This is a genomic window from Bradyrhizobium sp. T-12 (assembly GCF_058314695.1).
The window spans coordinates 1,524,339-1,580,196 of sequence record NZ_CM177756.1; the positions used below are offsets into that span (position 1 = coordinate 1,524,339).

A 55,858-nucleotide genomic window follows, 5' to 3' on the forward strand; every position below is an offset into this window, starting at 1 on the left:
CTCGATCCGGCCGAGCCCGATCAGCGAGACGTCGCGCAGCCTGTCGTTCTGCTCGAACGGTCCGCCCTTGCCGATCTCGGTCGGCGGCGGTGGCGGCAGCGCATGGTAGGTCGGGGCGACATAGACCTTGCTGATGATGCGGGTGCGGTTCTTCTGCCAGCGGATGTCGACCATCGCGGCCGCCAGCAGGATCGTCGCGAGCGCCATGCGGTTGACGCCGCCGCGCGCGTTCATGGCGGTCAGGCCGTTGGTGACGAGGAGGACGACGAGCACGCCGGCCATCGACTTGACCACCGACCCCTTGCCGCCGCCGAGCGTGATGCCGCCGAGCACCGTCGCGGTCAGCACGATCACCTCGAGGCCGACGCCGATGTCGCCGCCGACGGTGCCGAGCCGGGCGGCGAAGAACAGCGCGCCGATGCTGGTCAGCACGCCGCTCGCGACATAGCAGAGCGCGATGGTGCGGCGGACGGGAATTCCGGAATTATAGGCCGAACGCCGCGAGCCGCCGATCGCGGTGATGTGCCAGCCCGGCCGCAACCGCGTCAGGAAGACGTGGCCGAAGATCGCGATCACGATGTAGACCAGCGCGACGCTGGGGATGCCGACCACGGTTCCGCCGCCGATGAAGTCCCATGTCGGAATGTCGGGGAAGGCGGAGGCGATGGCGTTGGAATAGCGCTGGATCAGCAGATCGTAGGCCGAGCGGTAGATGATCAGCGTGATCAGCGTGGTGATGAAGGCGCGCAGCCTGAGATAGCCGATCAGCACGCCGTTCACGGCGCCGAGCAGCCCGCCGACGATCATGGTGACGACCACCACGGCGGGGACCGGCCAATTGAGCACGTCGAGCAAATACAGCGCGCAAAAATCCGTCAGTGCGAAGATCGATCCGACCGACAGATCGATGCCGCCGACGATGACGACCAGCGCCATGCCGAGCCCGATGAAGCCGATCTCGCCGGCCTGCCGCGCGGTGTCGGCGAGGCTCGACGGCGACAGGAAGTGCTCGAGCGAACGGCTGAGCGCGAAGCCGACGATCAGCAGCAGGATCACTGGAATGGCGGTTTCGGTCCATCGCTTGGACAGGATCTCGCCGAGGAGATGGTCCGGCCAGTAGCGATATCGGAGCCTCGTCAGTGTCTCGCGCATCTGCCTTCCGATGATTCCATGAGCAGGGTTGCGCGCTCCGCGCCCGAAGGGGCGGAACGCGCGCCGTCGGTTGCGATCACTTCTTGAGGTCGGAGAGATTCCAGCACGCCGTCTGGGTGTCGGCGTTCTCCTTGGTGATCGGAATCAGCGTGGTGTACTCGGAGCCCTTGACCGAACCCGGCTTGGCGCCCGAGGACAACAGCCATTTGATCGTGCCGGCCATCTGCGCTGCCTGCGTCGGCACGTCGTAGCTCATGTTGAGATCGAACGAGCCGTTCTTCACGAGTTCGCACGCGCCCTTGCGCTCGCCGCCGCCTGAAGTCGCCAGGAACACCTTGCCGGTCAGGCCGGCTTCCTTGATTGCCGCGGCGGTGCCGATGTCCATGCCGTCCCAGAAGCCGACGATGCCGCAGAGATCAGGGTTCTGCTTCAGCACCGTCTGGGTGATCGCCTTGGCTTTCGCGGCATCCCAATCGGCGGCCTGGCTGGAGACGACCTTGATTTCGGGGTGCTTGGCGAGGATGTTCTCGACGCCCTTGAGCGTATAGGCGCTGGCCGCCGCGGAGAGCGCGCCCTGGATGATGGCGATCTTGTTCGACTTGCCCTGGCAGGCCTTCACCACGCCTTCGGTCTGCCGCTCGCCGATCTCGATCCAGTTGGCGCCGACGAAGGCCGAGCTGCGATAGGCCGAGCCCATGTTGATCTGGATGACGTAGATGCCCTCGTTCTCCGCGCGCTGCAGCAGTTTTGCGTAGGTCTGGACGTCGGGATTGTGGATCACCATCACCGCCGGCTTCTCCGAGATCAGCGAGGTGACGGCCTGTGCGCCCGCATTGGTATTCCAGTTGGGATCGCGGATCACGAACTTGACGCCGAACGGCTCGAGCTCCTTCTTGAGCCCCGCGTACCAGCCTTCCGTCAGGTCGAAGTTCATCGCGACCGGAACGTAGGCGACGGTCTTGCCGGCCAGCGCTTCCCGGAAGGTCTTCTGAAACGGCTCGTCGAGCCCCTGTTGGGCGAGGGCCGGGACCGTGCCGGCTGCAAGCGCCAATGCGGCGAGACTTCCAAGCGCGAACTTATTCATGCAGGCCATTGTCTTCCTCCTTGTTGGGGCAGATCAGATGTCGCCCTGTTGGGCCGTTTCTTCGTTGCGTGGGTTGAGGAACGTGTCGGTGATGACAGCGATCAGGAGCACGAGGCCCTTGATGAGATTCTGGCCGGCATAGGGAATGTTCAGGATCGTCATTCCGTTCAGCATCGTGCCGATCAAGAGCGTGCCGATGATGACGTTGACGACACCGCCGCGTCCGCCCGACAGGCCGATGCCGCCGAGCACGACGACGAGGATGACGTCGTAGATCAGCGTCGAGTTGAAGATGCGCGTCGGCATGGAGTTGACGGACGCCGCCATCACGAGGCCGGCAAAGCAGCCGATCAGCGCCGCAAGGACGTATTGCAGCACGATGATCGGCCGCGTCGGGATGCCGGTGACGCGCGCCGCGAACGGGTTGTCGCCGATCGCGTAGATATAGGCGCCCCAGCGCGTCTTGCGCAGCAGGATGAAAACCACCACGCAGGCGATCGCGAACATGACGATCGATGTGGGGATGCCGAGGATGCTGCCCTGGCCGAGCCGCTCGAACCCGGCCATCTGGTCGCTCCATTGCACGACGTCGAGCTGGAAGAGCGCGGCCTGGCCGAGACCCGCGACGAACAGGCCGGTTGCCAGCGTCGCGAACAGAGGCGGCACTTCCGCATAGGCGATCAGCCAGCCGTTGACGAGACCGATCGCGATCGACAGCAGGCCGGCCGACAGCAGCGAGGCCGGCAGCGAATGGCCATTCTGCACCATCTGCAGAACGAGGCCGCCGGGGACCGCGAGCGCCGCGATCAGCGACAGGTCGATGCCGCGGCCGATCACCACGATCGCCATGGCAAGGCCAAGGATGCCGAGCACTGCCACGTTCTGCAGCAATGTCAGCATGTTGTCGGCGGAGAGAAAGCCGTTGAGGAAGATCGAGAAGCTCAGGAAGAGGACGGCGAAGACCGCAAACACGATCTCCTGCTGGCTGATCCGAACGCGCGTCATCGCTTGCCATCCCCTAGGGATCGGCATCGCGCGTGCGGGACCGCCGTCTTCCCGCGCGCGTGCCTCCCCCCGTCCAAGATTTGTTTTGCGCTTGATAGGCGAGAGGCCTCAGCGCGGCTTGCTTGAACGCGCAAACCTTTTGCGCTGGCGCGCAAAGAGTCTTGCGTGAAGCTGACGGGAACCTAAGATCGAGGCCAACAAGCTTTTGTGCGCTGCACAGGTAAACCTCGCTGCGACGGGCCGCCGATGGATCTCGTGTTCACGACCGAGGAGCTGGACCCCGCCAAGCGCTTCGCCGCCTGGCAGGATGCCATCTGCGACCACTACGTTCATGTCGACGTGAACGCGGTGAAGCCGGCCGACTACCAGGGCTTTATCCGCGAGGCGCAATTTGGCCCGGTTACGATGAGCGACGTCTTCCTGTCGGAGCAGCGCATCTCGCGGCGCGAGCGGCACATCGCCAAGCTCGACAAGGATTGTTACTACGTCCAGTTTCTGCAACAGGGCAGCATGGACGTGCTCCAGGCCGGCCAGACCCTCGTGACCAGCCCGGGCATCGGCGCGATCTTTTCGGCGTCCGATGCCTACGATCTCGAATGCTCGAACCAGTTTCGGTCGCTGTACCTGGAAATCCCGCGCAAGGAATTTTCGTCGCGCTTCGCCGAAGGCAAGATGCCGCTCGTGGCGACGATCGCGACGGGGCGGGGCCTGGGGCGGATCGCCGCCGAGTTCTGCGCGCTGCTTGCCGCGGAGGCTTCAAGCCTGGAGGAGGCTGCGCGAGGCCGGCTCGGTCACGAGCTGATGGACGTTCTGGCGCTCGCGCTCGACATGGGCGACAAGGACGAGTTCTCGGAAGATGCGACGGCGCGGAACGCGCGGCTGCGTTCCGTCAAGGCCTGGATCGAGGAGCACCTGACCGAGCCTGACCTGTCGCTGGAGAAGATCGCCAGGGCCAACGGCGTCTCGCTCCGACATCTGCATTATCTGTTTCGATCGACCGAGATGTCGGTGTCGGAATGGATTTTGAACCGCCGCCTGCAGCGCTGCTACGACGCGCTGATGCGCCCGGAGCTGCGCGCGCTGTCGGTGACCGAGATCGCCTATCGCCTCGGCTTCAGCAGCTCGTCGCATTTCAGCACGGTGTTTCGCCGGAAGTTCGGCCACAGCCCGTCCGAGCTGCGCCGGCGGCAGACGATGTCGATGGAGTAGGGCGCGGCTGGGCGCAACGCGCAGGCCGACCGAATCTCCTATTTGCGGTTTGCGCCCGTCGAACCGGAGCCCGGCACGGCCTGTGGGCCGCCTTGCGTCTGCCGCTCCGCTCCTGTGCCTGGGATCAGGCGGCCTCGGCGGCTGGTTAGGGGGCGGGACTTCGCGCCGAGGCTGCCGTTTACCGGGATTCCAAAAACCCGGCGCGGCTCAATGCCTGGCGCGCGGCTCTGTTCCTATTCTTGTCCGTTGCCCTCGGCGCGCTTTACGCCGACCAGCGGTCCTGCTCTTCCCGGTGCGCGTGCTCGTTGAGCCGTTCGGCGATCTGGTCGGCGATCTCCTCCGACTCGGCCGAGGCGACCGGATCGCCCTTGTGCGTCCTGAGCTTGTCCTTGTCGGCTTCGATCGGGAAGTCGTCGGGTGTCAGTCCGGTATCCTTGGCGATAGGCTTGGTCATGGTAGGTTTGGTCATGGCGCGCCTCGCTGCGTCCCTCTCTCCTGGGGAACAACACGCCTGAAGGCCAATCGTTGCCACGAACCGCGGCGCGTGATCCGCTATTTCTCGACCGGCCCCGTCCAGTCCTTGAAGCCTCCGAGGTTGTAGACCTTCTCGTAGCCCAGATCCTTCAGCAGCTTGCCGGCCAGCGCAGACCGTCCGCCGGACGCGCAATAGAGAATGACGCTCTTGCTCTTGTCGAACGCCTTGTCATGAGAGGGCAATTCCGGATCCGCGCGAAACTCCAGCATCCCGCGCGAGACGTGCACTGCGCCTTCGATCTTGCCGCTGGCGGCGACCTCCGGCGCGTCGCGAACGTCGACGACGAGCGTGTTGCCGTTCCTGATCATCTCGGCGGCCTGCTCCGACGTGATCTTGGGCACCGCCGCGTTGGCGGCTTCGAGCATTTGCTTGACGCTGGTGGGCATGGGGGGGTCTCCGGTGAGGGGCTGTGCGGACGATAGCACATCGCTCGCGCCGCGCCTCCTCCTGTTGGAGGACCGTCGCGAGCGAAATGATCGACTTCACCCGCTCATCCTCTGTCCGATGCCTTCAATCGTTCGCCCGCTTTCAGGGCTTCAGCCGGGACATGCAGAGCTTCTTGTCCTGCTCCTTGTGCTGGAAGCCGTAGTTGATGCAGGCCCGGTCCTCGGCCGGCGTGTGCTTGGCGATCTTCAGATAGATGCGGGACGGCTTGCCCTCGCCAAAATGAAGATCCCCCGACACGGCGACCATCTCGTCGCCGACGAACTGGTGCCGGTAGAACTCGCCGTCCTCCTTGATCGATCCGAAGCAGCCGCGGACGAGATTGAGCAGGCGGTCGGTGCGCTGCTCGAGCTCGCGGCGGTTGGTCTTGTCGTATCGCCAATCGCATTCATAGGTCGGAACGATGCGGAGCGTGATGTCCTTTTCGGTGCCGACTTCGATGGCGCATTCCGGCTTGGATGCAAGAAAGTCCTGCGAGACGGTGATCGGGGTGGCGTATTCGTCGATCGCCGCCATGTCGCTGATCTTGACGCCCTTGCTGCCGAGGGTGCCCGGCTCGATGAACCACTTCTCTTTCTTTTCCTTCGTGATGCCGGCGAACAGGTCGGCCGCGTGGCCCGCCACGGCGCGAATCTGTTCGCAGAACGGCGCGTTCTTCTGGCTGGCATCGACGGTCTTGACGGCGGGGGTCGACTTCTCCTCCTTGGCGAGCTTGTCGGCCTGGATCTCCTTGAGCTGCTTGACCATCTGGGCCAGATATTCGAGATCGGCCTTGGCGCAGGCCTTGGCCTTGCGCTCTTCGCCCTCCTTCAGCCAGCCGACATACATCTTGTCGACCGGAGCTTTGCTGCAGCCGGCCTCGATCAGCTTGGTCTGCTCGGTGTAGTAGGACTGCTGGTCCTTCAGGTTGTTGTCGGCGTCGATGCAGCGCAGCGCGTCGTCGCGCTGCTTGGTGATGCGGTTGTACTCGTCGCGATCGATCTCCCGCTTGTCGTACTTCTCCCTGATCGGCGCCATGGTGGCGTATTTGAGGTCCTCGATGGCGGCGCGCTCGCGGGCATTGAGATTGAGGGCCGCCTTCTGCTCGGCGTCCAGGCGGTGCTCCACACTGAAGTCCGGCGGACAGCGCTTGGTGTCGCGCGCCGCGGCCGGGGCGAGATTGGCGGCAAGGGCGAGTAAGAGGCAGAGGGCGCGGGCACGCATGCAAATGTCCTTCAGTGGGGCAATGCCGCCAGAATAGCGGGGCTGTTTGGACAGACAAGGTGGGTGAGGCAAAGGGGACTGCCGCGATGGTTCGTTCGCCCTCGAGCACCACCCCTCGGCCATCGGGGGGGATCGATCTCGACTCGCAGCCGACATGACGCTTGCGGGGCCCGCGAGGCGGCGGGCAATATATCACGCCGAAGCGAGCGTTGAATGACCCCTTTGGGTCATGTTGGTCGGCCGCCGTCGATGAATGATGCTGACGCGACCTGTCCCGTAGCGCGCTCAAATTGCCCGCAATCCGCGGCAGGAGATGACGATGACTTGCGCCATATCGACCGGTCGGCCGTGCAAGCACTGTCGTCCGCCCGCAGAGATCGAGCCGCTCGGCTTCCAGGCCGACTTCACCGCGGCCGAGCATGAATTGATCCTGCGCGGCTTCCAGCCAGACGAGATGGAGCAGAAATGGTCCGTCTGCTGCGACGGCGACTGGGTGTATTTCTGCCGGAGCTGGACCAGGTTCATGATATTTGCGCTTCGCCTGGAGCGAACACCATCCGGTGCGCGCGTGGCCGATTCCCTGGTCAGCAGGGATGCCAAGCAGTATCGCTCGACGGACCTCGATCACGACCGCCGGCTCGTCCGCGAGCTCATCGACGGATGGTTGCTTTCTCCCGATTGATGCCGCTTGCAGCCTTCTCGTTGCCGAGAAACCGCATGCGGCAGGGTCATCAGCGCAAGGTCAGCGCACGCCCGTGCCTTTGCAGCGCTGGCACTTCAGCACCTTGTCGCCTTTCTTGACCAAGCCTTTGCCCTCACAATTCTTGCATTTCTGCTTCTTCTTGATATTCGGGCCTTTTTCACTGGTCATGACATTCTCCTGCCGCCCAACGGCGGCCCCGAAGGGGGTGCTCGGCGAAGGGGCGGAGCGATGCGACATTAATCCTACACTTACGCTGCCTTTTTCTCCACAAGCCATGTCGGAACCCAGGGCCGCCGTTCGTCTTGAATCCGAGCCGCCTCGAACCGGAGTTCTGCGTAAATGGCCCCCCGCGCCAACTGGAAAGGCTTCCTGAGACTGTCCCTCGTCACCTGTCCCGTGGCGCTCTATCCGGCCACGTCCGAGAGCGAGAAGATCTCGTTCAACCAGCTCAACCGGCAGACCGGCCACCGCGTCAAATATCTGAAGGTGGACGCCGAGACCGGCGACGAGGTGCCAAACGAGGACATCGTCAAGGGCTTTGAGCTGGACAAGGGCCAGTACATCGAGGTGTCCAAGGAAGAGCTTGAGGAGATCGCGCTGGAGTCCACGCGCACCATCGAGATCGACGAGTTTGTCGCCCGGTCGGACATCGACCCGCGCTACCTGATCCGCCCCTACTACATCCGCCCCGACGGCAAGGTCGGCCACGACGCGTTCGCGGTGATCCGCGAGACCATCCGCGAGATGGACAAGGTCGCGATCGGGCGCGTGGTGCTGACCAGCCGCGAGCACATCATCGCGCTGGAGCCGATGGACAAGGGCCTCGTCGGCACGCTTCTGCGCTACCCCTACGAGGTGCGCAGCGAGCAGGACTATTTCGACGATATCCAGGACGTGAAGGTCACCAAGGACATGCTCGATCTCGCCCGGCACATCGTCAACCAGAAGGCCGGCCGCTTCGAGCCCGAGAAGTTCGAGGACCATTACGAGACCGCGCTGATCGAGCTGATCAACGAAAAGCGCGCCGGCAAGGTCATCCAGTCGAAGGAGCGGCCGAAGGGCGAGAACGTCGTCGACCTCATGGAGGCGCTGCGCCGCAGCGTCGGCAAGGAGGCCAGGAAGGAGGCCGCGCCTGCGAAGGCCGGCAAACCCGCCAGGAAGCCGAAGAAGGCGGCGGCCGGACAGAAGGAGATGCTGATGCCGATCGCGGGCAAGAAGGCGGCCAAGGAGACGTCCGCGAAGAAGCAGGCGTCAGGGGCGCGGCGGAAATCGGCATGAAGCATCCGGTGACGGCGGACGGCCGCTACTTCGTCGTCCGCGGTCGCCTGTGGCGGATGGCCAATCCTGATCTCTCGGACGACGAGCGCGCAAGCCTGGTGAAGCGGCTGATGGCGGCACGGCGCGCGGTCCGCGACGCCAAGGCGGACCAGGCCCCGGAGCTAGAGGCTGCCGCGCATCGCGAAGTGGACGAGATCAAGCGCGCGCTGGGCGAGCGGGGGCCGGTCTGGTGGAAAGACGGCGCGCCGGACCTCAATCGCCATATGGCGAAGAACACGCCTTATGCCGCCTGGTACGCGAAGGTGTTTGCCGCAAGCGTCAAAGGCCCTCGTCAGGACACTCCGGACACGTCTCGCCGATCGAATCGAGGACGTCGTTGATCTCCGCGTCCGCCTGATCGGCGGAGACGCCCTCCGGCGGATGCTGCCGCGCAAGCGCGAGCGCGTGATCGCGCGCGTGCGGGTCGGCCCGATCCCTGGCCCAGCCATGCTCCTCGCATTCGTGGATGGCGCCAGCCTCCTGCAGCACGTGGAGCGCCCATCCACGCAGCGTGCGGATCGCCGGCCGCCTGTCCTCGTCATCAGCATCGAGATCGCTCCTCGCCGGGACGAATCCGCGCCGCCCCCGCTTGTTCCCAGCGCTTAGCACGGGGCAGGGATTCCCAAACGGCAGGGCCGGGCTTGTCCCCGTGTTCCCGGGGGCTGTGGAGAGTGCGAGGGATGGGCGGAGGGGTCTGCGTGTTGTGACGCTTGGCGGAGAACGCTGGATTCGAGCCAAATCTCATGGAAGTCTTTGCGAACTTGGGTATCGCTGCTCGCTGGGGACAACGGTAGCGGTTTTTGGATGCTCTCCTGTGCCACTGCGCTAGTTAACGAAATCAATACTCCGGCATTTCCAATCATCGAGCAGAGATTCAAACGATAAGAAGTCCTCATCGGGCACCCAAGCCGCTCTGTTGGCCGTCTCAACTCGATTCAGCAGGAGCGCTCGCCATCTTTTCGAGATCGACATCCACCAATCACGGCGCATACAGGTGTGCTCTGCGTATTCAAACGCGATTTGAACCGCGAGCGTTGTGAGCTCCTTGTATGGTTGCAAGCAAAATGATTTGGCAAAACGCTTGCTTGGCCTTTCGCCCTTCAGCCATGTGAATATAGCGACTGGCATTTTGTCGGCGGTCAGAATATGCATTCCGATGTAGGCAGCTTCTTCAGAGAAATTCTGAAGCTTCGTTCCGACAACGTTGTAAAGTGGACGAAAGGCGCCAACAGACAGCAGAACAGGCGTCGCATCAAATCGGATAATCGCGGCCCGGATTTCGTCATACCCGGACAGGTTGATCATGTTCTCGGTGCGTTTGAAGTTTTCTTCCGCTGCAATCGCGGCGAGTGAATGGATCTGAAACGCTTGGTAAAATGGTTCGCGTCGTGGATCACTGCTTAGGTACTTTCTTGCCTCGTTCGCGGCTGCATCCTCCGCGTTTCCTCGAATATAAACTTCTGCTGCCATCGCTCTATAATGCAGCAAGGTAAGTTGTTCTCGTGTGAAGGTGAGGGCTGCGTCCTCCAAAGGCGCAAAGAGATTCTTATCATGACGTGCGCAGAAGCACTGCAATGTTGAGAAATTGCCGATACCGATATCTTCCGCTTGAAAGCCGGATCGTTTCATCTGCGCAATAGGTGAAAGGCGAGTAGGAACGGCGTGGACGTGACCTTGCACGGCAATTTGTGCGAGCTGCGAGCGAGGGATCATGTGTGCGTGAACGATTCTTCCATCGCAGCCGTCCCCACCAAAACGCTTGGACAGACACTCTTTGCTATCTAGGGCGCCTTGATAGCGCTTAAGAAAGCTCCATTGCATCGGTGTAATCGGTTTCATGGTCTGAACGCGCAGGTAATTGCAATATGCGTAGTATAACCGGCATGGCACTCGCTGCGAGTGAAATCACAACCGTGGCAGGTGGAGCGCTGCGGTAACAGTGTGCTTAATTCATTCGGTATCCGCAGGGCGGACGCAGAATTGAGTGCACAGTCACCGCAACACTAGCAACACACTGAGTCTCGTCGGTCACCAATCTGCCTTACGGTTCTTCGCCGTGAGCATTGACTTGGCTCCCTTGTGAAACGCCATGACCGTTTTTCCGTAGGGCAGTTTCATACTTTCTGGGATGTTGGTATCTAGCGACAGCATCTGGATGGTGTTTGGATTTCGAGCGATCATAATCGACGGAATCTCTCGCCAACCCTCGGCCTGGAGGTTTCCCCGCAAAGCTCGGCGTGTGGCATTGGTCAGTATGTCGACGAGTTCCAGTCCCGGCTCGGGGGCGGTAGAAAATCTCAGGCTCTCCGAAAGCACGAGACCGAGGTTCATGGGTTTCGGCCCGTCAGGTTTTGGTTTGAGCAGGTTCTTCATAAAGTCGGAAATTTCGTCGAACTCAAAGCGCCTCATGTGCGAGTAATCACCAATCTTGATGGATCGCATGGGATCGCGGGCCATCTTGCTTTGGAGGGCTGGCTTGATGAAAATCGTCCACCAGGTCTCCCAAGGTGTTGGAATCGAATTGTCGCCTTTGGCGTCGATGACCCAATGGAAGTTGGCAAGCTCCTCCGGGCGACGCTGGGAATAATACATTGTCCCATGCTCGATGACGCGGTCGATCAATTCGAAGATCACGGCACTCTGGATGTTGAGCTGTAAGCTGTAAGCCTCCAGCTCTCTCCGGGCCTTCCAAATGGCATCGATCAGAGACTGGTGGTGCTTGTCCGTTAGGCTCGAAGTCATTCCCTCGGCTCGGGCGGCCTGGTTGCGCCGAATGCCTTCCTCGGTATGAATTCCTAGATCGATGGCCGCCACTTCGAAGATAACGTCGTGATGCCTAAGGATCGGCATCAGCTTTGCGATGTCACTTTCTGACAGGCGCTTGCCTTTGACTTCGCCTTTCTCAATGGGGAGGTATTTTCGGAGCTTCCCGTATTCCCGCTCTAGGCTTCGCTTGCGAGCGTTGGGCACGATCAACGCGCCGATCATGGATATGCTGAGCGGTTGGCCTACCCCCGTAAAGGTACCAGTCTCGTCAATGAAGATGTGCACGATCAACCTTCACGGATAGCTCGACGCGATACCATGCGCACCCGCGCCAGCCTGGCGGCGCGTTCGGCCTTGAACGCTGCATCAGATACAAGAACGGACAACAGGGCTTCTTCAACATCTCCTTGGTTGGAGTAGAAGTCGAACCTTGCACGTGACCATTCAGAAGGGGTTGTCGGGTCCGGCGGCTTCAGGTCGAGGAAGCCTGTTAGAGCCATTCGATAAAGGATGCTGGCGTACGAGAAGAGGTTACGGCCGGAGCGCTTCACGATCAGGCTTTTTTCGTCGACTGGATTCCCGTGCAGGAAATCGTTTCGAACTCGGTAGATTTCGCCATAAATCCAGCAGCCGAGGTTGCGCTTCGTCTTCGAGCTTGTCGGCTTGAACCTCCGAGCCTTCATTTTCTTGTGCCTCCATGGCGCAGCACCAAGGCGGTCGTACACGTCCCACAAGCGGACCTTGTCCTGACCGGTGTGGGTCAAGATTTCGAACGCGCTGACCCAAAGTCCGATATTGCGACCGAGTGAGAAGGTCGTGAGGTCCGCGCCCGCGGGCATCTTTGACGCCGCCGCTGCCATGTTGAGAGACCGGAAGAGGGCCCGGTCAGTCCACAGGGGACGCTTGGTACTGTATCGCTGCCGCCAGCGCTGAATCAGGGCCGTCAGGAGAGGATTGTCCGTATCCATATGGTCGAAGTCTAGCGCCGACAGAATCGGGGAAGTCTGACCACGAAAAACGCAAACCTCATGTAGTGCGACCTGGCCCGGCGTGTGGCAGACTAGGTGCTTATGCTTCTCGTGATATACCCATGGGTAGAAATCAAAGTAATCCGAATATTGGATGTAGTGAGAGCCGTCATGCACGATGCCTCTGGCGCGCTGAAGCGGAATGACAGACAGCGCGAGGAGGTCCCGAAAGCTTGAGACGGCTTCGATCGATCTAAAGGTCTTAGGAGCGTCAGACCGAAGCAAAAGAACGCCCGGAGAGACACGTGCCCCGAACGGGTCGGTGAATTTCTGAACGAATTTTTTGAATTCAGGGTGGATGGATTCATAGGCTTTGAGGCGGTCGTCTGTGCAAGGCACAATCGCCACCTCCTCCGAGATAACCTCATGAGCTACACGGAGGTTCGGGATTAGGAAAACCGGCATCCAGTCGGCCATTGTTTTCCTATAAGCGAGTCGCTCCCAGCATACAATTTTTTGGGGATTGCGGTGACAGTGCACAAAACTCAGGTGGGCTGAGCAGGGACTCGGTAGTGAGTCTCGGCGTGTGCAATTTCTCTTCGCATCCGGCGTGTTCAAGCTAAGTTGGAAATACTTCGCTCTTCAGGCATGCGTGGCTAAGCGATGCGCAGCGGTCGGCTGCAGCCCGCCTTGGCGCTGCGCTTCGGGGCGGGAGACCTCACTGACCTCGCTGGGAGTTCATGGAGTTCATGGCACTGGCTTGCTCGCCGAAGTTCGCGAAGCAGTCCGTCTTCGCTTTCACTTTGTTCCAGCTACGCCGGACACCACGCTTCGCCCTGCGTTCTCCGCTTGGCAGCGCCACGCGTAGCCCGCAGGGCGAAGCGTGGTGGGCCCGGCAGGACTCGAACCTGCAACCAGACCGTTATGAGCGGCCGGCTCTAACCATTGAGCTACAGGCCCCGCCGCGAGGCAGCTCGCGGGAACGCGGCCGGCAACGGTGCGCGGTTCGTTTACAGGGATGGCGGCGGGGGTGCAATGCTGGCGCGGGCGGGCGGGAACGTCGGCGCGGCAACGCCCGTCATTTCGAATAACCGAATTTTCCGATGATGCATGTATACCCTGTTTTGCCCGACGAAGCAAACCGCCTTGGGAAGCAGCGGAGCTGCGGAGGCCCGGTTTTCGGCTCCCGTAACCCATTGAATTTGCTAGCCTCGTCTACTGTGCATGGGGTTGTTTTGCGACTTTTGGGTATGGAGGGGGACCAACCGCCCCCTCCAATGCCGTAACCGCCGTGTGGCCGAGCCCCGCTAATCCACCGAGACCCCGGCGAACTCCACCACCTTGCGCCACTTCTCGGTCTCGTCAGCGACCAGCTTGCCGAACTCGGCCGGCGTCATCGGCTTGGGGATGCCGCCGGTCTCCGTGAGCCTGGCCACCAGCTTGGGGTCCTTCAGCGCTTCGCCGACGGCCTTGTTGAGCGTCTCGACCACTTCGGGCGGCGTGCCCTTCGGCGCGGAGATGCCGTAGAAGCCGACCGATTCGAAGCCAGGCACGGTCTCGGCGATCGCGGGCACGTCAGGCACGGTCGGCCAGCGCTGCGGCGAGGTCACGCCCAGCGCGCGGACATTGCCGCCCTTGGCCTGCTCCATGGCCGAGGGGAGGTTGTCGAAGATCAGCTGCACCTTGTTGGAGATGATGTCCGGGAAGGCGATCGCCGAGCCGCGATAGGGCACGTGCACCATGTCGCATTTGGTCAGCACCTTGAACAGCTCGGCCGACATGTGCACCGAGGTGCCGTTGCCGGACGAAGCAAAGGAGATCTTGCCGGGGTTGGCCTTGCAATAGTCGACGAACTCCTGGACCGTCTTCGCCGGAAACGCGTTGGAGACGACCAGCATGTTGGTGAGCTGCATGATGCTCGCGACCGGGGTGGTGTCGCGGATGAAGTCGAACGGCAGCTTCTTGTAGAGCGAGGTCGAGATCGCGTTGTTGGGCGCGACGAACAGCAGCGTGTAGCCGTCCGGCGGTGAGTTGATCGCGGCGGCGGCGGCGATGTTGCCGCCGGAGCCGGTGCGGTTCTCGACGATGAATTGCTGGCCGAGCCGGTCCGACAGCCACTGCGCCATGATCCGCGCGACGATGTCGACCGGGCCGCCCGCGGCAAAGCCGATCAGCCAGTGCACGGGACGGTCGGGATAGGCGGCGGAGGCGCGAGGCGTGGCGCTGAACAGACCTGTGAGGACTGCGAGCCCGAACACACCGCACCGCAAAATTCGCAACATGACGCCTCCCATTGCATTATTGTCGTTGCGGGCATGCTTTCACAAAAACGGACGGCTGCCTACATCGCCGCAAGTCGGTGTTGACGCAGGCCTGTTGGAAATGACCATGAGATTCGCGATCATCGTTCTCGGCGCAGCGCTGCTCCTGAGCCCCGCTGCGGCTCAAACCGGAGGCAACGCCATTCCGACCACGCCACATACGATCAGCCATACTATCAGTCTCGGCACCGCGACGCCCGGCGGCGGCTTTCCGCTCTATGGCAACGCCTTTGCCGAGGTGATGAATGCGGCCGATCCGCAAGTCACGATCGCGCCGCGCAACACCAAGGGCAGCAATGAGAACATTCCGCTGCTGGAGAAGTGCGAGCTCGATCTCGCGCTGGTCGCGGGCGAGCCGGCCTATGAGGCCTTCGCCGGCATCGGCCGCGCGAAGGTATCGCTGAAGATCCTGACGGCGATCTATTCCAATCCCGGCATGTTCGTGGTGCGCGCAGACAGTCCCTACAGGACCATCCGCGATCTCGTCGGCCAGCCCGTCGCGTTCGGCGCCAAGGGCTCGGGCCTGCCGATCCTGGCGCGCTATGTGCTCGATGGGCTCGGGCTCAAGCAGGACGAGGATTTCAAGGCGATCTATCTCGACCGCGCCGGCGACGGCCCCGCGATGGTCGAGGACGGCCGCGTCGCCGCGCTGTGGGGGGCCGGCATCGGCTGGCCCGGCTTTGCCGCGGTGGCATCGAGCGCGTCCGGTGCGCGCTTCATTGCCCCCAGCGTGGACGAGATGACGCGCATCCGCGCCAAGCATACCTTCCTGAAGCCGCTGCTGGTGCCCGCGAACAGCTATCCGAAACAGGACGCGCCGATCGCTTCGCTGGGCTCGTGGAGCTTCGTGCTGACACGCGAGGATCTGCCTGACGACGTCGCCTATCGGCTGGCGAAGGCGCTGCACGGCGTTGAAGCGAATTTCTGCAAGAAGCTCGCCCAGGCCTGCGAGACCACCGCGTCGAACACGGTCGCCGCGGCGCCGAGGCCGGAACTGATCCATCCCGGCGTGATGAAGTATTTTCGCGAGATCGGGGTGGTGAAGTAGCGAATGCGCTTTCTTCCTTCTCCCTTGTGGAAGAAGGTGGCGCGAAGCGCCGGATGAGGGGTTCTCTCCGCGCGTACAAATTGAGAGTTCGACTCGCGGAGAGAACCCCTCACCCGGCTGCGCTTCGCGCAGCCACCCTCTCCCACAAGGGGCGAGGGTGGATCGTCAGCGCAGCTACATCGTCACTTCTTCACCAGCGGGCACGCCTGGTCCGGCGGGCCGAACGCCTTGTCGCCGGAGATCGTGGTGAGGATCTTGTAATAGTCCCACGGATATTTGCTCTCCTCCGGCGTCTTCACCTGCACCAGCCAGAGGTCGTGCACCATCAGATTGTCCTCGCGCAGTTTGCCGTTGCGGGCGAAGAAATCCTCGATCGGCTTCTCCCGCATCTTGGCGGCGACCTTGAGCGGGTCGTCGGTGCCGGCTTCCTTGATGGCGTTGAGATAGTGCATCACGCTCGAATAGACGCCGGCCTGCCACATCGAGGGCATCTTGTTCATCTTGGCGAAGTAGCGCTTCGACCATTCGCGGGTCTTGTCGTCCATGTCCCAATAGAACGAGGTCGTCAGGAGCAGGCCTTGCGCGGCCTGCAGGCCGAGGCCGTGGATGTCGGTGATCAGCGCCAGCAATGCAGCCATCTGCTGGCCGCCCTTGAACACGCCGAACTCCGAGCCGGTCTTGATCTCGTTCATGTTGTTGGGCGGGCCGGCTGCGATGCCGATGATCTTGGCCTTGGAGGCCTGCGCCTGCAGCACGAAGGAGGAGAGATCGGGCGTTGCCAGCGGCGGCCGCACCGAGCCCAGCACCTTGCCGCCATTGGCGGTGACGACCGCGGAGGCGTCGCGCTCCAGCGAATGGCCGAAGGCGTAGTCGTCGGTGATGAAGAACCAGCTGTCGCCGCCACGCTTGACCACCGCGTCCGCGGTACCGACCGCGAGCGCGCGGGTGTCGAACACCCACTGGATCGCGTAAGGCGAGCAGAACTTGCCGTGGAAATCCGCGGTGCCGGTCGAGTGGGTGATGAACAGCCGCTTCTTCTCGTTGGCGATGTTCTGCACCGCGAGCCCGACCGCCGAGACCGGAACGTCGACGATCAGGTCGACCTGCTCGACGTCGAACCAGCGCCGCGCGAGCGAGGCGCCGATGTCGGCCTTGAGCTGATGATCGCCGACCACGACGCTGATCGGCTTGCCGAGCACCGTGCCGCCGAAATCGTCGATCGCCATCTGCGCCGCCGTCACCGAGCCCTGGCCGGTCGGCGCGGAGGCCGGGCCGTTCATGTCGGTGAGCACGCCGATCTTGACGACGTCGTCGGAAAGCTGCGCCATGGCGGCACCCGACGTCAGCGTCGCCGCCAAGACGGTTGCCGCAAAGCCGGCCGCGACCGGCAGTCCAAATCTCGTTGGATTCACGCTTGTCCTCCCCTGATCCGGCGCGTTGGCCGGTGTTGCCCCGGGTGTGCCCCCGGCTGAATTGGTTTCTTTTGCAACTATTTGGGGGCGGGCGTCAATGTCAGGCTGCGAACCGGATCTGCCCCGCGGCCGAGGGATCATAGCCGGTCAGCTCCTCGGCGCGCTGGCGCAGCCGCCTTTCGCTGAGAAACCGCAGCAGGGCCTGCATGGCGGGGCGGAAATAGCTGCGCTGCCGCATCGCAAGGTCGAAATTCTCCCAGACCAGCGGCACGAAATCCAGACCCGCCGAGCGCGCGGCGGCGCGCGTCGCGATGCCGCAATCGGCCTGGCCGGCGCGGACGATCTCGGCGAGATCCGGCCCGGTCAAAGCCGGCGGCTCGACCCGGCGCAGATCGCGCGTCGAGGCGCCGGCACGCTTCAACAGCACGTCGAGCAGCATCTGCGCGCCGGTGCCCTGCTGCCGCATCGCCATCCTGGCGCCGAGCGCGAGCACGTCGGTCAGGCCGTGCAGCTGCTTGGGATTGCCCTGCGGCAGCACGAGCCCCTGCTCGCGGCGCACGAATGCGACCAGCACCGCATCATGCAGGTCGGGCGCCGCGCGCAGCGCTTCGACGCTGGCATCGCCCGCGAGATCGCCGGCAGCATCCAGGCCGTGGAAGTGCACCGCCGCCGCCATCACCTCGTTGCGCTGCAGGCGCTCGAGCCCGCGCATGCTGCCCTCGCTCATCGATCCCAGGCCCGAGCCGGATTCGCGCAGGCTCCAATCCAGCAGCTCGTCCTGGCTGCCGCCCACCACCGGCGGCGGCTCCGCGATCAGCATGCCGGCCGGACGCGCGAGGCCCGACAGCACCCAGAGATCGAGCTCGTGCCGAGGGAAGAGCCATTTCCCCGTCACCTTGGTGCAGGGGATCGCGCCGGTGGTGACGAGTTCGTAGAGCTTGCGTTCGCCGAGCCGAAGATAGTCGGCGGCTTCGCTGGTCGTCAGGAATTCCATCCTGCATTCCTATGCAAATTCTTGCTTCTTTTTGACGTTCGACGCAGGTGGAATCTGCACTTCAATTGTCGTGTGAGCGGGAACCATGCCCGATCATCTCGCTGCTTTGCAACACATCCTCGCAGGCGATTCCTGCTTTGGTGAACGATCTCAACGGGTGCTGAGCCTTGCCGAAATTTCCCGATTTGGAGGACGCATCGATGCAAGCGCGTCACGAGTGCGGCGCAATCGATCATCATGATCGCGTCATAGCCAATGGGAACCTGATCCATGCGCCGCCTGTCCGTTGCATTCGCGCTCCTCTGCGGTCTCACCGCGGGCGTTGTGGCGTCATCCGCGGAGGACCACGCGATCGTGCTGGCCTCGACCACAGCGACACAGGAGTCCGGCCTGCTCGACAATCTGCTGCCGATCTTCCGCGACAAGACCGGCATCGAGGTGACCGTGATCGCGCGGCGCGCCGACGAGGTGCTCAATGGGCCGCGAAGAGGCGAGGCCGACGTCGTGCTGATGCATGCGCGGCCGCAGGAGGAGAAATTCGTCGCCGACGGATTTGGCGTGAAGCGTTTCGACGTGATGTACAACGACTATGTGCTGATCGGGCCGAAGAGCGATCCGGCGGGCGTGAAGGGCAAGGACATCGTGACGGCGCTGAAGGCGATCGAAGCCAAGGGCGCGCCGTTCGTGACGCGGGGCGATCGCTCGGGCACCCACGCCGCAGAGCTCGCGCTCTGGATCGTCGCCGGCATCGACATCGCGAGCGCCAAGGGCGCCTGGTATCGCGAGGCGGAGCGCGGCATGGCCTCGGCTCTCGACGCCGCGCGCGCCGCGAATGCCTATGTGCTGTCGGATCGCGGCAGCTGGATTTCGTTCAGGGACCGCGGCGATCTCGACATCGTCGTCGAAGGCGACCGGCGGCTGCTCAATCAGTATGGCGTGATGCTGGTGAATCCCGAGAAGTTTCCGAACGTGAAGAAGGATCTCGCGCAGACCTTCATCGATTGGCTGACCTCGCCGGAGGGGCAGGCGGCGATCGCCGCCTACAAGGTCGACGGGCAGCAGCTGTTCTTTCCGAACTCGGACAGGTCCGGCGGCTGACGGCCCGCAGTCCCGGCGGTTGCCAAAGCAGCCGATGCATGGTCCACCATGGCGCATGACCCAGCGCCTGCCATCCTCGCTCACGCCGCTCGAGATCGCGCTCGCCGCGTTGCTGAACGGGCTCGAGCCGCTTGCACCGGTGGAGTTGCCGCTGTCGGACGCGGCCGGCTGCATCGCGGCGGGCACTCCGCTATTTGCGGCCCATCCGCCGCACGACATTGCCGCCACGGACGGCTGGGCGCTCCGTGCCAATGATCTCGTCGGCGCGTCCTCTTATTCGCCGCTGCCCTTGACGAAAGAGCCGCAATGGGTCGAGGCCGGCGAAGCGATGCCGGCAGGATGCGACTGTGTGCTCGATGCCGACGCGGTGGAGGTATCGGGCCCGCTCGTGCAGGTGCTGGCGGAGGGCGTGCCGGGGCAGGGCGTCAGGCGCGCCGGCGGCGACATCGGAGAACATACGGCCGTTGTGGTCGCGGGGCGCCCGGTCACCCCCGCCACTCTGTTGCTCGCGCGCGTTGCAGGTGTCGGGAAGCTGAGCGTGCGCCGACCGCGGCTGCGTCTCGTCAATGTGCCCGGTGCGACGGCGACGACGCATTTGATTGCCGAGATCGCGCGTGCCGCGGGACTGCATGTTGAGATGCATGAAGCCGGTGCGCGTGCTGCTGCATCGATCGCGGAGGCCGTCACCGATGACGCCTGCGATCTCGTCGTGACGATCGGCGGCAGCGGTGTCGGCCGCCACGACGCAGCCGTCACGGCGCTGGCCGAGCGCGGCGAGGTGCTTGCTCATGGTCTCGCGCTTCGGCCCGGGCTCACCGCCGCGGTTGCGCGCCTCGGCAATGTTCCCGCCGTCGCCTTGCCCGGCTCGCCCGATGCAGCGCTCGCGGCCTGGCTCGCGCTCGTGCTGCCGCTCGTCGATCGCCTGTCGGCGCGACAACGGCGACGTCAGATCACCTTGCCGCTATCACGCAAGATTGCCTCCAGCGTCGGCATCGCCGAGATCGCGCTGCTGGCTGAGGAACACAAGACGTGGAGGCCGCTTGCCGTGGGCGAATGGCCGTTTCAGGCGATGGCCGGCGCGGATGCCTGGTTGCTCATATCAGGCAATCACGAGGGATTTGCGGCAGGTGAGCCCGTCGATGCCTATCTGATGCGGGAGTGATATGGGTTCCGGCATGACGATGATCCCGAAGCCACCAGACCGCAGCGCGCTCGAACAGGAGCAGTTCCTCAAGATCCTCTCGCGCGAGGAGGCGCTGGCGCGCTTCGAGGCGGCGCTGTTCCCGCGCGCGCTGCCGTGCGAAACGCGCAAGCTTGGTGCTGCGCTTGGCGCGGCGCTCGCCGAAGACGTCACGGCGCCTATCGATGTTCCCCCGTTCGACCGTTCCAATGTCGACGGCTTTGCCGTGCGTTCGGGGGATCTCGTTGCGGCCGGCGAAGGCAAGCCGGTGCGTCTTGGGCTGAACGGCGAAACCATCCACTGCGGCACCGCGCCGGCGCTGCAAGTGGCGGCTGGAACCGCAACGGCGATTGCCACCGGCGGCCCGCTGCCGCGTGGCGCCGATGCCGTCGTCATGGTCGAGCACACCCAGCCGGCGGGGGCGGATGCCATCGAGGTTCGTCGCGCCACGTCTCCCGGGCAATTCGTCTCCTATGCCGGATCCGACATCGCGCGCGGCGAGGCGCTGCTGCGTGCCGGCACCGTCATCGGCTCGCGCGAGATCGGCATGCTGGCCGCGTGCGGCATCGCCGAGGTGAAGGTCGCGCGCAAGCCACGTGTGGCCGTGATCTCGACCGGCGATGAATTGGTGCAGCCGGGCCAGAGGCTCGCGCCTGCCGGGATCTACGACACCAACGGCGCCATCGTCGCGGCCGCGATCGACGAGAACGGCGGCGAGGCGATCTTCCTGGGCGCGATTCCCGACGATGAAGCCAAGCTCGAAGCTGCCATGCGTGCCGCGCTCGCCGATGCCGACATGCTGGTGCTGTCAGGCGGCACGTCCAAAGGCGCGGGCGACCTGTCCCATCGCATCATCGGCCGGCTCGGCGCGCCCGGCATCATCGCGCATGGCGTTGCGCTCAAGCCCGGCAAGCCGCTGTGTCTTGCGGTGTGCGACGGCAGACCGGTGGTGATCCTGCCGGGCTTTCCGACCTCGGCGATGTTCACCTTCCACGACATGATCGTGCCGGTGCTGCGCAAGCTGGCCGGCCTGCCGCCGCGCGCCGATGCCAAGGTCAACGCGACCGTGCCGGTGCGCATTGCGTCCGAGCTCGGCCGCACCGAATTCGTCATGGTCTCGCTGGTCGAGGGCAGGGATGGCCTGATCGCCTATCCCTCCGGCAAGGGGTCTGGCGCGATTACGTCCTTCGCGCAGGCCGATGGTTTCCTGCGCATCGATGCGCTCGCCGACCAGATGCCGGCCGGGACCGAAGCCGAGGTGACGCTGTTCACACCTCATGTGCGGGTCCCCGATGTCGTCATCGTCGGCAGCCATTGCACAGGTCTGGATCTTGTCACGGCGCAGCTTGCGCATGCGGGCCTCGCCGTGCGCTCGATCGCGGTCGGCAGCCTCGGTGGGCTTGCCGCGGCGAAGCGGGGTGAATGCGATCTCGCGCCGATCCATCTGTTCGACGACAAGAGCGAGACCTACAATTCGCCCTATCTCGTCGAGGGGCTCGAACTCGTGCCCGGCTGGCGGCGGATGCAGGGCATCGTCTACCGCAAATGCGACAGGCGTTTCGACGGCCTCGATGCGAAGCAGGCCGTCGCTGCCGCGCTCGCTGATCCGGCCTGCATCATGGTCAACCGCAATCAGGGTGCCGGCACGCGCATCCTGATCGACCGGCTGCTCGGCGGGGCGCGGCCGGAAGGCTATTGGAACCAGCCGCGGTCGCACAACGCAGTCGCGGCGGCCGTCGCGCAGCACCGCGCCGACTGGGGCATGACCATTGCGCCGGTCGCCCACGCGGTCGGCCTCGGTTTCATTCCGTTCGCGGAAGAGCATTATGACTTCGCGCTGGTGACGGCGCGCAAACAGCGTCCGGCCGTGCAGGCTTTTCTCGATGCCCTTGGTTCGGACGAGGCGCGCACAGCGCTGGAGCGGGCTGGATTTCGACCTGCTTAGAATGTCCTCGCGCCGTTCGAGCGCGCGCACCGGGCTTTCGCTACGATACCGGGTCAGTGCCGCTGGCGGCTTGATCGACCTGCTCGCGCCTGCGCTGCCGCTCTTCGGCTTCCGCCAGCGCGCGCTGTGCGGCGGGTGGCAACGGCTTTGGATCCTGCGGGACCTCGACGGTGTCAGGCTTGCTCAGCTGCTTCGTGCGATCGATCACGTCCGAAACATCGAACGCGACGTCGACGACATCGAAAATGATGTCCAAGAGAGAGTCGGCCATGGCTCATCCGGGGCAGCGTCCCAATATTGGTCGTTGCCTTCCTTGGTCCGGTTCACCGGCCAGGAGAGACCCTCAGGCCGCGTCGTCCAGCGCGGCCAACCGCTCGGCTTCGGCGATGTCCTCGACCGTGTTGGCGTTGAAGAACGGATCGAGCGGCTCGGCCGGCCACGTCACGGTTGCGAGTGGATAGCGTGCGGTCCAGCGGTCGATCTTGCGGAGGTCTTCGACGACCAGCGCGTGACGCAGCTCGCCGCGCAAGGCGACCCGCCACAGGCCGATCACGGGATGCGACTGCTCGCCGGATGCGGCGACCGCGAGCTGCGCGTTCTCGCGCCGGCGTGCGTCATGCAGCCGGGCCACCAGATCGCGCGGCAGGAACGGGCAATCGCCGGCGGCGCTGAGCACCCAGTCGACGTCCGGCCGGTTCGCCGCGGTCCAATCGAGCGCGGCCAAAATGCCGGCGAGCGGGCCGGGAAAGCCGGGCACGTCGTCGGGGACGACCTGCAGGCCGAAGGAAGCGAAGCGCGCGGGCTCTCCGTTGGCATTCAGGATCAGTCCGGTGCATTGAGGTTTCAGGCGCGCGATCACGCGCTCCAAAATGGTGCGGCCGCCGATGGTGCGCATCGGCTTGTCGCCGCCACCCATGCGCCGCGCGAGGCCGCCGGCGAGCAGCACGCCAAGAGTTGGCGGAATAGTCGTGGTTGGAAATTCAGTCGTCACCACCTTCACCCTTGCGCTTGTGCTTGGCCGATTCCTCCTCGACGTAAGCGAGGTCCTGGTCGTAGACGATGCGCTCTTCGCCCGCGAGGACGATGAAGCGCTTGCCGCGGGTGCGGCCGACCAGCGTCAGCCCGACCTGGCGCGCGAGATCGACGCCCCAGGCGGTGAAGCCGGAGCGCGACACCAGGATCGGAATGCCCATGCGAACCGTCTTGATCACCATCTCCGAGGTGAGGCGCCCCGTGGTGTAGAGGATCTTGTCGGAAGCATCGACGCGGTGGCGATACATCCAGCCCGCAATCTTGTCGACGGCGTTGTGACGCCCGACATCCTCGGTGTAGCAGAGCGGGGTGCCCTCCTTGCACAGCACGCAGCCGTGGATCGCGCCGGCCTCGAGATAGAGCGAGGGCATGGTGTTGATGGTCTGCGTCATCTGGTACAGCCAGGATGTGCGCAGCTCCGCCTTCGGCAGCGCGACGCTCTCGACGGCCTCCAGCAGGTCGCCGAAAGCCGTGCCCTGCGCGCAGCCCGAAGTCTGCGTGCGCTTCTTCAGCTTGGCTTCGAAATTGGTGTGATGCTCGGTGCGCACCACGACCACTTGGAGATCGTCGTCGTATTCGACCTCGGTGACGGCGTCATTATATTTCAGCATGTTCTGGTTCAGCAGATAGCCGAGCGCCAGATATTCGGGGTAGTCGCCGATCGTCATCATGGTGACGATCTCCTGGGAGTTCAAATAGAGCGTCAGCGGCCGCTCCATCGGCACCTTGATCTCGACCCTGGCGCCGGTCTGGTCGGTCCCGGTCACGCTCTGGGTCAGGCGCGGGTCGTCCGGGTCAGGGATGATCAGGGGCACCGGGGCTTTGTCCATTTGCATCATGGCGGCGAGGTTAGCATGACATTCGGGCCAAGCCGATATAAGCATGGCGGCGAAAGAGCGAAATGCTGCCTCGGCGTCATTGCGAGCGCAGCGAAGCAATCCAGAAATACATCCGCGGAGATGGTCTGGATTACTTCGCCGCACTCGCAATGACGGGGTGGAGCCGGAGGTTCCGTCAGCGGTCGTTGGTTGCGAAAAGAGAGCTGGAATGAAAGTTATCGGCCTTGCAGGCTGGAGCGGTGCGGGCAAGACCACGCTGTTGGCGCGGCTGATCCCGCATTTCAACGCGCAAGGCCTGCGCGTCTCGGTGATCAAGCATGCGCACCACCAGTTCGACGTCGACGTGCCCGGCAAGGATTCCTGGCGCCATCGCGAGGCCGGCGCCTCCGAGGTGCTGGTGGCGTCGTCGAACCGCTGGGCCCTGATGCACGAATTGCGCGGGGCGGCGGAGCCGCGGCTGCCGGAACTGTTGGGCAAGCTGTCCGCGGTCGATCTCGTCGTGGTCGAGGGTTTCAAGCGCGAGCCGCATCGCAAGATCGAGGTGCATCGCGCGGCGAACGGCAAACCGCTGCTGTTTCCCGACGATCCCGGCATTGCCGGCATCGCGGCCGACACCGCCATTGACACCCGGCTGCCGACTGTCCATCTCGACGACATCGAGGCGGCCGCGGCGTTGCTGCTGCGCGCGGCGATGCCGGTCGAGGAAGCGGTTGCGAAGAGCGCCGCGATACGCTGACGAGGCACCATGGCGCAACTCTCGGACGATTGCTTTGCCTTCGGCGGCCCGATGATGTCGGTCGACGAGGCCGTTGGTCTCATCACGACGCGCGTCAACGCGATCGCCGATCTGGAGACGGTGTCTCTCGTCGATGCAGACGGTCGCGTGCTGGCGCGCGATGTCGCGGCGCCGCTGCCGCTGCCGCCCTTCACCAACTCGGCCGTCGACGGCTATGCCGTGCGCAATGCCGATGTTCCCGATCGCGCCGAGCAAGCGCTCCCGCTTGACGGTCGCATCCCGGCCGGCGGGCTCGCGCAGGCACCGATCAAGCCCGGCCACACCGCGCGCATCTTCACGGGCGCGCCGATGCCGCCGGAGGCCGAAACCGTCTTCATGCAGGAGGACGTCCGCATCGACGATTCCGGTCGGATCGTGCTGCCGCCGGGGCTGAAGCCGGGCGCGAATGTGCGCCCCGCCGGCGAGGACATCCCTCAGGGACAGATCGCGCTGCACGCCGGCCAGCGCCTGCGGCCGCAGCATGTTGCTCTCGCCGCCGCGTTCGGCCTCACAAGACTGGACGTCGTCCGGCGCATCCGTGTCGCCGTGTTCTCGACCGGTGACGAGCTGGCGTCCCCCGGCGAGACACGCGCCGCCGCGCAGCTGTTCGATTCCAACCGCTTCATGCTGATGGCGATGCTGCGCCGTCTCGGCTGCGAGGTCAGCGATCTCGGCATTCTCCGCGACGAGCGGACTTCGCTCGCGAACGGCTTGAAGCAGGTTGCAGGGCGCCACGATCTGGTCCTCACCACCGGCGGCGTCTCGACCGGCGAGGAGGACCACGTCAAGGCCGCGGTCGAGAGCATCGGCTCGCTGGTGCTGTGGCGGATGGCGATCAAGCCCGGCCGGCCGGTGGCGATGGGCATCATCGACGGCACGCCGCTGATCGGACTGCCCGGCAATCCCGTCGCGAGCTTCGTGACGTTCGTCCACGTGGTGCGGCCGACGGTGCTGGCGCTGGCGGGCGGCCTGCCGGAGCCGTTGACACCGATCCCGTTGCGCGCGGCGTTTACCTACAAGAAGAAGGCAGGTCGGCGCGAATACGTTCGTGTATCCCTGCGGCGTGCGCAGGACGGCCGGCTCGAGGCCATCAAGTTTCCACGCGAAGGGGCGGGGCTGCTGTCCTCGCTGGTCGAGACTGATGGCCTGGTCGAGCTCGGTGAGAGCGTCACGGGCGTTGAGCCGGGGCACAGCGTAGGTTTCTTGTCCTATGCCGATCTGCTCTGAGCGGCTGCGTTGACGTCGTTGCCTCACCTCGCCATGTTGCGCCCATGACCAGAACGACGCTCGACCTCACCGGACTGAAATGCCCGCTGCCTGCGCTGAAGACGCGCAAGGCGCTCAAGCCGTTGCAACCGGGCGATCAGCTCGAGGTTCACTGCACCGATCCCTTGTCGGTGATTGACATTCCGAACCTGATTCGCGAGACCGGCGACACGGTGGAGATCACCGAGCGCAACGACGCGCGCATCGTGTTCTTGATAGAAAAAGCAAATGGCTCGATAGGTGGCGCCAATGGTGCACCGCATTCGTGAGCGTTACCTCACTGATACCGACCTTTTGTCTATCGACATCGATCATGGCTTCTGCCCAAATTGACTTTCTCCGTGCAGGCGCGGAGGTTGAGTCTTGTCTGCGATACGCGGATCAACGGGCCGCTCACGAAGCCTGCACGTCGTATCGGGCATAGCGCCCCGCGCGAGGGGTTTAACACTAAGGATGCGCGTGACGATCCTGGCGCGCGTCGGATGATGGTGCGGGGCAGCAGGGGCAATTGTCTGCACCGCAGCGAGCTGAGGAACAGGATAGTAGCGGCAGGCTGCTCAGAAGGGTGGCTGAGGGGAGGAATGCATGACTGCAATCGAAGGCGCTGGGACACTTTCAGGTGCTGGCGCGGGTTTTCTTGATCGCGAGCGGACCATCGCGACCGCCGGCTTCAATCGCTGGCTGGTGCCGCCGGCGGCGCTGTGCATCCATCTCTGCATCGGCATGGCCTACGGCTTCTCGGTGTTCTGGCTGCCGCTGTCGCGCGCGATCGGTTTGACTGCGCCGAAGGCCTGTCCCGACATGTCGCTGTGGCAGGAGCTGTTCACGACCAGCTGCGACTGGAAGGTCGCCAGCATGGGATGGATGTACACCCTGTTCTTCGTGCTGCTCGGTATCGCGGCTGCGGTCTGGGGCGGCTGGCTGGAGCGCGTCGGGCCGCGCAAGGCGGGCTTCGTCTCGGCGCTCTGCTGGTGCGGCGGTCTCTTCCTCGGTGCGATCGGCATCTACACCCATCAGCTTTGGCTGTTGTGGCTGGGTTCGGGCGTGATCGGCGGTATCGGTCTCGGCCTCGGCTACATCTCCCCGGTGTCGACGCTCGTCAAATGGTTCCCCGATCGTCGCGGCATGGCGACCGGCATGGCGATCATGGGCTTCGGCGGTGGCGCCATGATCGGCGCGCCGCTGGCGAACCTGCTGATGAACTACTTCAAGAGCCCGACCTCGGTCGGCGTCTGGGAAACCTTCGTCGCGATGGGCGTCATCTACTTCGTGTTCATGATGATCGGCGCGTTCCGCTATCGCCTGCCGCCGCCCGGCTGGCAGCCCGAGGGCTGGACCCCGCCGGTCAAGGCCAACGCGATGATTTCGAAGAACAACGTCCATCTCAACGACGCGCACAAGACGCCGCAGTTCTGGCTGATCTGGTGGGTGCTCTGCCTGAACGTCTCGGCGGGTATCGGCGTGATCGGTATGGCCTCGCCGATGCTTCAGGAGATCTTCGCGGGCAAGCTGATCGGCCTGCCTGATGTCGGCTTCAACGCGCTCGATGCCGGACAGAAGGCGCAGATCGCCGCGATCGCCGCGGGCTTCGCTGGATTGCTGTCGCTGTTCAACATCGGCGGCCGCTTCTTCTGGGCTTCGTTGTCGGACAAGATCGGACGGAAGAACACCTACTACACGTTCTTCATCCTCGGCATCGCGCTCTACGCGCTGGCGCCGACCTTCGCGGCGATGGGCTCGAAGCTGCTGTTCGTGCTCGGCTTCGGCATCATCCTGTCGATGTATGGCGGCGGCTTCGCCACCGTGCCGGCCTATCTCGCCGACATGTTCGGTACCCAGTTCGTCGGCGCCATCCACGGGCGGCTGCTGACGGCGTGGTCGACGGCGGGCATCATCGGCCCCGTCGTGGTGAACTACATCCGCGAGTTCCAGCTCGCGGCCGGCGTGCCGCGCGACCAGCTCTACAACACCACCATGTACATCCTCTGCGCGATGCTGATCGCGGGCCTGATCTGCAACTACCTGATCAAGCCGGTCGATTCGAAGTGGCACATGAAGGAGGCCGATGTCGCCAAGCTGCAGGCGGCGAGCGCCAGCGCTGCAGCCGCGGGGCCGCACGGCTCTTACGGTATCGGCTTTGGCGGCCTCGACGCAAAGGCGGCGATGTTCTGGGCCTTCGTCGGCATTCCCCTGGCTTGGGGAGTCTGGAAGACGCTGGAGAGCGCGGTCAAGATTTTCTGATCGCAGTCGACACGGTCGCGGGATGCCGATGGTCGGCGTCCCGCGACATTCGTCTTTCAAGAATCATCGAGAATGGGACCTAGGGGGATTTTCATGTTTCGCACTCGTATCTGCCTCGCCGCCATGCTGCTGGCCGCGGGCCTCCACACCGCATCTGCACAGACCGCGCCCGCTGCACCCGCTGCTACGACCGAGGCCAAGCCGGGAAAGATCAAGCTCTCCATGCAAAAGCTGAAGGACATGAAGGCCAAGTGGGCGGCCAACAAGCCGAAGCTGAAGGCCTGCCGCGCCGAGGTGAAGTCCAAGGGCCTCGCTGGCGACGACCGCTGGTTCTACATCGAAGAGTGCATGAACAAGAGCTGAGAAGGGGCACTATCCCGTTCGATGGGGGCATGGGGCTCGTTGGCCGCGTGCCCCTTAAACGCTTATTGGAACGCCAGAATTTTCTTGGCATCTGGTATGCCAACGGCTAAGGTTGGACTTGTTCTAAAGAAGGGCTACGAGATTCATCGATGAGCCATGACGTGCATCAGGTCCGCTCGTTCGAACACCCGGGCGAGGGACGCAAGCGAGCCAAGGCCACGCCCAAGGGGCGCCAGGTCGACCCCACCGCCGCGCACGAGATCGAACAACTGCTCGGCGACAGGCCGCGGCGGCGCGATCTCCTGATCGAATATCTGCACCTGATCCAGGACAAATATCACCAGATCTCGGCCGCGCATCTCGCCGCGCTCGCCGACGAGATGAAGCTCGCCTTCGCCGAAGTGTTCGAGACCGCGACGTTCTACGCGCATTTCGACGTGGTGAAGGAGGGCGAGCCCGACATCGCGCCGCTGACGATCCGCGTCTGCGACTCCCTGACCTGTGCGATGCTCGGCGGCGAGAAGCTGCTCGAGGATCTGCAAAGTGCTGGCGGTCCCGGCATCCGTGTCGTCCGGGCACCCTGCGTCGGCCGCTGCGACACTGCGCCTGCCGCGGAAGTCGGGCACAATTTCGTCGATCACGCGACCGTCTCCAACGTGATGGCGGCCGCGAAGGCCGGTGATACCCACGCCCATCTGCCCAAATATATCGGCTACGACGCCTATCTCGCCGATGGGGGCTACAAGTTGCTGGGTCGCCTGCGCTCGGGAGAACTGTCGACCGACGATCTCCTGAAGGCGCTCGACAACGCTTCGCTGCGCGGCCTCGGCGGCGCCGGCTTCCCCACGGGCCGTAAATGGCGCGCCGTGCTCGGCGAGCCCGGTCCGCGGCTGATGGCGATCAACGGCGACGAGGGCGAGCCCGGCACGTTCAAGGACCGGGTCTATCTCGAAAGCGATCCGCACCGCTTCATCGAAGGCATGCTGATCGGCGCGCATGTGGTGCAGGCCTCCGATGTCTACATCTATCTGCGCGACGAATATCCGGCCTCGCGCGAGATCCTGGAGCGCGAGATCGCGAAGCTCCCGCCGGGCGGTCCGACGTTGCACATGCGCCGCGGCGCCGGCGCCTATATCTGCGGCGAGGAATCCTCGCTGCTGGAAAGCATCGAGGGCAAGCGCGGCCTGCCCCGGCACAAGCCGCCTTACCCGTTCCAGGTCGGCCTGTTCGGCCTGCCGACACTGATCAACAACATCGAGACGCTGTGGTGGGTGCGCGACATCGTCGAGAAGGGCGCCGAGTGGTGGAAGGGCCATGGCCGTCATGAACGGCATGGCCTGCGCAGCTTCTCGGTCTCGGGCCGCGTGAAAAATCCCGGCATGAAGCTGGCGCCAGCCGGAATCACCATTCGCGAGCTGATCGACGAATGTTGCGGCGGCATGGCCGACGGCCATCAGTTCTATGCTTACCTGCCGGGCGGTGCGTCCGGCGGCATCCTGCCGGCGTCGATGGACGACATTCCGCTCGATTTCGGCACGCTGGAGAAATACGGCTGCTTCATCGGATCGGCCGCGATCGTGGTCCTGTCGCAGAAGGATAGCGTGCGCGCGGCGGCGCTGAACCTGATGAAATTCTTCGAGGACGAGAGTTGCGGCCAGTGCACGCCGTGCCGCGTCGGAACCCAGAAAGCGGCGCAGCTGATGCAGAAGCCGGTCTGGAACCGCGCTCTCCTGGAGGAATTGAGCCAGGCGATGCGCGATGCCTCGATCTGCGGGCTTGGACAGGCGGCATCGAATCCGCTGGCCACCGTGATCAAATATTTCCCTGACGAGTTCAAGGAAGCGGCCGAATGACCAAGATTACGTTCGAGCTCGACGGCAAGCAGGTCGAAGCCAAACCCGGCGAGACCATCTGGCAAGTCGCCAAGCGGCAGGGGCGGGACATTCCGCATCTCTGTTATTCGCCGGCGCCCGACTATCGCCCGGACGGCAATTGCCGCGCCTGCATGGTCGAGATCGAGGGCGAACGCGTGCTCGCTGCATCCTGCAAGCGCACGCCGTCGGTCGGCATGAAGGTCAAGACCGAGAGCGCGCGCGCGACGGCTGCGCAGAAGATGGTGATGGAGCTGCTCGTCGCCGACCAGCCGGCGCGCGAGACCTCGCACGATCCGGATTCGAAGTTCTGGCACTGGGCCGAGGCGACCGGCGTCACCGAGAGCCGCTTCCCCGCCGCCGAGCGCTGGGCGACCGACGCCAGCCATCCGGCGATGCGCGTCAACCTCGATGCCTGCATCCAGTGCGGCCTGTGCGTGCGCGCCTGCCGCGAGGTCCAGGTCAACGACGTCATCGGCATGGCCTATCGCAGCCACGGCTCGAAGATCGTGTTCGATTTCGACGATCCCATGGGCGAGTCCACGTGCGTCGCTTGCGGTGAATGCGTGCAGGCCTGCCCGACCGGCGCCCTGATGCCGGCCGTGATGCTGGACGACAAGCAGACCCGCGTGACTTACGCGGACAAGAAGGTGGACTCGCTCTGCCCGTTCTGCGGCGTCGGCTGCCAGGTGACCTACGAGGTCAGGGACGAGAAGGTGATCTATGCGGAAGGCCGGGACGGCCCCGCCAATCACAATCGTCTTTGCGTCAAGGGCCGCTTCGGCTTCGACTACATCCACCATCCGCATCGCCTGACGAAGCCGCTGGTGCGGCTGCCGAATGCGAAGAAGGATGCCAACGACCAGGTCGATCCGGCCAATCCCTTCACCCATTTCCGCGAAGCGAGCTGGGAAGAAGCGCTCGACATCGCCGCCAAGGGCCTCGTCAAGATCCGCGACGAGAAGGGCGTGAAGGCGCTGGCCGGCTTCGGTTCGGCCAAGGGCTCGAACGAAGAGGCTTATTTGTTCCAGAAGCTGGTGCGCACCGGCTTCGGCTCGAACAATGTCGATCATTGCACCCGTCTATGCCACGCCTCTTCGGTGGCGGCGCTGTTCGAAGGCCTGAGCTCGGGCGCGGTGTCGGCGCCGTTCGCAGCTGCGATGGATGCCGAAGTGATCATCGTGATCGGCGCCAATCCGACCGTGAACCACCCGGTCGCCGCGACCTTCATCAAGAACGCCGTGAAGCAAAACGGCGCAAAACTGTTCGTGATGGATCCGCGCCGGCAGACGCTGTCGCGGCACGCGACCAAGCATCTGCAGTTCAAGCCCGGCTCAGACGTCGCCATGCTGAACGCGATGATCAACACGATCATCACCGAAGGCCTGACCGACGACCAGTACATCGCCGGCTACACCGAAGGCTTCGAGGACCTCAAGGAGAAGATCAAGGAATTCACGCCGGAGAAGATGGAGGCGATCTGCGGCATCCCGGCGCAGACGCTGCGCGAAGTGGCGCGCACCTATGCGCGGGCAAAATCCTCAATCATCTTCTGGGGCATGGGCATCAGCCAGCATGTCCACGGCACCGACAACGCGCGCTGCCTGATCGCGCTGGCGCTGATCACCGGCCAGGTCGGCCGTCCCGGCACCGGCCTGCATCCGCTGCGTGGCCAGAACAACGTGCAAGGAGCGTCCGACGCCGGCCTGATCCCGATGTTCCTGCCGGATTATCAGCCCGTCGGCCGCGACGATCTGCGCGGCAGCTTCGAAAAACTCTGGCAGCAGGATCTCGATCCCGTCCGCGGCCTGACCGTGGTCGAGATCATGAACGCGATCCATGCCGGCGAGATCAAGGGCATGTATATCGAGGGCGAGAACCCCGCGATGTCCGATCCGGATCTGCAGCACGCGCGACACGCGCTCGCCATGCTCGATCATCTCGTGGTGCAGGATCTCTTCGTCACCGAGACCGCGTTCCACGCCGACGTGATCCTGCCGGCCTCGGCGTTCGCAGAGAAGGAGGGCTCCTTCACCAATACCGATCGCCGCGTGCAGCTCGCGCGCCAGGTGATCAAGCCGCCGGGCGATGCGCGGCAGGATCTCTGGATCATCCAGGAGATCGGCAAGCGCATGGGCCTGCCGTGGAATTATGCCGGCCCCGGCGACGTCTTCACCGAAATGGCGCAGCTGATGCCGTCGCTGAAGAACATCACCTGGGAGCGGCTGGTGCGTGAAGGCGCAGTCACCTATCCGGTCGATGCTCCGGACAAGCCCGGCAACGAGATCATCTTCACCACGGGCTTCCCGACCGCGAGCGGCCGCGGCAAGATCGTGCCGGCCAAGGTGATCCCGCCGGACGAGATTCCGGACGACGAATATCCCATGGTGCTGTCGACCGGCCGCGTGCTGGAGCACTGGCACACCGGCTCGATGACGCGCCGCGCCCAGGTGCTCGACCAGATCGAGCCCGAGGCGGTGGCCTTCATGTCGCCGAAGGACATGCGCAAGAAGAAGCTCGCGCCCGGCGATTTCATTCGCCTGGAGACCCGCCGCGGCGCGGTCGAGGTCAAGGTGCGCTCCGATCGCGACGTGCCGGAGAACATGGTGTTCATGCCGTTCTGCTACGCGGAGGCGGCGGCGAACCTGCTCACCAATCCGGCGCTCGATCCGTTCGGCAAGATCCCCGAGTTCAAGTTCTGCGCGGCCAGGGCCGAGCGGGCGGAGATGCGGGACGCGGCGGAGTAGGGGAAGGCGTTAGTTGGCGGCTCGGTGCCGCCAACCAACTGGCGTCGTCCCGGCGAACGCCGGGACCCATACTGCGTGATCTCGCGGTTGTGGACGGTCTTGGTCCCGAACAATTGGTCTTCGCAAAACTACTTCCTGTAGTTATGGGTCCCCGCGTGCGCGGGGACGACGCCGAGGGCGCGGTGGGCAAATGTGCCCACGTCGTCATTGCTTCGCAGCGAAGCAATCCAGAATCCCTCCGCGGAGACAGTCTGGATTGTTTCGCCGCTTCGCTCCCCGCGATGACGATGGTAGACATCAGCTATGTCCAAAGTCACTCCAGCCACCCGCGCGCTCACCGCCGCAGGTGTCGCCTTCACCGTCCACGCCTACGACTACGATCCTGACGCCGAGAGCATCGGCCTCCAGGCCGCCGCCGCGCTCGGTGAAGACCCGCGGCGCGTCCTCAAGACGCTGATGGCGCTGGTCGACGGCAAGCCGGTCTGCGTCGTCGTTCCGTCCGACCAGGAAGTCTCGATGAAGAAGCTCGCGGCGGCCGCGGGCGGCAAGTCGGCGCAGATGATGAAGCCGGCCGAGGCCGAGCGTGTCACCGGCTACAAGGTCGGCGGCATCAGCCCGTTCGGGCAGCGCAAGCAGGTGCAAAGCGTGATCGAGCAGAGCGCGCTCGCGCATGATCTCGTCTATCTCAATGGTGGCCAGCGCGGCCTGCAGGTGCGGCTCAAGCCTGCCGATGTAAGGGACGTCGTCAAAGCGGTCGTCGCGGACGTGCTGGCCTGAGGCGGGTCGCGCCTACTGCTTCTGCAACAGTTTCAGCCGGCAGCGCAGCGCCTCGCGGATATGGGCGCGTGCGAGCTGCTCCGCCTTGTCGCCGTCGCGTGCTGCGATGGCCTCGATGATGGCCTGGTGCTCGCCATGGCTGGTCGAAGGGCGACCCGATACGGTGAAGGTGGTCGGACCGAGCAGGGCGATCCAGTCCTGTAATTCGCGCGAGGCGTTGTCGAGATAGCGGTTGCGCGCGGCGCGGCAGATCGCCTCGTGGAAGGCGCGGTTCAGCCTTGCCATGTCTCCTGCCATCTCCGCGGCGTTGGTCTCGGAGGCCTCGACGAAGGCCTGCTCGATATCGCTGAGCGCGTCGATCTCCGGCGTCGAGGCATGTTCGGCGGCGAGGCGCGCGGCGGCGCCTTCCATGATCTCGCGCATGGCGTAGAGCTCGAGCACCTCCGAGATGTCGAGGTTGCGGACGATCACGCCGCGGCCGCCGGCGGGCTCGACAAAGCCGCGTGCGGCGAGCCGGCCCAACGCTTCGCGAACCGGCGTGCGGCTGACCTTCAGCCGCTGGGCGACCTCTTCCTCGCGCAATCGGTCGCCGGCACGGTAGCTGCCGGCCTGGAGCGCCTCGCAGAGCGAGCGGAACACTGCTTCACCCAGCGCGACGCCCCCGCCACGCGTGATTGATCCGCCTGCCTTTGCCGGTCGTCTGGCCATTTGTCCTCGGAACGCAAAGTGCATCCTGCCCATGCGAAGATGGCGCTTGTCCCGCCAACGTATATCTTTGTATACAAAGGTACGCAATGGCGGCCTGGTTGACCGCAGCCGCCGGCGCGCAGAATATTTCCAACTTCGTCGCATCGGGCAGACGGCATGAGCAGCAAATACGACGTGCTGGTGATCGGCGGCGGCAACGCGGCGCTGTGCGCGGCGATCGCGGCGCGGCGCAGCGGCGCGTCAGTGCTGGTGCTCGAAGGCGCGCCAAAGTTCTACCGTGGTGGCAACACGCGCCATACCCGCAACATGCGCTGCGCCCATGACGCGGCGACCGAAATCCTCACCGGCCCTTACACCGAAGAGGAGTTTTGGGAGGATCTGCTGCGCGTCACCGGCGGGCAGACCGACGAGGTGCTCGCCCGGCATATGATCCGGGAGTCCAAGGACATCCTGAACTGGATCGTGGAGCAGGGCGTGCGTTGGCAGCCCTCGCTCGGCGGCACGCTGAGCCTCGGCCGCACCAATTCCTTCTTCCTCGGCGGCGGCCGCGCGATGCTGAACGCGCTGTACCTGACCGCGGAGCGGCTCGGTGTCGACGTCGAATACGATGCCGAGGTCACCGATCTCGTGATCGAGGACGGCATGTTCCTGGCCGCGCGCCTCAAGCGGCCGGTCAAGGGTGCGACCGAGATCCGCGCGACCTCGCTGGTCGCTGCCGCCGGCGGGTTCGAGGCCAACATCGAATGGCTGAAGCAATATTGGGGCGAGGCCGCCGACAATTTCCTGATCCGCGGCACGCCCTACAACCGCGGATCGATCCTGAAGATGCTGCTCGACAAGGGCGTGCAGGAGGTCGGCGATCCCACCCAGTGTCATGCGGTCGCGATCGACGCCCGCGCGCCGAAATTCGACGGCGGGATCATCACGCGGCACGACTCCGTCGTGTTCGGCATCGTCGTCAACAAGCACGCGCAGCGATTCTACGACGAAGGCGAGGACATCTGGCCGAAGCGCTATGCGATCTGGGGCCGGCTGGTCGCGGCGCAGCCCGATCAGATCGCCTACATCATCTTCGATTCCACGGTCGTCACCAGTTTCATGCCGACCTTGTTCCCGCCGATCGCCGGGCAAACAATTGCCGAGCTTGCCGGCAAGCTCGAGCTCGATCCGGCTGCGCTGGAAAAGACCATCACAGAATTCAACGCCGCGGTGCGGCCCGGCACCTTCGACCACACCATCCTGGATGATTGCGTGACCGAGGGCATCACGCCACCCAAGACCCACTGGGCGCGCAAGATCGAGACGCCGCCTTATCTCGCTTATCCGGTGCGGCCTGGCATCACCTTCACCTATCTCGGCACGCGCGTAACCAAAGAAGCGCGGATGCTGATGGCTGACGGCAAGCCCTCCGCCAACATGTTCGCTGCCGGTGAGATCATGGCCGGCAACGTGCTCGGCAAGGGCTATGCCGCCGGCATGGGCATGACCATCGGCAGTGTGTTCGGACGGATCGCAGGCCGGGAAGCGGCACGTCATGCGAAAAACTAGAACGAAGAAAAGTCAGGGAGGAACCATGTCGCGCATTGTCATCGCTTCGCTCACGGCGCTGCTGATCGCAGGTCACGCCCACGCCGCCGAGCCGATTACCCTGCGCGACATGGGTTCGTTCCATGTCGGCGGGCGGCTTGTCGAAATCTCCGGCAAGCCCGTGAGGGAGGTCGTGTTCACGCCCGGCGGCGTGCCGGCCAAGGTCGATCCAAACGGCACCTACCAGGTCGAGCAGATGTACGTGCAATATTTCCTGCCGGCCAACGAGAAGGGCGCCTATCCGCTGCTGATGTGGCACGGCGGCGGACTGACCGGCGTCACCTACGAGACCACGCCGGACGGGCGCGAGGGTTGGCTGAACTACTTCTTGCGCAAGGGCTGGGCGGTCTACAATTCCGACGCGGTGGAGCGGGGACGCGCGGGCTGGGCGCAATACCCTGACATCTTCAAGGGCGAGCCGGTCTTCCTCACCACGGCCAATCCATTCGAGCGCTTCCGCATCGGCGAGGGTCCGGGCTCCTACGATCCCGATCCCGCCAAGCGAAAGCTGTTGCCGGGCAACCAGTTTCCGGTCGAGGGCTATGAGAACTTCGTCAAGCAGAACGTGCCGCGCTGGACCACGACGGATGACGCGACCGTCGCCGCCTATATCGCCGAGCTCGATCGTGTCGGCCCCTCGGTGATCCTGTTCCACAGCCAGGCCGGCAGCTTCGGCTTCAAGGTGGCGCAGGCCCGGCCCGACAAGGTCAAGGCGCTGATCGCGATCGAGCCGGCCGGCATCGGCGATCCCGCCAAGGCGGATGTGCTGAAGTCCATTCCGACCCTCATCATCTACGGCGACTATATCGAGCGCGATTCGCGCTGGCCCAAGATCCGCGGCAACGGTATCGCCTTTGCCGATGCCATCAAGGCGGCCGGCGGCAGCATCGACGTCGTCGACCTCCCGCAGGCCGGCATCAAGGGCAATTCGCACATGGTGATGATGGACAAGAACAACCTCGAGGTCGCCGCCCTGATCCAGAAATGGCTCGAGGGCAAAGGCCTGACGAAGTAGCGCCATGCACGGAACCAGAATTCTGGACGAAACCGACCGCCTGATGACGGTCTGCAATTCCTGCCGCTATTGCGAGGGACTTTGCGCTGTGTTTCCCGCCATGGAGATGCGCCGCGCCTTCTCCGACGGCGACCTCAATTATCTCGCCAATCTCTGCCATGGCTGCGGCGCCTGCTATGTCGACTGCCAGTTCTCCCCGCCGCACGAATTCAATGTCAACGTGCCGAAGACGCTCGCGGTCGCGCGCGCCGAATCCTATGCGGCCTATGCCTGGCCGGGCGCGCTGTCCGGCGCTTTCGCCCGCAACGGGCTCGTTATCAGCATCATCGCTGCGCTCAGCATGGCGGCCTTCATCCTCGGCTTCGCTGCCCTGAATGATCGCAACGTGCTGTTCGGTGTGCACACCGGTCCCGGTGCGTTCTACAGACTGATGCCGCACAACGCGATGGCCGCATTGTTCAGCGCTGCCTTCCTCTATGCTGTTCTTGCCCTGGTCATGAGCGTGCGCGCCTTCTGGCGCGATATCGGTCCGCCTATCGGCGGCCGCGCCGACGGCGGCTCGATCTTCCAGGCGATCCGCGACGCCGGTGAGCTGCGCTATCTCCATGGCGGCGGCGTCGGCTGCTACAACGAGGACGACAAGCCGACCGACCGGCGCAAGCTCTATCACCACCTGACGTTCTACGGCTTCATCCTGTGCTTTGCCGCGACGTCGGCGGCGACGCTTTATCACTATCTGCTCGGCCGCGAGGCGCCGTATCCGTGGTGGGACCTGCCGGTGGTGCTGGGCACGCTCGGCGGCATCGGATTGATCGTTGGCCCGATCGGTCTGTTCACGGCCAAGATGCAGCGCGATCCAGCGTTGCTCGACGAGTTCAGTTACGGCATGGATGTCGGCTTCATCGCCATGCTGTTCCTGACCGGGCTCACCGGCATGCTGCTCCTCGTCCTGCGCGAGACCGCCGCCATGGGCCCGCTGCTCGCCCTGCATCTCGGCGCGGTGTTCGCGCTGTTCGTCACCATGCCCTACGGCAAATTCGTGCACGGCATCTATCGCTTCGCTGCGCTGGTGCGCTATGCGCAGGAGCGACGGACGGCGGCGTGACGGTTAGCGGGCCCGGAAGCGCCCGTCGCGCAGGAAGGCGATGGTCTGTTCGATCGCGCCGGCGTCACGTGGAAGCCGGGTATGCGATGCCCTGATGACGATATGATCGGCCATGCCGGCCAGCATTGAGCTCTGGACCGACACCCGCCCGTCATTCGGCCTCGGCAGAATCAACAGTCCGGCGACGGGATCGATGAAACGGCTCCCCGCAATCACGCCGACGGGATAGTCCACGGCTGGCAGGGCGTCCGGCCGGGTCGCTGTCGTGAGCTCGAGCCCGGCGGGCCCATAGAATGCGCGGTAGAGCCGGGATCCGCTGAGGACATCGGCGACCTCGCTGCCGCCGTTCGGCGTACCCAGCATCACGACGCCGGCAAGCTGGGCCGGCCGGTGTCTTGCGATATAGGCGCGCGCGACGAGGCCGCCCATCGAATGCGCGACGAAGTGCAGCGGTGCGTCGCGCTCGGCGAAGCGGGCGATCGCCGGGTGGATGTCGTCAGCAAGCGCCGCGATCGGCTTCTTGCGGCTGGAATAGTCGATATTCAGCGTTGCGAAGCCGGTTGCACGGAGCGCCCGTTCCAGCCTCTTCAGGGATGCCGAGGTCCGCGCGATGCCGTGAAGCAGAACCACTCCCGGGCATCGCGCATCGCCTGATCGCGGCGCCTCGTGCATCTCTCCTACGCCACCTCGCGCTCCGGCGCTGAGGCTTGCTCGCGTGCCATCGTCGTTGCGGTGACATAGTCGGTCTTGCCCGTGCCGAGCAGCGGCACCTTGTCGACCACCATGATCGCCGCGGGCACGGTCAGCTCGGACGCGCCGATCGCCTTGGCCTGGCCCTGCATCGCGCTGCGCTCGGCACCCTTCTCCGTCGTCAGGAGCACGATGCGCTCGCCCTTGCGCTGGTCGGGGATCGACACGGCGACCGATCCGGCCTGCGGCCACAGCGTGGCCGCGATGGCTTCGACCGCGGACAGCGAGACCATCTCGCCTGCGATCTTGGCAAAGCGCTTGGCGCGGCCCTTGATGGTGATGAAGCCGGCGGCGTCGATCGCCACGATGTCGCCGGTGTCGTGCCAGCCCTCGGGAAGCTTTTCGAGCACGCCGGGATTCTCGGCCCTGAGGTAACCAAGCATCACGTTCGGCCCGCGCACCGAGAGGCGGCCTCCTTCCTCGATGCCGGGGACCGGATCGAGGCGGCTTTCCATCAGCGGCGAGAGGCGACCGACGGTACCGGGGCGATTGGCCATCGGCGTGTTCATCGCCAGCACCGGCGCCGTCTCGGTGACGCCATAGCCTTCGAGGATGCGGATGCCGTAGCGCTCCATGAACACTTGCCGGGTGCGATCCTTGACCGCTTCGGCGCCGGCGATCACGAGGCGCAGCGTGCGGAAGTCGTAGGCATGCGCCGAGCGGGCATAGCCGGTAAGGAACGTATCGGTGCCGAACAGGATGGTGGCGCCGGTCTGGTAAATCAGCTCGGGCACGATCCGGTAGTGCAGCGGCGAAGGGTACATGTAGATCGGAATGCCCGCGAGCATCGGCATCATCATTCCGCCCGTGAGGCCGAACGAGTGGAACACGGGCAGCACGTTGAACACCTTGTCATTGGCGTTGGCATCGACCCGCGCCAGCGCCTGCGCCGCGTTGGCGAGGATGTTGCGGTGGGACAGCACCACGCCCTTGGGCGTGCCTTCCGAACCCGACGTGAACAGCACGACGGCGGGATCGTTGGCCTGGCGGACGACGCGGGGCGTCGTGCCGGCGAGCAGGCCCTTGATCTTGTCGGCCAGGCCGATCGAGGCGCGGACGTCTTCGAGATAGACCACCCGCGCTTCCGCGGAGATCGCGGCCATCAGCTTGTCGAGCTTGCCCTTCTCGATGAACGCCTTCGAGGTCAGCACGGTCTTGACCTGCGCGGCCTTCATGGCGGCGAGCACGTTGACCGGGCCGGCGGAGAAGTTGAGCATCGCCGGCACCCGGCCGATGTTCTGCAGCGCCATGAAGACGACGGCGACGCCGGCGGAATTCGGCAGCAGCACGCCGACATTCTCGCCGACGGCAGTCCCGTCCTCCAGCTTGCGGCTGAGGACCTGCGCGCCGAGGATCAGCTTGCGATAGGTCAGCTTGGTGCCGAGCGCATCCTCGATGATGACCTTGCCGGTGTCGCGGTCGCGATAGGCGTGTCCGAGCGCCTCGAACAGCGAGTGGTCGAGCATGGCGTTCTTCACCATGGCATCGATCATCACGTCCTGGAGCGCGGCACCGGCGGCATTGCGGCGTGCCTTGCCCTTCAGCGCGGCATCGACCGGAAGCTTGACCGGCGGCAGGATCGTCACCGTCACCCGCGGAAACCACGAGCGCTTGATCTGGCTGGAATTGAGGTAGCTGAGATGCGAGCGCTGCGCGCCTTCGATGCGCACCGGCACGACCACGGCGTCGGCCTTGTCCGCGATCATCGCGGTGCCGTCATAGACCTTCATCAGCGAGCCGGAGACGGTGATGCGTCCTTCCGGGAAGATCACCACGGGCTCGCCGGCGGCGACGAGCTTGATCAGGTCGCGGGCGGCCAGCGGCTTGGTCGGATCCATGGTGTAGTGCTTGACGACGCGCAGGAATGGCTTGGCCCACCAGGCCTTGGCGATGCCGGTATCGACCGCGAAGCTGGCATCGATCGGCAGCACGGCGTGCAGCAGCGGACCATCGATCAGGCTGACATGGTTCGGCGCGATCAGCATCCGCGTGCCCGGGGGCGGCAGGTTTTCGAGGCCGCGGACCTCGGTGCGGAACAGCGCGCGGAACAGGAGGCCGCCGAAATCGCGCACGCCTTCCTTGCCCCATTTGGTCAGCACGAACCACACCGCGCCGAAGCTGGCGACGCCGAGGCCGAAGAAGATCCAGCCGACATGAAGGCCGGCCGCCTGCAGCAGCGCGACGAACAGCGAGCCGACCACCATGAACGCAGCCTGCAGCACATTGCCGGCGGCGATGATACGGGCGCGCTCGTTGGGCGCCGACCAGGCCTGTACGGCGGCGAAGGAGGGGACGACGAACAGGCCGCCGCCGAATGCGAAGGCGACGAAATCGGCCAGCATGCGCAGGCCCGCGAACGAGGTCGCGAAACCGGACGCGGTGATGTCCTGGCCCTTGGCGGTCACGGCGATCGCGAAGGCGAGGTCGAGGCCGGCAAAGCCCATGATGATCGCGCCGATCGGCACCAGCGCGAGGTTCGGGCGAACGTGGCTGAGGCTGGCGGCGAATAGCGAGCCGATGGCGATGCCGATCGCGAAGATCGCAAGGCACAGCGTCACCACGCCCTCGGTGCCGCCGACGACCTCCTTGACCAGCGCCGGCAGCAGCGACAGCACGATGGCGCCGACCAGCCAGAACCAGGAGACGATCACGGTGCCGTCCCACAGCCGATGGTCGGCGTGCAACGTCCTGAGCAGGCTCACCGTCGAGGCCCAGGGATTGGCATCGACGGGCAGATCGGGCGCGGAGGGCGTGGTCTGCGGAATGCGGGACGCGAACGCCCAGGACAGCAGGGCCAGCACGACCACGGCCGATGCGACCCAGCCCATATGCGCGGAGCCGGCGACGAACTGGCCGCCGGCGACGGTGCCGAGCAGGATGGCCATGAAGGTCGCGCCCTCGACCAGCGCGTTGCCGGTCGCGAGCTCGCCGAGTTCGAGCTGGTCCGGCAGCATGGCGTATTTCACCGGCCCGAACAGCGCGGCGATGACGCCGAACAGGGCGAGTGCCGCGAACAGGAGCGGCACCGAGTGCATGAAGAAGCCGGCGGCGGCAAAGCCCGCTGCGAAGATCTCGGCGAATTTGAGCCGCCTTGCGACGACGGATTTGACATATTTGTCGGCGAGCTGGCCGCCGAGCCCGGACAGGATGAAATAGGGGAAGATGAAGACGGCGCCGGCCACCGTCACCAGCGCATCGCCGTGGCCGGTCGCGGCACTGTAGAGCAGAATGATGACAAGCGCGTTCTTGAGCACATTGTCATTGAGCGCCGAGAAGAATTGCGCCCAGAACAGCGGCGCAAAGCGGCGTGACGACATCAATTCCCTGATCATGACTAGTCCTGTTTTGGAAAGGCAGCCTGAGGTTGTTACGTTGCCGGTGAGGCGTCACGACCGGAAGCGCATGGGGTTAAGCAAATTGCACGGCGAGGATGTCGCCGGCCGGCTTTGTCCCCTCGGTTCCTCCGATCCTGTTGGTCTCCAATTGGTCTCGTTAGGTTCGCAATTATCTGATCGCGGCCGCGTCGGCCGCGCTGGGCCGGATATGGCCCGGGCCATGATGAAAACCTGAACCGCATCACGGTGGCCAGCGGGATCGACCGCGAATGTCGGGACATGGTGAGTCCTTCCTTGCGACCTGATCCGGGATTCGGGCTGAACCTAGGGTTCATGGCTGCACGCGTCTCAGGTCAGATGGGAGAGGCGGCGAAACGGCGAGCAGCGGCCAAGAAGGCTGAACTTGCGCCCTTCGAGACGCGCACGATCGCGGCTGGCCCGCCACATCCGGAAGGCTGCCCGACGTTCCGCGAGCACGCCGGCGACGTCGCAGGCGTTGGCGATTCGATTGATCGGGCCCATGGCGAACCGCAGCAGGGCCCGGCCGGAGCCAGTCACGAGGGCGGCAGCGTCATCGACGAAGGTGGTGGCGATATCAACAGCAAGGGTTTGCATTTTGCGGGTCTCCGGGTTAATTTGAACAATGTTCACATGAGTAGCTTGAAAATGAACAATGTTCAAGAAGAATCGCTGCGAGACCGCAAAAAAAATCGGCGGCGGCTCCAGATCCTGGAGATCGCCCGCGGCATCATCGCGACTAAAGGCCTGAGATCATTAAAGGTTCGCGATGTTGCGGAGGCCGCCGGCTGTTCCGTCGGCAGCGTCTATAACGAGTTCGGCGACTTCGACGGCGTGATCCTGACCGTCAATCGGGAGACCGTTCAGGCGCTCACGGCCCGGCTCCGCGAGGTTCCGGACGAGGACCCGGTGCGGCAACTGTACGGACTTGCCGGCACCTATCTCGAGTTCTTCGCCGAGCACGCCAATCTGCTGCGCTCATTGTTCGAGCACCGGATGGAGGACGATCGTCCTTACCCCGACGACATCCTGCAGATGGTGATGGATGCTTTCGCGCTGATGCATCCGCCTCTGGTGCGGCTATTGCCGGATGCGGACGACGTGAAGATCGCGCTGCTGTCGCGCACGCTGTTCTCCGCCGTGCACGGCATCATCTCGCTCGGCCTCGAGGAGCGCATGGTGGCCGTGCCGCCGCAAATGCTTCGTCAGCAGGTCGAGCAGTTCATCGACGTGCATCTCGCGGGTCTCGGGATTCCGTCTGTGCGGTGAGGGGCGGCCAGCCTCAGGCCCGAGCCGCTTCGCGCGGCCGGGCTGCAACGAGGACGACGTCCGGTTTTCCGCCGTCGACCTGAACGCGGTTACGTCCCTTCTCCTTGGCGCGATAACACGCGGCATCCGCGCGGCGCATTGCGTCCTCGAGCGTGGTGGCGCTGTCTGCGATGCAGGCGACACCGATGCTGGCGGTCACCGCAAAGCAACGATCGTCCCAGGCGAAGGTGAACAGCTCCAGCGCTCGCCGCAGCCGTTCGGCGATATCGACCGCGCTCGCGGGCGGGCACTGCGGCAGGATCAGGCCAAATTCGTCGCCGCCCAGGCGCGCCACCAAATCGTGCGGACGCCGGTCCTGTTGCAGGAGACACGAGATCTGGCAGAGCAGGCGGTCGCCGGCAAGGTGACCGCAGCTGTCGTTGACGTTCTTGAACTGGTCGAGGTCGAGCAGGATCAGGCTGAGCGAATCGGCCGCGGCAACGTCGAGCTCGCTTTGCAGCCGCGCCTCGAAGGCGCGGCGGTTGGACAGGCCGGTCAGCCAGTCGTGCGAAGCCTGCCACGCCAGGCGTTCCTTCTCTTCATGCAACGCGTCTTCGAATGCCTGTCGTTGCAGCACCAACCGTCTTGTGTGCCAGACCAGGAGCAGGATCAGCGTCGCCGCGGTGACGATGTTGATGCCGGTCAGCGTCAGCTTGATGGCGCGGGAGCCTTCGCCGAGGACGGTCGAGAACCGGTTGGCATGCACCGTGAACTGGGCGTTGAGCTCGGAGAGGCGTGACGACAGCACTTGCAGGCGGCCCGCGTCCCGAACCGGACCGTTCTTCCACTCGGACCGGATGACCTCGCCGAAGACGCTGAGCTCCAGCAGCATGGGGTCGGTCGCCGTCCACTCGCGGATCGCTTCCTGCAGGAAGCTGACGCGGTTGAAATAGCGAAACAGCCAGATCAATCCCGGAACGTCGTCGGGATGATTGCCGCCTTGCAGGAAGCCGATGCGCGCGGCCTCGAGGTCGACCGGATCGCGCTCGAGGGCCCAGCGCGCGAACTCGTCGCCGATGGGAACGGCGAGCGAGGCCTGATACTGCGTGAACTGGCTGGCGTCGCCGGAATGCAGATAGAGATTGAGGAAATAGACGGCGTTCTTTTGCGAACGCGACCACAGCGCTTCGCCCGCGACATAGGCGCGGACCGAAGACATCACCTCGAGGCTGAATCCCGCGATCGCCGCCTGGAGCACGACGACCATCACGAAAGGCGAGACGAGCTTGATGACGTGAAGGAAGCTGCCTCCCTTCCTCGACGTCGCTGTTTTGCGAAACACCCTGCCGTTCCCCAAATCGCGCAAAGCCCCCAGCGGAGCGCTACGCCTGCAACGCGAAGTAGAAGCGACGGTTGCTTAACTCGACCTGAAAAGCGCGAAAGTCTGAATCGCAGGGTGAAGGCGTCGTGAAATGAATGCCTGCAGATCGCTTCAAATGCCGGTAAATCGGAACTGGCGCGGTATCGGAAAACCAATACCTCGCATTCGTCGTGCCCGGTTTACTCGATGAAGAGCGGGGGCCGCGACTAGACCAGCACCGGCTTGCGCACGCGGCCGGCGTCGCCGAACACGCGCAGATATCGCTCGATCTCCGAGGGCATGCCGGTCGCCTTCTCCGGATTGTCGGAGAGCTTGACCGCGGGGCGGCCGTCGACCGACGACACCTTGCAGACCAACGAGATCGGATCGAGGTTGAACGAGCCGTCCGGCGTGCAGCCGACGAAGTCGTTGGTGAGGTTGGTGCCCCAGCCGAAGGAGAGCCTGACGCGACCGGTGAAATGATGATAGGTCTCCTCGATCGAGCCGACATCCATCGCATCGGAAAAGACCAGCAGCTTGTCCCTGGGGTTGCGACCCTTCTTCTCCCACCAGGCGATGATCTCCTCGCCGGCCTGGATCGGCGGCGCGCTGTCGGGCCGGAAGCCGGTCCAATCGGCGACCCATTCCGGTGCATCGCGCAGGAAGGCTTTTGTGCCGAAGGCATCGGGCAGTGCGATCAGGAGGTTGCCGCCATAGGTCTGGCGCCATTGGTCGAGAATGCGATAGGGCGCCCAGCGCAATTCCTCGTCGTCCTTGGCGAGCGCGGCCGCGACCATCGGCAGCTCATGCGCATTTGTGCCGATGGCCTCGAGATCATTGTCCATCGCCAGCAGCACGTTGGAGGTGCCGATGAAGGACGACCCCAGCCCTTCCTTCACCGCCTCGACGCACCAGCGCTGCCAGAGGAAGCCGTGACGGCGGCGGGTGCCGAAGTCCGAGAGCCGGAGGTTCTCCAGCTTGCGAAGACGCTCCACCTTGGTCCAGAGCTTGGCCTTGGCGCGGGCATAGAGCACGTCGAGCTCGAAGCGGCCGCGGCCCTTGATCGCGGCGCGCGAGCGCAGCTCGTTGAGGATCGCGAGCGCCGGAATCTCCCACATCGAGGTGTGGGTCCACGGTCCGTGGAAATGCAATTCGTACTGGCCTTCGACCTTGCGCAGCTCGTATTCGGGAAGGCGGAATTCGGCCAGCCAGCGGATGAAATCCGCCGAGAACATGTGGGTCTTGCCGTAGAAGGTGTTACCGGCCAGCCAGATCAGCTCCTTCTTGCTGAAGCGGATGGTGCGGGCATGGTCGAGCTGGGCGCGCAGCTCGCCCTCGTCGATGATCTCGGCGAGCCGCACATGGCGCGAGCGGTTGATGACCGAGAAGGTCACCTGCTGATCCGGGTAGTCCTCCCGAATCATCTGCAACATCAATAGTTTGTAGAAGTCGGTATCAAGCAGGCTGCGGATGATGGGATCCAGCCGCCAGCTGTGATTGTAGGTCCGGCTCGCAATGTCGGTCACTGTCATGGGGGAATTCTAGCGTGGCGGCCCGCGCGCAACCAGTGGATTTGGCGAGGGCTGGTCTTCCGAAAGACGGTACCGCTATCAGGCCCTGGCGGCTGTTGCTGCGACCGTCTCGAGCTGGCTCCTGACCCAGCGATGGGCCGGATCTTTCTGATAGCGCTGGTGCCACACCATGAACATCGGCAGCTCGGCCAGCGTGCGCGTGCGGGACGCCAGCGGAATGCGTGTTTGCGCGAAATCGCGCATGATCCCGGACGCCAGCAGGCTCGGCATGCTCGCCAGCATCTGCGAGCCGCGCAGGAAGGACGGCACGCCGGAAAAGCTCGGCACCGAGATCGCGATGTCGCGGTGAAGGCCGCCAGCCGCCAGCCGGCGGTCGAAGTCGAGCCGCTCATTGTCGGTATAGACGACGGTAATGTGGCGCGCCGCGAGATAGGCGCCGCGGCTGGTGGGCGCGGCGCGCGATTTGGGATCGTAGTAGCAGACGTAATGATCGCTCAAGAGGCGCTTCTGCACGATGTCGACGCCGGATGGCGGCAGCGGGGTGATCAGGAGATCACAGCGGTTCTCGCGCAGCATCGCGGGCGAGGGCGATTGCGAGGGGATCACGCGCAGGTTCAGGCTCTTCACCTGTGCGGCGACATGGTCGAAGAACCGTGGCAGCAGCAGGTCGCGCTGGAAGTCGTTGGCGGCGATCGTCAGCGAAAGCTGGGCGCGTGGCGGCTCGAACGTGACGCCGCCGGCAAAGCTCCGCATCTCGTCGATCAGCGCGCGTGCCTTTGCGGCGAGGGCCTGCGCATGCGCGGTGGCGACGATGCCGCGGCCGGATTTCGCGAACAGCGGATCGCCTGCGATCCGCCGCAGCTTGTTCAGGGCGTGGCTGACCGCCGATTGTGTCAGGCCGAGCCGCGTTGCCGCCGCGGTGACCGATCCCTCCTCCAGCACGGCGAGGAACAGTTCGAGCGCGTGGCCGTCGAGCGCCAAATGATCGATTTCTTTCATGCAATATATTATAATCGATCTATTTATCCGGGGAATAGACCGGACCATGATCTCCCGATAAGCCGCGCGTCCGGATTGGGCGCCTAAGGGAGAGACACGATGAATGCCCAGGCGCCTGCCTTGCGGGATCCCCGCCTCAACCGTCCCGAGCCCCTGACCCCGCCGCTCGGCGACGGCGGCTTCTTCCAGCGCGACCGCTCCATCCATCCGCCCGCGCACGCGCCGGGCTACAAATCCTCGGTCCTGCGCTCGCCGCGCCAGGCGCTGCTGTCGCTCGAAAACTCGGTCTCGGAGATCACCGGGCCGGTGTTCGGCCACAACGATCTCGGTCCGCTCGACAACGATTTGATCCGCAACTACGCCAAGGACGGCGATCCCGTCGGCGAGCGCATCGTCGTGCACGGCCGCGTGGTCGACGAGACCGGCCGCGGCGTGCCGAACACGCTGGTCGAGTTCTGGCAGGCCAATGCCGGCGGCCGCTACCGGCACAAGAAGGACACCTATCTGGCGCCGATCGATCCGAATTTCGGCGGCTGCGGCCGCGCACTGACCGACGACACCGGCTATTACTATTTCCGCACCGTAAAGCCGGGGCCCTATCCCTGGCGCAACTACGTCAACAGCTGGCGCCCCGCCCACATCCATTTTTCCGTGTTCGGTTCGGGCTTTGCGCAGCGGCTGATCACCCAGATGTATTTCGAGGGCGATCCCCTGATCCCGATCTGTCCGATCCTGACGACGATCCCGGACAAGGATGCGCTCGACCGTCTCGTGGCGCCGCTCGATCTCAACGCCTCGACGCCGTTCGACTCGCTCGCCTACCGCTTCGACATCGTGCTGCGCGGCCAGCGCTCCACCTATTTTGAAAATCGCACCGCGGGGAACTGAGCCATGCCGCAGCCGCTCAACTATCTCAAGGAAACCGCCTCGCAGACCGCGGGTCCCTATGTCCATATCGGACTGATCCCGGCGATGGCCGGCTTCGACATTTTCGAGAAGAACTTCTCGAACGTGCTGACAACGCCGAACACCGAAGGTGAGCGGATCACGCTGGAAGGCAGGGTGCTCGACGGCACCGGCACGCCGCTGCGCGACGTGCTGCTCGAAATCTGGCAGGCCAATGCGAGCGGCCGCTACAATCATCCGGCCGATCGTTCGGCCGGCGCGCTAAGTGAGGAGTTTCGCGGCTGGGGCCGCGCCGGCTCCGATTTCGAGAGCGGCCTCGTGACGTTCGAGACCATCAAGCCGGGCGCGATCACCGACAGAGCGGGACGCAAATGCGCGCCGCATGTCAATGTCTGGATCGTCGCGCGCGGCATCAATATCGGTCTCAACACGCGGCTCTATTTCTCGGATGAAGAGGCGGCCAACGCCGCCGACCCCGTACTCAATTTGATCGAACAGCCGTCCCGGCGCCAGACCCTGATCGCAAAACGGACCGAGCGCGGCGGCAAGATCGTGTATTCGTTCACGATCAATCTGCAGGGGCCGGAGGAGACGGTGTTCTTCGACGTGTGAGGCCGCTAGGTCTCTTCGCCATGGAGGTGCGCGCGGAAGGCGCGCGGCGACACGCCCGTAGCGGCAGTGTAGACCCGGCTGAAATAGGCGGGGTCCTCGAAGCCGAGCGTGTAGGCGATCGTCGACACTGGCAGATTGGTATAGACGAGGTTGCGCCGCGCCTCGCGGATCAGCCGGTTGAGGATGAGGTGCGAGGCGGTGTCGCCGGTCGCTGCCCGCGTGATGCGATTGAGATGCGTCGGTGTCACCGCCAGCGCCTCGGCGTAGTCCGCCACGCTCCAGCGCTCCAGATGATGCTGCTCCAGCAGCGCCTCGAAGCGGCGGAACAGGCTGGACTCGACCGCGCCGTTGCCGCCGCTCTCGCTCGTGATTGCGCGGGCCACCAGCCCGATCATGGCGGACGACAGCGCGCGCAGAACATGCGCGCGGCCGAAATCGCGCGCGGCATGTTCGGCGAAGATCTGCTTCATGGTGGTGCGGATCTGCGGCGTGCCGCGGACCACGGCCGAGCGCGACAGCGCGGCGCGCAGGCCCTCAGCGGCGAGCAGCGCCTCGTCCAGAATTTCCGCGGCGATGGTCAGCACCCATCCTTGCGTATCGGGCACGAAGCGGAAGCCGTGGACGTGGCCGACGGGCACGTTGACGATCTGCATCGGCTTCAACGGCACCACGTGTCCATCCAGCGTCGCCTCGCCGCCGCCGCGCTCGATCAGCAGCACCTGGTGCAGCCGGGCGTGGCGGTGCACGGCCAGGGTCCAATCGTGCAGCACCGAGCGGGACGCGATGGTCTCGCAATGCACGACGTCGGGCAAATCGCCGGACTCGCCGAACAGATTATAGATGCGGATCGCCGGGGCTGTGCGCTTCATGTTCGAATAGTACAAGACAATGGCGAAACCCTCCATCGGTCTGCGGCGTCAAATCTGCAAAAAAGTGCCGACGGGAGGACGCAAAAATGAAGGTTCAGGTCTGTATCATCGGCGGCGGGCCGTCCGGGCTATTGTTGTCCCAGCTCCTGCACCTCAAGGGCATCGACACGATCGTGCTGGAGAAATACAGCCGCGACCATGTGCTCGCCCGGATCCGCGCCGGCGTGCTCGAGCATGGCTTCGCAAAGTTGATGCGCGAGGCGCAGTGCGGCGAGCGGATGGACCGCGAGGGCGAGATTCATACCGGCTTCGAGATCGCCCATGACGGCGTGCTGTCCAAGATCGACCTGCACAAGCATTCCGGCGGCAATTCGGTGCTGGTCTACGGCCAGACCGAACTGACGCGCGACCTCTACGAGGCGCGGGACCGCCTCGGCGGCAAGGTCGTGCACAATGCGGAAGACGTGATGCCGCACGATCTGACGTCGGACCGGCCCTACGTAACCTACCAGTCGAACGGCGCGACGATCCGCATCGATTGCGACTACATCGTCGGCGCCGACGGATTTCACGGCGTCAGCCGCAAGTCGATCCCGAAGGACGTTCTGCGCGAATATGAGAAGGTCTATCCGTTCGGCTGGCTGGGCGTGCTGTCACGCACCAAGCCGGTGTCGCCCGAGCTGATCTATGCGAAGCACGAGCGCGGCTTTGCGCTGTGTTCGCTGCGCTCCCAGGTGCTCAGCCGCTACTACATCCAGGTGCCCTTGACCGACAAGGTCGAGGACTGGAGCGACGATGCATTCTGGACCGAGCTGAAGCGCCGCCTGCCGGGCGAGGTCGCCGGCAATCTGATCACGGGGCCGTCGATCGAGAAGAGCATCGCACCGCTGCGCAGCTTCGTCGCCGAGCCGATGAGCTATGGCCGGCTGTTCCTCGCCGGCGATGCCGCCCACATCGTGCCGCCCACAGGCGCACGCGGGCTGAACAGCGCCGCGTCCGACATCTACTATCTCTATCATGCTCTGCTCGCACATTATCAGAGCGGCGATGATGCCGGCCTCAAAGGCTATTCGGCCAAGGCGCTGGCGCGGATCTGGAAGGCGCAGCGCTTCTCCTGGTGGATGACGATGCTCCTGCACCGCTTTCCCGACCGGCTCGACTACGACGATCGGCTGCAGCAGACCGAGCTGGACTATCTGCTCTCCTCCGAGACGGCGCAGCGTCTGCTCGCGGAGAACTATGTGGGGCTGCCGTTCTAGGGTAATGGCGTCGGCGCGCTTGGCTGGCTACGTCACTTCCCTTCCAGCGTATTGACCGGTGTCCAATCTGTTGGCGGCGGACTCGCGGCGAACGCCTGCGCGCGCCTGGCAAACAGCGCCGACGCCGGATCGGTCTCCGCCATCCGCCCGAATGCGTCAGCCGCTTTCGCAAAATCCCGCGCGCGCCAGCAGGCGAGCCCGTCGGCATAGGCGGCGGCCAGCTTCGTCTGATCGGCGCTCTCCGCGCCCCTGGCCGCCAAAGGCTCGAACACCTTGATCGCCTCGCCGCGGCCGAGCACCCTGATCGCGTCGAGCTCGCGCCAGGCGAATGTATCGCCGGTCTGCACCATCGTCGTTTCGGAAGCCATGATCGCGGTGCCGTAATATTTGTTGGCGCCCTCGAGCCGCGAGGCGACGTTCACGGTGTCGCTCATCACGGTATAATTGAAGCGGCGGCGCGAGCCGATATTGCCGACGACGGCCTCGCCGCTGTTCAGCCCGATGCGATGCGACAAGCCGTGGCCGGCGAAGGCAGGGTGGCCGGCATTGAGCTCCGCCAGCGTCTCGTGGCACCTCAGCGCAGCACGAACCGCGTTCGTGGCGTGGGCGGGATCGTCGGCCGGCGCGCCGAACATGGCGACGATGGAATCGCCGATATATTTGTCAACATAGCCGCCGTGGCTTTGGATGACGTCGGTCATGGCCGACAGATATTCGTTCATCAGCGTCACCAGTTCGACCGGCGTCATCGCCTCGGCGATGGACGAGAAGCCGCTGAGGTCGGAGAAGAACATGGTGACGTTGCGCATCTCGCCGCCGAGCGCCGGCATCTTGCCGGATGCGACCATGGTCTCGATGACTTCGGGCGCGAGATAATAGGCAAAGCTCCTGCGCAGGAAGCGCTCGTCGCGATCGGCCAGCACGAAGCGGTAGCCGATCATCGAGGCGAGGGCTGCAAGGCTCGCGAGCGCAGGCTCGGCGAGCGGCAGCGCCGTCGCATGAACGAAGACGCCAACGGCCATTGCGGTGTAAGCGGCGGTGAGGACGAGCCAGACGGCCAGCGCACCGGTCGGCACGAGAATCGAGGCTGCGCAGGCAATGAGTGCGGCGAACACGATCGTGAGAATGGTCCGCATCGGAAAGCCGAGCTCGGTGACGGCGTCGTGCTCCATCAGGTTCCGGACCGCGGTCGCGTGGACGAACACGCCTGCGACGTCGCTGCGGGCTTTCTGCGGCGCGCTTGCCGGCGCGGGCAGGGCGCATCGTGCGGCCGGCGTTCCATCATGGCCGCCGGACAGGCGCATCGAGGTGAGCTTGCGGTCCTCGAAATTCAGCACCGTCCCAAGCAGCACAACCTTGCCGTCGAACGCGCGGCGGAAGAAATCGCGGTCGCCCTTTTCAACGCAGGCGCGCAGGTCAGCGAAGGAGAAGGTCGGGATGTCGCGTCCCAGCCCCCGGAAATTGAGCGCCATTGTATTCGGCACTGCGCTCGGGATCGCGTAGCCGGACAATTCCGTCGCGCCGGAAGGCGCAATCTCGGGCTTTGCACCGGTGGCGCGCGCAGCGAGCTCGACCGCCATCGCGGGGACCGGCCGCCCTTCGATGGCAAAGCTCAGCGGCATGCGCCGGATGACGTCGTCGTGGTCGGTGTGGACGTTGAGCGCCCGGACGGTGTTGCGCACGGCCACTTGCTGGGCGCGGTAGGGCACTTCCGGATGGTCGTTGCTGAGGATTTCGCCGAGCACCAATTTGCCGCCGTCGGAGATTTGCCGCAGCGCGATCAGATAGTCCCGATCGAAACCTTTCATGCGGCCGCCGAGGGCGGTGTCGCCAAAGGGAATCTCCGACTGCTCGATCGAGTTCTTGAAGATGACGTCGAAGCCGATCACCTTGGCGCCGCCTTCGGTGATGCTGTTGAGCACCCGGCCGATCTCGCGGGTCCAGGTCTGCGTCGGCGATCCCTGAAAGGGCGGTGTCTCGTAGGTCTCATTGTCGATTGCGACGACGACGACGGGCGATGTCGCGGGATCGCGGCGGTCGCCGATGATCCTGCCGCGCAGCGCCGTGAGGATGTCGAGCGAGAGGCCTTGCAGGACCTGAAGCGGCGGGGACGTGAAGATCGCGCCCGCAACGAGCGCAATCAGAACCGCTGCAACGATGTCCCGTCCCCCGATCCGCCGCATCGCCCCGTCGCTAGGCCGCTATTCGAGCCGCAGCAGGCGGCCGATGATCGGGGTCGGCGATGCCGTGGCGCTGGCGTCGACCTGGAAGGTGTAGCGCTTGGCGCCGAGGCTTGCGAGATAGCTGCCGCCCGGGGTCAGTGATTTCCCGGCCTTGGCGAAATCATAGAACTTGCCACGGGTCATGACGTCGCTCTTGAGCGGTACGCTGATCGTGGGCTCCTTGCCGTCGGTGCGCTCGATCACCAGGGTGCTGCCGCTCTTGGCCTGAACGATCGGCGCAACGCCGTAGATCGTCGGCAATTTGGACGGAGCGGCCTTGGCGTCGGACCGCATGGTCCGGAACGTGGTTGCGGCACTCTGATTCGCTTCGCGTTCGGAGAGCTGGGCCGCCTTGGTGTCGCAGGGCACCTTGGCGCGTTGCACGTCGCCGAGCTGCACGGTGCTTTGCTCGGCGCCGACCAGTACGACGCCTTCGCTGATCGTCTCGCGCAGGCAGGATTTGAGATAGCTGAGCGTAATGCTGGCCTTGGGTCCGAGCTTGATGATCTTGCCCGCCGCGACATAGTCCATGAATTCGATGCCGTCGACCTTGCCTTGCACATCCTCGACGATCGCCGCAGGGGTCTCCGCCAGGGCGGGGGCCGCAACACAGAATGCGCCGACAGCGGCGCCGATCAGGCTCTTCATGGGAATTCTCATCCAGTTCGACCGACGTATGACCGGTCCCCGTCCTGGTTCGATGCTTAGCAGCACGGCGTCCAGGCAAGTGTGACCAGAATCACTCTTTTTCGTTGGTGCCACTCTAGCAGGAACAGGTTCAACCCGGCGACCGGAGAAACCGGAGCCGCGGCAAGCCGTTGGTCGAACAGTCAGGCGGCCGGGACGGCTTCGGCCGGATCGCTCTCCGCTGCCCTCTCTATATCGGCAACGGGCGCGGCTTCCGCCGTCTGAAACGGCGTCGCCCGTTGCCCCGCGGCGATCTCCACCACCTCGCTCCAGCGCGACAGGAACGCATCCACGCAGGCCGGGTCGAATTGCCGCCCCTGATTCTCGATCAGGTAATGGCGCGCCGTCTCGAGCGGCATCGGCTCCTTGTAGGGGCGTCGCGTCGTCAGGGCGTCGAACACGTCGGCGACCGCGACGACACGTGCGGCAACCGGGATCTCGTTCGCCTTGAGGCCGTTCGGATAGCCCGCGCCGTCCCAGCGTTCATGATGACCTGCGGCAATTTGCGCACCGAGCTGGATCAGCTCGCAGCCGGAATCCGCCAAAATCCGTTCGCCGATCGTCGCATGCGTCCGGATCACCGCCATCTCCGCGTCGGTGAGCTTGCCGGGCTTGAGCAGGATATTGTCGGGAATCGCGACCTTGCCGACGTCGTGCAGCGGCGCGGCGAGATAGATGTCGCGGCAGAGCCGGGCCGGCAGGCCGAGCTGCTCGGCGATGATGCGGCTGTAGCGGGCGACCCGCAGCGTGTGCTCGCCGGTGTCGTTGTCGCGGTATTCGACCGCGAGCGCGAGCCGCAGGATGATCTCCTCCTCGCGCTCGCCGAGCTTTCGTGTCGCTGCTGCGACTTCACTCGCCAGGTGCGCGGCACGATCGCTGAGCTTGCGTACGGCTGCACCAAGCTGAACCAAATTCCGCAGGCGCACCGTCATCTCGACGCTTTGCGGCGCCTTGGGCAGGAAGTCGGTTGCACCGGCCTGCAGCGCTTCCATCTTGACGTCGTCGGTCTGTCGCGAGGTGATCATCGCGATCGGGATGTCGGCACAGCCGGGCAGGGACCGGAAGACGCGGATGAAGCTGATGCCGTCCATATGCGGCATCTCGTAGTCGACCAGCACGAGGTCGAAAACGCGCTCACGCGCGCAGGTCAGCGCTTCCACGGGATCGAGGAAGGTCGTGGCTTCGACCAGACCTTCGGCCTCGATGTGAAGTTTCAGGAAGTTGAGGACGGAGCGGCTGTCGTCAACCAGGAGCGCTTGGGTCAGCATGAAGGGGCCGAGCTCTCTTCGCTGGCAAAGGCAGGAACTCATGCATACGCGTGCCAATTTAACGCGAAGCAAATGCGCGGCAC

Annotated in this window: 50 protein-coding genes and 1 tRNA gene (1 of these 51 running past the window's edge); 23 read left to right on the forward strand and 28 right to left on the reverse strand. The window is 64.5% G+C overall.

Annotation, left to right across the window (positions count from 1 at the left end; translation table 11 throughout):
• The 3 genes from AC0WRY_RS07375 to AC0WRY_RS07385 form a co-directional block, all read right to left on the reverse strand.
• On the reverse strand, positions 1-1,152 hold the 5' portion of the coding sequence (locus tag AC0WRY_RS07375) for an ABC transporter permease (protein WP_194406354.1). 966 nt of this gene lie to the left of the window's left edge; 1,152 of the gene's 2,118 nt are visible here — the first part of the coding sequence; the start codon lies at positions 1,150-1,152; the stop codon falls past the left edge of the window.
• A 76-nt stretch (positions 1,153-1,228) separates the two neighbouring features.
• On the reverse strand, positions 1,229-2,245 hold the full coding sequence (locus AC0WRY_RS07380) for a sugar ABC transporter substrate-binding protein (RefSeq protein ID WP_194406355.1): 1,017 nt from the start codon (positions 2,243-2,245) through the stop codon (positions 1,229-1,231).
• A 24-nt stretch (positions 2,246-2,269) separates the two neighbouring features.
• Positions 2,270-3,241, reverse strand: coding sequence for an ABC transporter permease (locus tag AC0WRY_RS07385; RefSeq protein ID WP_194406356.1), 972 nt, complete (start codon positions 3,239-3,241; stop codon positions 2,270-2,272).
• A 246-nt stretch (positions 3,242-3,487) separates the two neighbouring features.
• Here AC0WRY_RS07385 and AC0WRY_RS07390 point away from each other — a divergent pair, with 246 nt between their 5' ends.
• Entirely contained in the window at positions 3,488-4,450 is a 963-nt protein-coding gene (locus AC0WRY_RS07390) for a helix-turn-helix domain-containing protein (protein WP_194406357.1), read from the forward strand.
• 262 nt (positions 4,451-4,712) lie between these two features.
• Here AC0WRY_RS07390 and AC0WRY_RS07395 read toward each other — a convergent pair whose 3' ends face one another.
• The 3 genes from AC0WRY_RS07395 to AC0WRY_RS07405 all read right to left on the reverse strand — a co-directional run bounded on the left by AC0WRY_RS07395 (position 4,713) and on the right by AC0WRY_RS07405 (position 6,632).
• Positions 4,713-4,919, reverse strand: a complete 207-nt coding sequence (locus AC0WRY_RS07395; protein ID WP_246776426.1) for a hypothetical protein — start codon at positions 4,917-4,919, stop codon at positions 4,713-4,715.
• An 83-nt stretch (positions 4,920-5,002) separates the two neighbouring features.
• Positions 5,003-5,371, reverse strand: coding sequence for a rhodanese-like domain-containing protein (locus AC0WRY_RS07400; protein ID WP_194406358.1), 369 nt, complete (start codon positions 5,369-5,371; stop codon positions 5,003-5,005).
• A gap of 142 nt (positions 5,372-5,513) precedes the next feature.
• Positions 5,514-6,632, reverse strand: a complete 1,119-nt coding sequence (locus AC0WRY_RS07405) for a hypothetical protein (RefSeq protein ID WP_194406359.1) — start codon at positions 6,630-6,632, stop codon at positions 5,514-5,516.
• Between the two features lie 319 nt (positions 6,633-6,951).
• Between AC0WRY_RS07405 and AC0WRY_RS07410 the strand changes: the two genes are divergently transcribed.
• On the forward strand, positions 6,952-7,314 hold the full coding sequence (locus tag AC0WRY_RS07410) for a hypothetical protein (protein ID WP_210346999.1): 363 nt from the start codon (positions 6,952-6,954) through the stop codon (positions 7,312-7,314).
• Between the two features lie 60 nt (positions 7,315-7,374).
• Here AC0WRY_RS07410 and AC0WRY_RS07415 read toward each other — a convergent pair whose 3' ends face one another.
• A complete protein-coding gene (locus AC0WRY_RS07415; RefSeq protein WP_256438918.1) occupies positions 7,375-7,503 on the reverse strand; it encodes a hypothetical protein in 129 nt (42 codons plus the stop codon).
• A gap of 171 nt (positions 7,504-7,674) precedes the next feature.
• Here AC0WRY_RS07415 and ku point away from each other — a divergent pair, with 171 nt between their 5' ends.
• Together ku and AC0WRY_RS07425 are read left to right on the forward strand one after the other, a co-directional pair.
• Positions 7,675-8,613 carry a non-homologous end joining protein Ku gene (ku, locus tag AC0WRY_RS07420; RefSeq protein ID WP_194406360.1) on the forward strand — a complete coding sequence of 313 codons (939 nt, stop codon included), beginning with the start codon at positions 7,675-7,677 and terminating at the stop codon, positions 8,611-8,613.
• Positions 8,610-8,993 (forward strand): hypothetical protein, encoded by a 384-nt coding sequence (locus tag AC0WRY_RS07425; RefSeq protein WP_194406361.1) that lies wholly within the window; start codon positions 8,610-8,612, stop codon positions 8,991-8,993. Before ku ends, AC0WRY_RS07425 begins: the two co-directional genes overlap by 4 nt.
• On the opposite strand, the gene AC0WRY_RS07430 is transcribed toward AC0WRY_RS07425, so the two are convergent.
• The 6 genes from AC0WRY_RS07430 to AC0WRY_RS07455 form a co-directional block, all read right to left on the reverse strand.
• Entirely contained in the window at positions 8,932-9,171 is a 240-nt protein-coding gene (locus AC0WRY_RS07430; protein WP_491123449.1) for a hypothetical protein, read from the reverse strand. The two genes, AC0WRY_RS07425 and AC0WRY_RS07430, sit on opposite strands and share 62 nt — an antisense overlap.
• A gap of 306 nt (positions 9,172-9,477) precedes the next feature.
• Positions 9,478-10,491, reverse strand: coding sequence for a hypothetical protein (locus tag AC0WRY_RS07435; protein ID WP_194406363.1), 1,014 nt, complete (start codon positions 10,489-10,491; stop codon positions 9,478-9,480).
• Between the two features lie 189 nt (positions 10,492-10,680).
• A complete protein-coding gene (locus tag AC0WRY_RS07440) occupies positions 10,681-11,703 on the reverse strand; it encodes a hypothetical protein (protein WP_194406364.1) in 1,023 nt (340 codons plus the stop codon).
• A gap of 2 nt (positions 11,704-11,705) precedes the next feature.
• On the reverse strand, positions 11,706-12,863 hold the full coding sequence (locus AC0WRY_RS07445) for a hypothetical protein (protein WP_194406365.1): 1,158 nt from the start codon (positions 12,861-12,863) through the stop codon (positions 11,706-11,708).
• A 407-nt stretch (positions 12,864-13,270) separates the two neighbouring features.
• Positions 13,271-13,346, reverse strand: a tRNA-Ile gene (locus AC0WRY_RS07450).
• 347 nt (positions 13,347-13,693) lie between these two features.
• Complete coding sequence (locus tag AC0WRY_RS07455; RefSeq protein WP_194406366.1) at positions 13,694-14,668, reverse strand: Bug family tripartite tricarboxylate transporter substrate binding protein; 975 nt, start codon at positions 14,666-14,668, stop codon at positions 13,694-13,696.
• Positions 14,669-14,774: 106 nt separating this feature from the next.
• Here AC0WRY_RS07455 and AC0WRY_RS07460 point away from each other — a divergent pair, with 106 nt between their 5' ends.
• On the forward strand, positions 14,775-15,755 hold the full coding sequence (locus AC0WRY_RS07460; RefSeq protein ID WP_194406367.1) for a TAXI family TRAP transporter solute-binding subunit: 981 nt from the start codon (positions 14,775-14,777) through the stop codon (positions 15,753-15,755).
• Positions 15,756-15,937: 182 nt separating this feature from the next.
• Here the strand turns inward: AC0WRY_RS07460 and AC0WRY_RS07465 are convergent, their stop codons facing one another.
• Positions 15,938-17,167 (reverse strand): ABC transporter substrate-binding protein, encoded by a 1,230-nt coding sequence (locus tag AC0WRY_RS07465; protein WP_194406368.1) that lies wholly within the window; start codon positions 17,165-17,167, stop codon positions 15,938-15,940.
• Positions 17,168-17,267: 100 nt separating this feature from the next.
• Positions 17,268-18,161 (reverse strand): substrate-binding domain-containing protein, encoded by an 894-nt coding sequence (locus AC0WRY_RS07470; protein WP_194406369.1) that lies wholly within the window; start codon positions 18,159-18,161, stop codon positions 17,268-17,270.
• A gap of 270 nt (positions 18,162-18,431) precedes the next feature.
• On the opposite strand from AC0WRY_RS07470, the gene AC0WRY_RS07475 reads away from it, so the two are divergent.
• Genes AC0WRY_RS07475 through AC0WRY_RS07485 form a run of 3 tightly spaced genes read left to right on the forward strand, consistent with a single transcriptional unit; the run spans position 18,432 to position 22,384 of the window.
• Positions 18,432-19,259: an ABC transporter substrate-binding protein gene (locus AC0WRY_RS07475; RefSeq protein WP_491122853.1), complete on the forward strand. Its 828-nt coding sequence runs from the start codon at positions 18,432-18,434 to the stop codon at positions 19,257-19,259.
• A 55-nt stretch (positions 19,260-19,314) separates the two neighbouring features.
• Positions 19,315-20,421, forward strand: a complete 1,107-nt coding sequence (locus tag AC0WRY_RS07480; RefSeq protein WP_491122854.1) for a molybdopterin-binding protein — start codon at positions 19,315-19,317, stop codon at positions 20,419-20,421.
• Between the two features lie 13 nt (positions 20,422-20,434).
• A complete protein-coding gene (locus AC0WRY_RS07485) occupies positions 20,435-22,384 on the forward strand; it encodes a molybdopterin biosynthesis protein (RefSeq protein ID WP_491122855.1) in 1,950 nt (649 codons plus the stop codon).
• 40 nt (positions 22,385-22,424) lie between these two features.
• Here the strand turns inward: AC0WRY_RS07485 and AC0WRY_RS07490 are convergent, their stop codons facing one another.
• From AC0WRY_RS07490 to fdhD, 3 genes are all read right to left on the reverse strand, one after another.
• Entirely contained in the window at positions 22,425-22,655 is a 231-nt protein-coding gene (locus AC0WRY_RS07490) for a hypothetical protein (protein WP_491122856.1), read from the reverse strand.
• A 72-nt stretch (positions 22,656-22,727) separates the two neighbouring features.
• Positions 22,728-23,384: a molybdenum cofactor guanylyltransferase MobA gene (gene mobA, locus AC0WRY_RS07495; RefSeq protein WP_491122857.1), complete on the reverse strand. Its 657-nt coding sequence runs from the start codon at positions 23,382-23,384 to the stop codon at positions 22,728-22,730.
• Positions 23,365-24,255, reverse strand: coding sequence for a formate dehydrogenase accessory sulfurtransferase FdhD (fdhD, locus tag AC0WRY_RS07500; protein ID WP_194406375.1), 891 nt, complete (start codon positions 24,253-24,255; stop codon positions 23,365-23,367). Before fdhD ends, mobA begins: the two co-directional genes overlap by 20 nt.
• A 208-nt stretch (positions 24,256-24,463) precedes the next feature.
• On the opposite strand from fdhD, the gene mobB reads away from it, so the two are divergent.
• The 8 genes from mobB (at position 24,464) to ybaK (ending at position 34,295) form a co-directional block, all read left to right on the forward strand.
• Positions 24,464-24,991, forward strand: a complete 528-nt coding sequence (gene mobB, locus AC0WRY_RS07505; protein ID WP_194406376.1) for a molybdopterin-guanine dinucleotide biosynthesis protein B — start codon at positions 24,464-24,466, stop codon at positions 24,989-24,991.
• A gap of 9 nt (positions 24,992-25,000) precedes the next feature.
• Positions 25,001-26,257 carry a molybdopterin molybdotransferase MoeA gene (locus tag AC0WRY_RS07510; protein ID WP_194406377.1) on the forward strand — a complete coding sequence of 419 codons (1,257 nt, stop codon included), beginning with the start codon at positions 25,001-25,003 and terminating at the stop codon, positions 26,255-26,257.
• A 44-nt stretch (positions 26,258-26,301) separates the two neighbouring features.
• Entirely contained in the window at positions 26,302-26,565 is a 264-nt protein-coding gene (locus tag AC0WRY_RS07515; RefSeq protein ID WP_194406378.1) for a sulfurtransferase TusA family protein, read from the forward strand.
• A 316-nt stretch (positions 26,566-26,881) separates the two neighbouring features.
• Positions 26,882-28,537 carry an OFA family MFS transporter gene (locus AC0WRY_RS07520; protein WP_491122858.1) on the forward strand — a complete coding sequence of 552 codons (1,656 nt, stop codon included), beginning with the start codon at positions 26,882-26,884 and terminating at the stop codon, positions 28,535-28,537.
• 93 nt (positions 28,538-28,630) lie between these two features.
• Positions 28,631-28,900: a hypothetical protein gene (locus tag AC0WRY_RS07525; protein ID WP_194406380.1), complete on the forward strand. Its 270-nt coding sequence runs from the start codon at positions 28,631-28,633 to the stop codon at positions 28,898-28,900.
• A gap of 149 nt (positions 28,901-29,049) precedes the next feature.
• Positions 29,050-30,753, forward strand: a complete 1,704-nt coding sequence (locus AC0WRY_RS07530; protein ID WP_491122859.1) for an NADH-ubiquinone oxidoreductase-F iron-sulfur binding region domain-containing protein — start codon at positions 29,050-29,052, stop codon at positions 30,751-30,753.
• The gene (fdhF, locus tag AC0WRY_RS07535) at positions 30,750-33,518 is read left to right on the forward strand and encodes a formate dehydrogenase subunit alpha (protein ID WP_491122860.1); all 2,769 of its coding nucleotides are present in this window, start codon (positions 30,750-30,752) and stop codon (positions 33,516-33,518) included. The genes AC0WRY_RS07530 and fdhF overlap by 4 nt, the downstream gene beginning before the upstream one ends.
• A gap of 303 nt (positions 33,519-33,821) precedes the next feature.
• Complete coding sequence (ybaK, locus tag AC0WRY_RS07540; protein WP_491122861.1) at positions 33,822-34,295, forward strand: Cys-tRNA(Pro) deacylase; 474 nt, start codon at positions 33,822-33,824, stop codon at positions 34,293-34,295.
• 12 nt (positions 34,296-34,307) lie between these two features.
• Here ybaK and AC0WRY_RS07545 read toward each other — a convergent pair whose 3' ends face one another.
• Positions 34,308-35,003 (reverse strand): GntR family transcriptional regulator, encoded by a 696-nt coding sequence (locus tag AC0WRY_RS07545; RefSeq protein ID WP_259219030.1) that lies wholly within the window; start codon positions 35,001-35,003, stop codon positions 34,308-34,310.
• Positions 35,004-35,159: 156 nt separating this feature from the next.
• Between AC0WRY_RS07545 and tcuA the strand changes: the two genes are divergently transcribed.
• Genes tcuA through tcuB form a run of 3 tightly spaced genes read left to right on the forward strand, consistent with a single transcriptional unit; the run spans position 35,160 to position 38,710 of the window.
• A complete protein-coding gene (tcuA, locus tag AC0WRY_RS07550; protein ID WP_491122862.1) occupies positions 35,160-36,551 on the forward strand; it encodes an FAD-dependent tricarballylate dehydrogenase TcuA in 1,392 nt (463 codons plus the stop codon).
• A 25-nt stretch (positions 36,552-36,576) separates the two neighbouring features.
• Positions 36,577-37,605, forward strand: a complete 1,029-nt coding sequence (locus tag AC0WRY_RS07555) for an alpha/beta hydrolase (RefSeq protein WP_491122863.1) — start codon at positions 36,577-36,579, stop codon at positions 37,603-37,605.
• Between the two features lie 4 nt (positions 37,606-37,609).
• The gene (tcuB, locus tag AC0WRY_RS07560; RefSeq protein ID WP_491122864.1) at positions 37,610-38,710 is read left to right on the forward strand and encodes a tricarballylate utilization 4Fe-4S protein TcuB; all 1,101 of its coding nucleotides are present in this window, start codon (positions 37,610-37,612) and stop codon (positions 38,708-38,710) included.
• A gap of 3 nt (positions 38,711-38,713) precedes the next feature.
• On the opposite strand, the gene AC0WRY_RS07565 is transcribed toward tcuB, so the two are convergent.
• The gene (locus AC0WRY_RS07565; RefSeq protein WP_194406388.1) at positions 38,714-39,382 is read right to left on the reverse strand and encodes an alpha/beta hydrolase; all 669 of its coding nucleotides are present in this window, start codon (positions 39,380-39,382) and stop codon (positions 38,714-38,716) included.
• Between the two features lie 5 nt (positions 39,383-39,387).
• Positions 39,388-42,792 (reverse strand): acyl-[ACP]--phospholipid O-acyltransferase, encoded by a 3,405-nt coding sequence (locus AC0WRY_RS07570; RefSeq protein WP_491122865.1) that lies wholly within the window; start codon positions 42,790-42,792, stop codon positions 39,388-39,390.
• 669 nt (positions 42,793-43,461) lie between these two features.
• Here AC0WRY_RS07570 and AC0WRY_RS07575 point away from each other — a divergent pair.
• Positions 43,462-44,082: a TetR/AcrR family transcriptional regulator gene (locus tag AC0WRY_RS07575; protein ID WP_194408194.1), complete on the forward strand. Its 621-nt coding sequence runs from the start codon at positions 43,462-43,464 to the stop codon at positions 44,080-44,082.
• A gap of 13 nt (positions 44,083-44,095) precedes the next feature.
• On the opposite strand, the gene AC0WRY_RS07580 is transcribed toward AC0WRY_RS07575, so the two are convergent.
• The 3 genes from AC0WRY_RS07580 to AC0WRY_RS07590 form a co-directional block, all read right to left on the reverse strand.
• The gene (locus AC0WRY_RS07580; RefSeq protein ID WP_491122866.1) at positions 44,096-45,403 is read right to left on the reverse strand and encodes a GGDEF domain-containing protein; all 1,308 of its coding nucleotides are present in this window, start codon (positions 45,401-45,403) and stop codon (positions 44,096-44,098) included.
• Positions 45,404-45,648: 245 nt separating this feature from the next.
• Entirely contained in the window at positions 45,649-46,953 is a 1,305-nt protein-coding gene (pncB, locus tag AC0WRY_RS07585; protein WP_194406391.1) for a nicotinate phosphoribosyltransferase, read from the reverse strand.
• A 78-nt stretch (positions 46,954-47,031) separates the two neighbouring features.
• Positions 47,032-47,952: a LysR family transcriptional regulator gene (locus AC0WRY_RS07590; protein ID WP_194406392.1), complete on the reverse strand. Its 921-nt coding sequence runs from the start codon at positions 47,950-47,952 to the stop codon at positions 47,032-47,034.
• A 99-nt stretch (positions 47,953-48,051) separates the two neighbouring features.
• On the opposite strand from AC0WRY_RS07590, the gene pcaH reads away from it, so the two are divergent.
• Complete coding sequence (pcaH, locus tag AC0WRY_RS07595; RefSeq protein WP_194406393.1) at positions 48,052-48,840, forward strand: protocatechuate 3,4-dioxygenase subunit beta; 789 nt, start codon at positions 48,052-48,054, stop codon at positions 48,838-48,840.
• A gap of 3 nt (positions 48,841-48,843) precedes the next feature.
• Positions 48,844-49,470 (forward strand): protocatechuate 3,4-dioxygenase subunit alpha, encoded by a 627-nt coding sequence (gene pcaG, locus AC0WRY_RS07600; RefSeq protein ID WP_491122867.1) that lies wholly within the window; start codon positions 48,844-48,846, stop codon positions 49,468-49,470.
• Between the two features lie 5 nt (positions 49,471-49,475).
• Here pcaG and AC0WRY_RS07605 read toward each other — a convergent pair whose 3' ends face one another.
• Complete coding sequence (locus AC0WRY_RS07605; protein ID WP_491122868.1) at positions 49,476-50,375, reverse strand: helix-turn-helix domain-containing protein; 900 nt, start codon at positions 50,373-50,375, stop codon at positions 49,476-49,478.
• A 50-nt stretch (positions 50,376-50,425) separates the two neighbouring features.
• Here AC0WRY_RS07605 and pobA point away from each other — a divergent pair, with 50 nt between their 5' ends.
• Entirely contained in the window at positions 50,426-51,598 is a 1,173-nt protein-coding gene (gene pobA, locus AC0WRY_RS07610; RefSeq protein ID WP_194406396.1) for a 4-hydroxybenzoate 3-monooxygenase, read from the forward strand.
• Positions 51,599-51,630: 32 nt separating this feature from the next.
• Here pobA and AC0WRY_RS07615 read toward each other — a convergent pair whose 3' ends face one another.
• The 3 genes from AC0WRY_RS07615 to AC0WRY_RS07625 form a co-directional block, all read right to left on the reverse strand.
• Entirely contained in the window at positions 51,631-53,781 is a 2,151-nt protein-coding gene (locus tag AC0WRY_RS07615) for a CHASE2 domain-containing protein (protein ID WP_491122869.1), read from the reverse strand.
• Between the two features lie 18 nt (positions 53,782-53,799).
• The gene (locus AC0WRY_RS07620) at positions 53,800-54,468 is read right to left on the reverse strand and encodes a hypothetical protein (protein ID WP_194406398.1); all 669 of its coding nucleotides are present in this window, start codon (positions 54,466-54,468) and stop codon (positions 53,800-53,802) included.
• Between the two features lie 182 nt (positions 54,469-54,650).
• Positions 54,651-55,775, reverse strand: coding sequence for an HD domain-containing phosphohydrolase (locus AC0WRY_RS07625; protein WP_491122870.1), 1,125 nt, complete (start codon positions 55,773-55,775; stop codon positions 54,651-54,653).
• Between the last annotated feature and the right edge of the window lie 83 nt (positions 55,776-55,858).

Coding starts and splice junctions, on each gene's coding strand:
- AC0WRY_RS07525 (WP_194406380.1), top strand. CDS start 28,631: ATGTTTCGCACTCGTATCTGCCTCGCCGCCATGCTGCTGGCCGCGGGC.
- tcuB (WP_491122864.1), top strand. CDS start 37,610: ATGCACGGAACCAGAATTCTGGACGAAACCGACCGCCTGATGACGGTC.
- AC0WRY_RS07435 (WP_194406363.1), bottom strand. CDS start 10,491: ATGAAACCGATTACACCGATGCAATGGAGCTTTCTTAAGCGCTATCAA.
- AC0WRY_RS07565 (WP_194406388.1), bottom strand. CDS start 39,382: ATGCACGAGGCGCCGCGATCAGGCGATGCGCGATGCCCGGGAGTGGTT.
- AC0WRY_RS07475 (WP_491122853.1), top strand. CDS start 18,432: ATGCGCCGCCTGTCCGTTGCATTCGCGCTCCTCTGCGGTCTCACCGCG.
- pncB (WP_194406391.1), bottom strand. CDS start 46,953: ATGACAGTGACCGACATTGCGAGCCGGACCTACAATCACAGCTGGCGG.
- AC0WRY_RS07395 (WP_246776426.1), bottom strand. CDS start 4,919: ATGACCAAACCTACCATGACCAAGCCTATCGCCAAGGATACCGGACTG.
- AC0WRY_RS07415 (WP_256438918.1), bottom strand. CDS start 7,503: ATGACCAGTGAAAAAGGCCCGAATATCAAGAAGAAGCAGAAATGCAAG.
- AC0WRY_RS07380 (WP_194406355.1), bottom strand. CDS start 2,245: ATGGCCTGCATGAATAAGTTCGCGCTTGGAAGTCTCGCCGCATTGGCG.
- AC0WRY_RS07510 (WP_194406377.1), top strand. CDS start 25,001: ATGGCGCAACTCTCGGACGATTGCTTTGCCTTCGGCGGCCCGATGATG.
- AC0WRY_RS07385 (WP_194406356.1), bottom strand. CDS start 3,241: ATGACGCGCGTTCGGATCAGCCAGCAGGAGATCGTGTTTGCGGTCTTC.
- AC0WRY_RS07615 (WP_491122869.1), bottom strand. CDS start 53,781: ATGCGGCGGATCGGGGGACGGGACATCGTTGCAGCGGTTCTGATTGCG.
- AC0WRY_RS07605 (WP_491122868.1), bottom strand. CDS start 50,375: ATGGAGGGTTTCGCCATTGTCTTGTACTATTCGAACATGAAGCGCACA.
- fdhD (WP_194406375.1), bottom strand. CDS start 24,255: ATGATGCAAATGGACAAAGCCCCGGTGCCCCTGATCATCCCTGACCCG.
- AC0WRY_RS07410 (WP_210346999.1), top strand. CDS start 6,952: ATGACTTGCGCCATATCGACCGGTCGGCCGTGCAAGCACTGTCGTCCG.
- AC0WRY_RS07405 (WP_194406359.1), bottom strand. CDS start 6,632: ATGCGTGCCCGCGCCCTCTGCCTCTTACTCGCCCTTGCCGCCAATCTC.
- AC0WRY_RS07455 (WP_194406366.1), bottom strand. CDS start 14,668: ATGTTGCGAATTTTGCGGTGCGGTGTGTTCGGGCTCGCAGTCCTCACA.
- AC0WRY_RS07590 (WP_194406392.1), bottom strand. CDS start 47,952: ATGAAAGAAATCGATCATTTGGCGCTCGACGGCCACGCGCTCGAACTG.
- pcaG (WP_491122867.1), top strand. CDS start 48,844: ATGCCGCAGCCGCTCAACTATCTCAAGGAAACCGCCTCGCAGACCGCG.
- AC0WRY_RS07485 (WP_491122855.1), top strand. CDS start 20,435: ATGACGATGATCCCGAAGCCACCAGACCGCAGCGCGCTCGAACAGGAG.
- AC0WRY_RS07575 (WP_194408194.1), top strand. CDS start 43,462: ATGAACAATGTTCAAGAAGAATCGCTGCGAGACCGCAAAAAAAATCGG.
- AC0WRY_RS07445 (WP_194406365.1), bottom strand. CDS start 12,863: ATGGCCGACTGGATGCCGGTTTTCCTAATCCCGAACCTCCGTGTAGCT.
- pcaH (WP_194406393.1), top strand. CDS start 48,052: ATGAATGCCCAGGCGCCTGCCTTGCGGGATCCCCGCCTCAACCGTCCC.
- AC0WRY_RS07530 (WP_491122859.1), top strand. CDS start 29,050: ATGAGCCATGACGTGCATCAGGTCCGCTCGTTCGAACACCCGGGCGAG.
- ybaK (WP_491122861.1), top strand. CDS start 33,822: ATGTCCAAAGTCACTCCAGCCACCCGCGCGCTCACCGCCGCAGGTGTC.
- AC0WRY_RS07555 (WP_491122863.1), top strand. CDS start 36,577: ATGTCGCGCATTGTCATCGCTTCGCTCACGGCGCTGCTGATCGCAGGT.
- AC0WRY_RS07570 (WP_491122865.1), bottom strand. CDS start 42,792: ATGATCAGGGAATTGATGTCGTCACGCCGCTTTGCGCCGCTGTTCTGG.
- tcuA (WP_491122862.1), top strand. CDS start 35,160: ATGAGCAGCAAATACGACGTGCTGGTGATCGGCGGCGGCAACGCGGCG.
- mobB (WP_194406376.1), top strand. CDS start 24,464: ATGAAAGTTATCGGCCTTGCAGGCTGGAGCGGTGCGGGCAAGACCACG.
- ku (WP_194406360.1), top strand. CDS start 7,675: ATGGCCCCCCGCGCCAACTGGAAAGGCTTCCTGAGACTGTCCCTCGTC.
- AC0WRY_RS07460 (WP_194406367.1), top strand. CDS start 14,775: ATGAGATTCGCGATCATCGTTCTCGGCGCAGCGCTGCTCCTGAGCCCC.
- AC0WRY_RS07400 (WP_194406358.1), bottom strand. CDS start 5,371: ATGCCCACCAGCGTCAAGCAAATGCTCGAAGCCGCCAACGCGGCGGTG.
- AC0WRY_RS07390 (WP_194406357.1), top strand. CDS start 3,488: ATGGATCTCGTGTTCACGACCGAGGAGCTGGACCCCGCCAAGCGCTTC.
- fdhF (WP_491122860.1), top strand. CDS start 30,750: ATGACCAAGATTACGTTCGAGCTCGACGGCAAGCAGGTCGAAGCCAAA.
- AC0WRY_RS07425 (WP_194406361.1), top strand. CDS start 8,610: ATGAAGCATCCGGTGACGGCGGACGGCCGCTACTTCGTCGTCCGCGGT.
- AC0WRY_RS07625 (WP_491122870.1), bottom strand. CDS start 55,775: ATGCTGACCCAAGCGCTCCTGGTTGACGACAGCCGCTCCGTCCTCAAC.
- pobA (WP_194406396.1), top strand. CDS start 50,426: ATGAAGGTTCAGGTCTGTATCATCGGCGGCGGGCCGTCCGGGCTATTG.
- AC0WRY_RS07515 (WP_194406378.1), top strand. CDS start 26,302: ATGACCAGAACGACGCTCGACCTCACCGGACTGAAATGCCCGCTGCCT.
- AC0WRY_RS07490 (WP_491122856.1), bottom strand. CDS start 22,655: ATGGCCGACTCTCTCTTGGACATCATTTTCGATGTCGTCGACGTCGCG.
- AC0WRY_RS07620 (WP_194406398.1), bottom strand. CDS start 54,468: ATGAAGAGCCTGATCGGCGCCGCTGTCGGCGCATTCTGTGTTGCGGCC.
- AC0WRY_RS07480 (WP_491122854.1), top strand. CDS start 19,315: ATGACCCAGCGCCTGCCATCCTCGCTCACGCCGCTCGAGATCGCGCTC.
- AC0WRY_RS07545 (WP_259219030.1), bottom strand. CDS start 35,003: ATGGCCAGACGACCGGCAAAGGCAGGCGGATCAATCACGCGTGGCGGG.
- AC0WRY_RS07470 (WP_194406369.1), bottom strand. CDS start 18,161: ATGGAATTCCTGACGACCAGCGAAGCCGCCGACTATCTTCGGCTCGGC.
- AC0WRY_RS07520 (WP_491122858.1), top strand. CDS start 26,882: ATGACTGCAATCGAAGGCGCTGGGACACTTTCAGGTGCTGGCGCGGGT.